Origin of the sequence: Nonlabens sp. (assembly GCF_965660805.1) — a bacterium.
Lineage (GTDB): Bacteria > Bacteroidota > Bacteroidia > Flavobacteriales > Flavobacteriaceae > Nonlabens.
Window position 1 is genome coordinate 1 of record NZ_CBFIBE010000007.1, and the last position, 57,671, is coordinate 57,671.

Annotated in this window: 59 protein-coding genes (1 of these 59 running past the window's edge); 31 read left to right on the plus strand and 28 right to left on the minus strand. The window is 35.7% G+C overall.

Annotated features, from left to right (window positions below; genetic code table 11):
• The 3 genes from ACTF48_RS03155 to ACTF48_RS03165 form a co-directional block, all read left to right on the plus strand.
• On the plus strand, positions 1-1,413 hold a 1,413-nt coding region (locus ACTF48_RS03155; RefSeq protein WP_438961685.1), incomplete at its 5' end, for an L-serine ammonia-lyase.
• Positions 1,414-1,633: 220 nt separating this feature from the next.
• On the plus strand, positions 1,634-2,134 hold the full coding sequence (locus ACTF48_RS03160) for a PH domain-containing protein (RefSeq protein ID WP_438961686.1): 501 nt from the start codon (positions 1,634-1,636) through the stop codon (positions 2,132-2,134).
• On the plus strand, positions 2,127-3,659 hold the full coding sequence (locus tag ACTF48_RS03165; protein ID WP_438961687.1) for a PH domain-containing protein: 1,533 nt from the start codon (positions 2,127-2,129) through the stop codon (positions 3,657-3,659). Before ACTF48_RS03160 ends, ACTF48_RS03165 begins: the two co-directional genes overlap by 8 nt.
• 2 nt (positions 3,660-3,661) lie before the next feature.
• On the opposite strand, the gene ACTF48_RS03170 is transcribed toward ACTF48_RS03165, so the two are convergent.
• A complete protein-coding gene (locus tag ACTF48_RS03170) occupies positions 3,662-4,165 on the minus strand; it encodes a hypothetical protein (protein WP_438961688.1) in 504 nt (167 codons plus the stop codon).
• 58 nt (positions 4,166-4,223) lie between these two features.
• Between ACTF48_RS03170 and panB the strand changes: the two genes are divergently transcribed.
• Positions 4,224-5,042: a 3-methyl-2-oxobutanoate hydroxymethyltransferase gene (gene panB / locus ACTF48_RS03175; RefSeq protein ID WP_438961689.1), complete on the plus strand. Its 819-nt coding sequence runs from the start codon at positions 4,224-4,226 to the stop codon at positions 5,040-5,042.
• Between the two features lie 43 nt (positions 5,043-5,085).
• On the opposite strand, the gene ACTF48_RS03180 is transcribed toward panB, so the two are convergent.
• The 7 genes from ACTF48_RS03180 to ACTF48_RS03210 form a co-directional block, all read right to left on the minus strand.
• A complete protein-coding gene (locus ACTF48_RS03180; protein WP_438961690.1) occupies positions 5,086-5,595 on the minus strand; it encodes a CIA30 family protein in 510 nt (169 codons plus the stop codon).
• 125 nt (positions 5,596-5,720) lie between these two features.
• Entirely contained in the window at positions 5,721-7,847 is a 2,127-nt protein-coding gene (scpA, locus tag ACTF48_RS03185) for a methylmalonyl-CoA mutase (RefSeq protein ID WP_438961691.1), read from the minus strand.
• The gene (locus ACTF48_RS03190) at positions 7,844-9,232 is read right to left on the minus strand and encodes a methylmalonyl-CoA mutase subunit beta (RefSeq protein WP_438961692.1); all 1,389 of its coding nucleotides are present in this window, start codon (positions 9,230-9,232) and stop codon (positions 7,844-7,846) included. Before ACTF48_RS03190 ends, scpA begins: the two co-directional genes overlap by 4 nt.
• Positions 9,222-9,557, minus strand: coding sequence for an FtsB family cell division protein (locus ACTF48_RS03195; RefSeq protein WP_438961693.1), 336 nt, complete (start codon positions 9,555-9,557; stop codon positions 9,222-9,224). The genes ACTF48_RS03190 and ACTF48_RS03195 overlap by 11 nt, the downstream gene beginning before the upstream one ends.
• A 10-nt stretch (positions 9,558-9,567) precedes the next feature.
• On the minus strand, positions 9,568-10,185 hold the full coding sequence (udk, locus tag ACTF48_RS03200) for a uridine kinase (protein ID WP_438961694.1): 618 nt from the start codon (positions 10,183-10,185) through the stop codon (positions 9,568-9,570).
• A 266-nt stretch (positions 10,186-10,451) separates the two neighbouring features.
• Positions 10,452-11,687, minus strand: coding sequence for a M48 family metallopeptidase (locus tag ACTF48_RS03205; protein ID WP_438961695.1), 1,236 nt, complete (start codon positions 11,685-11,687; stop codon positions 10,452-10,454).
• Positions 11,688-11,726: 39 nt separating this feature from the next.
• Entirely contained in the window at positions 11,727-12,542 is an 816-nt protein-coding gene (locus ACTF48_RS03210) for a TrmH family RNA methyltransferase (RefSeq protein WP_438961696.1), read from the minus strand.
• A 283-nt stretch (positions 12,543-12,825) separates the two neighbouring features.
• Between ACTF48_RS03210 and ACTF48_RS03215 the strand changes: the two genes are divergently transcribed.
• Positions 12,826-13,224: an acyl-CoA thioesterase gene (locus ACTF48_RS03215; protein WP_438961697.1), complete on the plus strand. Its 399-nt coding sequence runs from the start codon at positions 12,826-12,828 to the stop codon at positions 13,222-13,224.
• Here the strand turns inward: ACTF48_RS03215 and ACTF48_RS03220 are convergent.
• Entirely contained in the window at positions 13,221-13,511 is a 291-nt protein-coding gene (locus ACTF48_RS03220; RefSeq protein ID WP_438961698.1) for a DUF3817 domain-containing protein, read from the minus strand. The genes ACTF48_RS03215 and ACTF48_RS03220 overlap by 4 nt on opposite strands.
• 137 nt (positions 13,512-13,648) lie before the next feature.
• Between ACTF48_RS03220 and ACTF48_RS03225 the strand changes: the two genes are divergently transcribed.
• A complete protein-coding gene (locus tag ACTF48_RS03225; RefSeq protein WP_438961699.1) occupies positions 13,649-14,893 on the plus strand; it encodes an FAD-dependent oxidoreductase in 1,245 nt (414 codons plus the stop codon).
• Positions 14,894-14,895: 2 nt separating this feature from the next.
• Here the strand turns inward: ACTF48_RS03225 and ACTF48_RS03230 are convergent, their stop codons facing one another.
• Both ACTF48_RS03230 and ACTF48_RS03235 read right to left on the minus strand, forming a co-directional pair.
• Positions 14,896-15,450 (minus strand): mechanosensitive ion channel domain-containing protein, encoded by a 555-nt coding sequence (locus ACTF48_RS03230; protein ID WP_438961700.1) that lies wholly within the window; start codon positions 15,448-15,450, stop codon positions 14,896-14,898.
• Positions 15,447-16,367 (minus strand): septum formation inhibitor Maf, encoded by a 921-nt coding sequence (locus tag ACTF48_RS03235; RefSeq protein WP_438961701.1) that lies wholly within the window; start codon positions 16,365-16,367, stop codon positions 15,447-15,449. Before ACTF48_RS03235 ends, ACTF48_RS03230 begins: the two co-directional genes overlap by 4 nt.
• 151 nt (positions 16,368-16,518) lie before the next feature.
• Here ACTF48_RS03235 and ACTF48_RS03240 point away from each other — a divergent pair, with 151 nt between their 5' ends.
• Positions 16,519-17,562 (plus strand): NAD(P)-dependent alcohol dehydrogenase, encoded by a 1,044-nt coding sequence (locus tag ACTF48_RS03240; RefSeq protein ID WP_438961702.1) that lies wholly within the window; start codon positions 16,519-16,521, stop codon positions 17,560-17,562.
• Between the two features lie 610 nt (positions 17,563-18,172).
• On the opposite strand, the gene ACTF48_RS03245 is transcribed toward ACTF48_RS03240, so the two are convergent.
• The 8 genes from ACTF48_RS03245 to ACTF48_RS03280 are packed head-to-tail and all read right to left on the minus strand — an operon-like array spanning position 18,173 to position 25,926.
• Complete coding sequence (locus ACTF48_RS03245) at positions 18,173-18,424, minus strand: acyl carrier protein (RefSeq protein WP_438961703.1); 252 nt, start codon at positions 18,422-18,424, stop codon at positions 18,173-18,175.
• 32 nt (positions 18,425-18,456) lie between these two features.
• Positions 18,457-19,743 (minus strand): beta-ketoacyl-[acyl-carrier-protein] synthase family protein, encoded by a 1,287-nt coding sequence (locus ACTF48_RS03250; RefSeq protein WP_438961704.1) that lies wholly within the window; start codon positions 19,741-19,743, stop codon positions 18,457-18,459.
• Complete coding sequence (locus ACTF48_RS03255) at positions 19,740-20,195, minus strand: 3-hydroxyacyl-ACP dehydratase FabZ family protein (protein WP_438961705.1); 456 nt, start codon at positions 20,193-20,195, stop codon at positions 19,740-19,742. The genes ACTF48_RS03250 and ACTF48_RS03255 overlap by 4 nt, the downstream gene beginning before the upstream one ends.
• Positions 20,196-20,245: 50 nt before the next feature.
• A complete protein-coding gene (locus ACTF48_RS03260) occupies positions 20,246-21,028 on the minus strand; it encodes an SDR family oxidoreductase (protein ID WP_438961706.1) in 783 nt (260 codons plus the stop codon).
• Positions 21,022-22,074, minus strand: coding sequence for a type III polyketide synthase (locus tag ACTF48_RS03265; RefSeq protein WP_438961707.1), 1,053 nt, complete (start codon positions 22,072-22,074; stop codon positions 21,022-21,024). Before ACTF48_RS03265 ends, ACTF48_RS03260 begins: the two co-directional genes overlap by 7 nt.
• The gene (locus tag ACTF48_RS03270) at positions 22,058-22,774 is read right to left on the minus strand and encodes a methyltransferase domain-containing protein (protein WP_438961708.1); all 717 of its coding nucleotides are present in this window, start codon (positions 22,772-22,774) and stop codon (positions 22,058-22,060) included. The genes ACTF48_RS03265 and ACTF48_RS03270 overlap by 17 nt, the downstream gene beginning before the upstream one ends.
• A complete protein-coding gene (locus ACTF48_RS03275; RefSeq protein WP_438961709.1) occupies positions 22,771-23,886 on the minus strand; it encodes an NAD(P)/FAD-dependent oxidoreductase in 1,116 nt (371 codons plus the stop codon). Before ACTF48_RS03275 ends, ACTF48_RS03270 begins: the two co-directional genes overlap by 4 nt.
• Positions 23,887-23,925: 39 nt before the next feature.
• Positions 23,926-25,926, minus strand: a complete 2,001-nt coding sequence (locus ACTF48_RS03280; RefSeq protein ID WP_438961710.1) for an alpha-ketoacid dehydrogenase subunit alpha/beta — start codon at positions 25,924-25,926, stop codon at positions 23,926-23,928.
• Between the two features lie 105 nt (positions 25,927-26,031).
• Here ACTF48_RS03280 and ACTF48_RS03285 point away from each other — a divergent pair, with 105 nt between their 5' ends.
• From ACTF48_RS03285 to ACTF48_RS03305, 5 genes are all read left to right on the plus strand, one after another.
• Positions 26,032-26,982 (plus strand): isopenicillin N synthase family dioxygenase, encoded by a 951-nt coding sequence (locus ACTF48_RS03285; protein WP_438961711.1) that lies wholly within the window; start codon positions 26,032-26,034, stop codon positions 26,980-26,982.
• A gap of 63 nt (positions 26,983-27,045) precedes the next feature.
• Positions 27,046-27,267: a hypothetical protein gene (locus tag ACTF48_RS03290; protein ID WP_438961712.1), complete on the plus strand. Its 222-nt coding sequence runs from the start codon at positions 27,046-27,048 to the stop codon at positions 27,265-27,267.
• 2 nt (positions 27,268-27,269) lie between these two features.
• Positions 27,270-27,593, plus strand: a complete 324-nt coding sequence (locus ACTF48_RS03295) for a translation initiation factor (RefSeq protein WP_438961713.1) — start codon at positions 27,270-27,272, stop codon at positions 27,591-27,593.
• A 316-nt stretch (positions 27,594-27,909) separates the two neighbouring features.
• Positions 27,910-28,998: a ParA family protein gene (locus ACTF48_RS03300; protein WP_438961714.1), complete on the plus strand. Its 1,089-nt coding sequence runs from the start codon at positions 27,910-27,912 to the stop codon at positions 28,996-28,998.
• Between the two features lie 230 nt (positions 28,999-29,228).
• Complete coding sequence (locus ACTF48_RS03305; protein ID WP_438961715.1) at positions 29,229-32,111, plus strand: M16 family metallopeptidase; 2,883 nt, start codon at positions 29,229-29,231, stop codon at positions 32,109-32,111.
• Positions 32,112-32,535: 424 nt separating this feature from the next.
• Here the strand turns inward: ACTF48_RS03305 and ACTF48_RS03310 are convergent, their stop codons facing one another.
• Complete coding sequence (locus tag ACTF48_RS03310; protein ID WP_438961716.1) at positions 32,536-32,715, minus strand: hypothetical protein; 180 nt, start codon at positions 32,713-32,715, stop codon at positions 32,536-32,538.
• Positions 32,716-32,914: 199 nt separating this feature from the next.
• On the opposite strand from ACTF48_RS03310, the gene fumC reads away from it, so the two are divergent.
• Together fumC and ACTF48_RS03320 are read left to right on the plus strand one after the other, a co-directional pair.
• A complete protein-coding gene (gene fumC, locus ACTF48_RS03315; protein ID WP_438961717.1) occupies positions 32,915-34,309 on the plus strand; it encodes a class II fumarate hydratase in 1,395 nt (464 codons plus the stop codon).
• Positions 34,310-34,401: 92 nt separating this feature from the next.
• Positions 34,402-34,710, plus strand: coding sequence for a DUF6122 family protein (locus ACTF48_RS03320; protein ID WP_438961718.1), 309 nt, complete (start codon positions 34,402-34,404; stop codon positions 34,708-34,710).
• 1 nt (position 34,711) lies between these two features.
• Here ACTF48_RS03320 and ACTF48_RS03325 read toward each other — a convergent pair whose 3' ends face one another.
• Positions 34,712-35,947 carry a glycosyltransferase gene (locus ACTF48_RS03325; RefSeq protein ID WP_438961719.1) on the minus strand — a complete coding sequence of 412 codons (1,236 nt, stop codon included), beginning with the start codon at positions 35,945-35,947 and terminating at the stop codon, positions 34,712-34,714.
• Between the two features lie 268 nt (positions 35,948-36,215).
• Here ACTF48_RS03325 and ACTF48_RS03330 point away from each other — a divergent pair, with 268 nt between their 5' ends.
• From ACTF48_RS03330 to ACTF48_RS03360, 7 genes are read left to right on the plus strand one after another with little or no spacing between them, the layout of a single operon-like run.
• Positions 36,216-36,986 carry a ParA family protein gene (locus ACTF48_RS03330; RefSeq protein ID WP_438961720.1) on the plus strand — a complete coding sequence of 257 codons (771 nt, stop codon included), beginning with the start codon at positions 36,216-36,218 and terminating at the stop codon, positions 36,984-36,986.
• Positions 36,987-36,988: 2 nt separating this feature from the next.
• Entirely contained in the window at positions 36,989-37,888 is a 900-nt protein-coding gene (locus ACTF48_RS03335; protein ID WP_438961721.1) for a ParB/RepB/Spo0J family partition protein, read from the plus strand.
• Positions 37,881-38,465, plus strand: coding sequence for a DUF5683 domain-containing protein (locus ACTF48_RS03340; RefSeq protein ID WP_438961722.1), 585 nt, complete (start codon positions 37,881-37,883; stop codon positions 38,463-38,465). The genes ACTF48_RS03335 and ACTF48_RS03340 overlap by 8 nt, the downstream gene beginning before the upstream one ends.
• A gap of 1 nt (position 38,466) precedes the next feature.
• Positions 38,467-39,171 carry a 4-hydroxy-tetrahydrodipicolinate reductase gene (gene dapB / locus ACTF48_RS03345; RefSeq protein WP_438961723.1) on the plus strand — a complete coding sequence of 235 codons (705 nt, stop codon included), beginning with the start codon at positions 38,467-38,469 and terminating at the stop codon, positions 39,169-39,171.
• A 30-nt stretch (positions 39,172-39,201) separates the two neighbouring features.
• Positions 39,202-40,776, plus strand: a complete 1,575-nt coding sequence (gene lepB / locus ACTF48_RS03350) for a signal peptidase I (RefSeq protein ID WP_438961724.1) — start codon at positions 39,202-39,204, stop codon at positions 40,774-40,776.
• Between the two features lie 3 nt (positions 40,777-40,779).
• Positions 40,780-41,397 (plus strand): WbqC family protein, encoded by a 618-nt coding sequence (locus ACTF48_RS03355; RefSeq protein WP_438961725.1) that lies wholly within the window; start codon positions 40,780-40,782, stop codon positions 41,395-41,397.
• Positions 41,398-41,401: 4 nt separating this feature from the next.
• The gene (locus ACTF48_RS03360; protein WP_438961726.1) at positions 41,402-42,265 is read left to right on the plus strand and encodes a DUF1853 family protein; all 864 of its coding nucleotides are present in this window, start codon (positions 41,402-41,404) and stop codon (positions 42,263-42,265) included.
• 252 nt (positions 42,266-42,517) lie between these two features.
• Here the strand turns inward: ACTF48_RS03360 and ACTF48_RS03365 are convergent, their stop codons facing one another.
• A complete protein-coding gene (locus ACTF48_RS03365) occupies positions 42,518-42,688 on the minus strand; it encodes a hypothetical protein (RefSeq protein ID WP_438961727.1) in 171 nt (56 codons plus the stop codon).
• Positions 42,689-42,975: 287 nt separating this feature from the next.
• On the opposite strand from ACTF48_RS03365, the gene ACTF48_RS03370 reads away from it, so the two are divergent.
• Positions 42,976-44,097 (plus strand): redoxin domain-containing protein, encoded by a 1,122-nt coding sequence (locus ACTF48_RS03370; protein ID WP_438961728.1) that lies wholly within the window; start codon positions 42,976-42,978, stop codon positions 44,095-44,097.
• Here the strand turns inward: ACTF48_RS03370 and ACTF48_RS03375 are convergent.
• The gene (locus ACTF48_RS03375) at positions 44,092-44,730 is read right to left on the minus strand and encodes a rhomboid family intramembrane serine protease (RefSeq protein WP_438961729.1); all 639 of its coding nucleotides are present in this window, start codon (positions 44,728-44,730) and stop codon (positions 44,092-44,094) included. The two genes, ACTF48_RS03370 and ACTF48_RS03375, sit on opposite strands and share 6 nt — an antisense overlap.
• A 55-nt stretch (positions 44,731-44,785) precedes the next feature.
• On the opposite strand from ACTF48_RS03375, the gene ACTF48_RS03380 reads away from it, so the two are divergent.
• Positions 44,786-45,700 (plus strand): lysophospholipid acyltransferase family protein, encoded by a 915-nt coding sequence (locus ACTF48_RS03380; protein ID WP_438961730.1) that lies wholly within the window; start codon positions 44,786-44,788, stop codon positions 45,698-45,700.
• On the opposite strand, the gene glmM is transcribed toward ACTF48_RS03380, so the two are convergent.
• Complete coding sequence (gene glmM / locus ACTF48_RS03385) at positions 45,660-47,054, minus strand: phosphoglucosamine mutase (protein ID WP_438961731.1); 1,395 nt, start codon at positions 47,052-47,054, stop codon at positions 45,660-45,662. The two genes, ACTF48_RS03380 and glmM, sit on opposite strands and share 41 nt — an antisense overlap.
• Before the next feature lie 60 nt (positions 47,055-47,114).
• Between glmM and ACTF48_RS03390 the strand changes: the two genes are divergently transcribed.
• Positions 47,115-47,708: an ACP phosphodiesterase gene (locus ACTF48_RS03390; RefSeq protein WP_438961732.1), complete on the plus strand. Its 594-nt coding sequence runs from the start codon at positions 47,115-47,117 to the stop codon at positions 47,706-47,708.
• Between the two features lie 265 nt (positions 47,709-47,973).
• Here ACTF48_RS03390 and ACTF48_RS03395 read toward each other — a convergent pair whose 3' ends face one another.
• From ACTF48_RS03395 to ACTF48_RS03405, 3 genes are all read right to left on the minus strand, one after another.
• Positions 47,974-48,351, minus strand: a complete 378-nt coding sequence (locus tag ACTF48_RS03395; protein WP_438961733.1) for a LysM peptidoglycan-binding domain-containing protein — start codon at positions 48,349-48,351, stop codon at positions 47,974-47,976.
• Positions 48,352-48,493: 142 nt separating this feature from the next.
• Entirely contained in the window at positions 48,494-49,237 is a 744-nt protein-coding gene (locus ACTF48_RS03400; RefSeq protein ID WP_438961734.1) for a YebC/PmpR family DNA-binding transcriptional regulator, read from the minus strand.
• Positions 49,238-49,382: 145 nt separating this feature from the next.
• On the minus strand, positions 49,383-49,670 hold the full coding sequence (locus ACTF48_RS03405) for a 4a-hydroxytetrahydrobiopterin dehydratase (RefSeq protein ID WP_438961735.1): 288 nt from the start codon (positions 49,668-49,670) through the stop codon (positions 49,383-49,385).
• A gap of 255 nt (positions 49,671-49,925) precedes the next feature.
• On the opposite strand from ACTF48_RS03405, the gene ACTF48_RS03410 reads away from it, so the two are divergent.
• The 7 genes from ACTF48_RS03410 to ACTF48_RS03440 all read left to right on the plus strand — a co-directional run bounded on the left by ACTF48_RS03410 (position 49,926) and on the right by ACTF48_RS03440 (position 57,417).
• Entirely contained in the window at positions 49,926-50,684 is a 759-nt protein-coding gene (locus ACTF48_RS03410) for an autotransporter outer membrane beta-barrel domain-containing protein (RefSeq protein ID WP_438961736.1), read from the plus strand.
• A 77-nt stretch (positions 50,685-50,761) separates the two neighbouring features.
• Entirely contained in the window at positions 50,762-51,226 is a 465-nt protein-coding gene (locus tag ACTF48_RS03415; protein ID WP_438961737.1) for an SRPBCC family protein, read from the plus strand.
• Positions 51,227-51,260: 34 nt separating this feature from the next.
• Complete coding sequence (locus ACTF48_RS03420; protein ID WP_438961738.1) at positions 51,261-51,956, plus strand: SDR family NAD(P)-dependent oxidoreductase; 696 nt, start codon at positions 51,261-51,263, stop codon at positions 51,954-51,956.
• 58 nt (positions 51,957-52,014) lie between these two features.
• Complete coding sequence (locus tag ACTF48_RS03425; protein WP_438961739.1) at positions 52,015-53,337, plus strand: cryptochrome/photolyase family protein; 1,323 nt, start codon at positions 52,015-52,017, stop codon at positions 53,335-53,337.
• A 1-nt stretch (position 53,338) separates the two neighbouring features.
• Entirely contained in the window at positions 53,339-54,838 is a 1,500-nt protein-coding gene (locus tag ACTF48_RS03430; protein WP_438961740.1) for an FAD-binding domain-containing protein, read from the plus strand.
• A 125-nt stretch (positions 54,839-54,963) separates the two neighbouring features.
• Positions 54,964-56,421, plus strand: a complete 1,458-nt coding sequence (locus ACTF48_RS03435; protein WP_438961741.1) for an FAD-dependent oxidoreductase — start codon at positions 54,964-54,966, stop codon at positions 56,419-56,421.
• Positions 56,422-56,541: 120 nt separating this feature from the next.
• Positions 56,542-57,417, plus strand: a complete 876-nt coding sequence (locus ACTF48_RS03440; protein WP_438961742.1) for a DUF808 domain-containing protein — start codon at positions 56,542-56,544, stop codon at positions 57,415-57,417.
• Here ACTF48_RS03440 and priA read toward each other — a convergent pair.
• Positions 57,414-57,671 carry the end of a replication restart helicase PriA gene (gene priA, locus ACTF48_RS03445; protein ID WP_438961743.1) on the minus strand. Its footprint extends 2,193 nt past the window's final position, so only the last 258 of its 2,451 coding nucleotides appear in the window; the start codon falls outside the window, past its right edge; the stop codon is at positions 57,414-57,416. The two genes, ACTF48_RS03440 and priA, sit on opposite strands and share 4 nt — an antisense overlap.

The following is a 57,671-nucleotide window of genomic DNA, read 5'->3' on the forward strand; positions in this document are numbered from 1 at the left end:
AGCGTTTTTGACATGCTTAAAATAGGTGTAGGCCCATCGAGTTCTCACACCTTAGGACCATGGCGAGCCGCAGGTCGTTTTATTCAAAAACTGAAAGACTCTGGTAAAATAGGAAAGGTAAAAGGAATAGAAGTAGATCTTTATGGTTCATTATCACTCACAGGAATAGGACATGCCACAGACATCGCAGTAATAATGGGGCTGCTAGGAGCAGACCCAGAAACTTGTGCTATAGAACAAATTCCAGATGAAGTCGCTTATCTCAAAGAACAGAAGAAGTTACAAATAGATGGAGTTTATGTCATCCATTTTGACCCTAAAGAACATATTCATTTTAACAGAAAATTTTTACCCTACCATCCTAATGGTATGCGGTTCAGAGCGTTTCTAGATAACGGTAAAACTGTTTCAGAAAAATACCATTCTATAGGTGGTGGTTTTGTAGTTCAAGAGGAGCGCAAACGAGCCAAGCAAAAAAGGCTCGATTTTGAATGTTTCCCTAGACCTATTGAAAAGGCCAAAGACCTACAAGATTACTGCGATAGAGAAGGACGTAACGTGTCTGATATTATTCTAGAAAACGAGCGCTATCTTCATACAGATCAAGAAATAGATCAACGTCTTAAAGAAATTTGGGATGTGATGCTTGATTCTATGTACACAGGTTGTCATACAGAAGGAACACTTCCAGGTGGATTAAATGTACGCCGTCGCGCTTATGACTCGCATCTCAAACTCAAAAAAGGAGCTGAGTATTCTAATAAATATGAATGGATTGAATCCATCAGAGATACTGAAGTGAAATTTCGCGAAATTCTAAAATGGGTTTCATGTTTTGCTCTTGCTGTTAATGAGGTAAACGCCTCTTTAGGTCGAGTAGTGACAGCACCCACTAATGGTAGTGCTGGAGTAATACCTGCCGTGATGATGTATTACATGGTCATAGAAAATCATGATGCCAACTTTGAAGACGTTAAAAAGTATTTACTGGTAGCAGGAGCGATAGGATCGCTGTTTAAAAAAGGCGCAACTATAAGTGCAGCTATGGGCGGTTGTCAGGCAGAGATAGGAGTGAGCAGTGCTATGGCGGCAGGAGCACTTACTGAATTGATGGGTGGAACACCAGCTCAAGTTCTTATGGCTAGTGAAATAGCCATGGAACATCACTTAGGACTGACCTGTGATCCTATAGCTGGACTGGTTCAAGTTCCATGTATAGAACGTAATGCCATGGGAGCTATAAAAGCCATTAATGCTTGTGAAATGGCACTAGATACAGATGCTAAAAATGCCAAAGTACCACTGGATAAAGTCATAGAAACCATGTGGCAAACCGCACAGGACATGAATACTAAATATAAAGAAACTAGTGAAGGTGGACTAGCCGTTAATGTAGCGCTATCTGATTGTTAAGCAGTTTATTTTTTTATTAAGAATGCCCAATCCTTTTGGTAATCAGTAAGCAGTTGTAGCTGTTTTCCCTTTGAAAAGAGAAAAATTTCGACCGAGTACGGTTCAACATAAAGGGCTTGAAACCCTAAAAATTATTTTTATAAATCATCATTTAAAATCATTAAAAACTGCTAACTTAGAGCTGTAATTTCTCCTGCTTCCATAAGATACATTTACAGCTATGACAAATGAACAAATCCTTTCTCAATCCTTACCCGTTATCGAACAAAGTGAGTTTGAAAAACACCCTAAACGTTTTTTAAATAAAAAGCTGATAGCAAAATTTGTTTTCTTCGCTCCGCTACTTATTGGTATCGTGGTATTGTTTATTTATACAGAGCAGTGGATGGGCTGGAGTGCTCTAGCTGCATGGTTTGTATTATTGTTAGCATCCTTGTTTGTTTCTTATAAAGAGTTTTTTGTAAGAGGTTATGTGTTGCGAGAATTTGATATTACCTATAGGCATGGATGGCTTTTTCATCATCAAATTACGATACCGTTCAATCGCATACAGCATACTGAAATCAATCATGGTCCTATAGATCGTTTTTTTAGTCTTTGTGAGTTAGAAATTTATACAGCAGGTGGTTCTGCAAGTGATTTGAGTATCTCAGGTTTAGATCCTCAAGATGCAACGGCCATTAAAGAATTCATCTCAGAAAAGACGGCGCAACATGCTTGATATTGCACAACCTACGCGACAGAGTAAATTATCCATTCTGCTTTATTTCTTTAAAGGAGTTAAAGGACTAGTAGCTTTCGCTTTCTTTGCTTTATTCTCTATGAGATCTTGGACTAACTCGATGGCTATTGTAGCTGTATCTCTACTTGTTACCCTAGTAACTTTAGTCTCACCAGTATTACAATATGTATTCTTCACTTTTCACGTTGAAAACGATGAGCTTATTATTCAAAAAGGCTGGCTCTTTAAAGAACGCAAATCGATTCCTGTGGAGCGCATACAATCTATTAATATAACTCAAAATGTAGGGCAGCGCATTCTAGGAATAGTTGCTGTAGAGATCGATACCGCAGGCTCTAAGGCTAAAGAACTTGAAATTCCAGGACTGAACCGTCATTTTGCAGAGCAGTTAAAAAGCTTGCTCGGGAAAAAGAAAAGTCAAGCGGTTTCATATACTAGCACAGAAGATAATGATGTGACAGCGACTGCTCAAGAGGTTCCTGTGGCACAGAAAAGTACTTCTCGCACGGTATTTCAGTTGAATATTATTGATTTATTAAAAGTAGGAGTGACCCAAAATCATTTGCGTAGTGGTGGACTAGCTCTAGGTGTAGTCATAGGATTCTGGTATAAAATTAAAGATGCTGTTGAGAGTTTTTATGGTAATATTTTTGAATCGGTAGAAGTAGATGTAGAGCAGGTAGTAAAAGCTCCTGAGGCTTTAGGGAACAGAGTTTTAGTATTTATAGGAATTGGTCTTTTGGCCTTTTTAATAGTTTCTGTTCTGGTAAGTATCGTCATGGCCGTTAATAAATTTTATGATTATAAAATGGAATTAAAGGATGATTATCTAGAAATCACCATGGGACTATTCAATAAGAAGGAAATTAAAATTCCTTTATCTAAAATCCAGATATTAGAATTTCATTCTAATCCTTTAAGAAAGTTACTAGATTTTAAAACAGCACGTATTTATCAAGCACAGTCGCAAAACAAGAATGAATCAAATGTAGAAGTTCCTGCCTGTCATAACGCTTTACAGAGAGAACTTCAACAGCTTATCTTTAAGAAAACTATTGAAAAACCACAAAAAGAACTACTACCTAATCCATGGTCGCATGCACGACTAGATATGTATATCACGAGTTTATTTGGGTTACCTTTAATAGCAGTTGCTTCTTATTTTGAATACTATTGGGCGGTTCTTGTACCTGTTTTATTCATAATATTTATAGGTTTTATGGGCTATAAATATGGGCGTAAAAGCAAAGTCATAAGAGATGATGACTTCATTGTTTTTTATAAAGGATGGTTGTTTAATTCAGTCATAGTATCGCCTGTATATAAAACACAAGCTGTTGAAAAATGGCGTAGTATTTTTATTAAACGTAGAAGAGAAGCGCATCTTCAAGTACACACCGCTGGTGGGACCAGACAGCTCAAGTATTTAAAAGAAGGAGAGATTAATAGCATGCAAAACGACATCAATAACATTGTGATGCGGTCAGAGCTTAGCTGGATGTAGATTTATGGATACTGTCTCGTGTCTGCGATAGAGGTTATTTTCCACTTATCATCTATATAAACCATGGTAAAAACGTTTACGCCATTATGTGTAAAACCATCATTCATATAGAACTCGTAGGTTGTGTTTACAGTGGCGATATCCACGCTGTTAGTCACTTTTATTTGTATTAATCGTTCTTCAAAACTCAAGCTATCAGGAATTTGAGCGATTCCTTTAAGGAATTCATTTATAGAACTACTCTGTATTCTTTTACCCTTACTCGCTGATATGATCAAGGTGTTTAATGAAGCTCCTTCTACCATCATATTGCGTATTGCTAGCGTATCTTTAATGTGGAAATACCTAAAAAACTCTTTAACTGCTTCGTCAGGCATTTGTTTTTCATGAACAGGTTCTGATACCGATTTTTCTACCGTGGTGCTGTCTGTGTTTATAGGTTGTTGTGAATACGCTTTCGCGAAAGCGAGTGCCATAATTGCTATCAAAATTAAAGTGCTTCTCATCTTGTTCTATTTAATGTGGTAATATTAGTATTTTTACTGCATAAATACTGCTAAAATTATGTCAACAGCTAAAAAGGAATACAAAAGAATCACAGTAAAAACCCTTACTGAGATGAAGGCCAATAATGAAAAAATATCTATGCTTACTGCTTATGATTACACCATGGCACGTATTATAGATAGCGGTAATGTGGATGTGATTCTGGTGGGTGATAGCGCAAGTAACGTAATGGCTGGGCATGAAACAACGCTGCCCATAACGCTGGATCAAATGATTTACCATGCCAGTAGTGTGGTACGAGCTGTAGAAAGAGCTCTAGTGGTTGTGGATTTACCATTCGGTAGTTATCAAAGTGATCCTAAAGAAGCCCTGCGCAGTGCCATACGTATTATGAAAGAAAGCGGTGGTCATTCTGTAAAACTGGAAGGTGGAAGTGAAGTAAAGGATTCTATTAAACGAATTCTTCACGCAGGAATACCAGTTATGGGGCACCTGGGATTAACACCTCAATCTATATATAAATTTGGTACTTATACTGTAAGAGCAAAAGAAAAGGCCGAAGCTGAAAAACTTAAAGAAGATGCGCTAGCTCTACAGCGATGGGGTTGTTTTGCACTGGTTCTGGAAAAAGTTCCTGCGGCACTTGCTCAAGAGGTTGCAGAGAGTTTAACGATTCCAGTTATAGGAATAGGTGCTGGTAGTGGAGTAGATGGACAAGTGCTGGTTTCTCACGATATGTTTGGAATGACACATGAATTTAATCCTCGATTTTTAAGACGCTATTTGAATTTATATGAGGATATGGGAAGTGCGGTATCTAAATATGTTCAGGATGTAAAGGATCTTGATTTCCCTAAGGATACGGAGCAATATTAATTTCAAATTCACAGATAAATGATGTGCCTGTGAAGAAACTACTTTAAGCCTTTATTAGTTCGATTTTATCAATTAAAAGGTCAAATGATTCTTGAACCTTCTTTGTACCGATTAAAAATCTAATCTGGCTGATGTGCTTTTGGTCATAATTAGGTAAATTCACCTTACGACCTCTAAAAGTAGGAGTCATGTCTGATAATTGAATCTCTATCTCTTGCCATTCTCCAGTTGTTTTAAAGCTTTTCTGGTAACTGTAATAGGAAGAGGACTGATCTTTTATTCTGAATCTATATTCATGGCCATCACCTTTTAATGTAATACGTATTTTATCATTAGGAGTGACTTTTAGATCATAATTATTATTCTGTACAGAACTGAAACCACCATTACTTTCTGAAGTTACTATACCATGAAAATGAGCGTGACCATCATCATTAAGTTCAAATATACCTTGTGAAATACCACCCATAACGCGATCATCTTCTATGCGCCAGCTTGAAATATCAGCGCTTTTATGGAAATCAAAAACAGTTTGAATAGATGTTGCTGCCATAAGTAAAACTGTTGTAAATATAAATCGTATCATAATAGAGTAGACGTACCAATTAGGTAAAACTAACTTATGCAGTGATAGTTTGAGTAGTTATACTCAAGTTTTAGAATAGGAAATTAAAAAATCTATTTTTCCATCAACAATCCCAAAATATCAATCGCAGCTTCACTAATCTTAGTTCCTGGACCAAATACTGCAGCCACTCCAGCATCAAATAAATACTGATAATCCTTGCGTGGTATCACACCACCTACGACAATCATAATGTCTTCGCGACCATATTTTTTAAGCTCTTCCATTACTTGAGGAACTAATGTTTTATGCCCTGCAGCTAAAGAACTTACACCTAATACATGTGCGTCATTTTCTACCGCTTGTTTTGCTGCCTCAGCAGGTGTTTGAAATAGCGGACCTATGTCTACATCAAACCCGACATCGGCATAACCGGTGGCGACTACTTTTGCTCCACGATCGTGTCCGTCTTGCCCCATTTTGGCAATCATGATTCGTGGTCTGCGACCTTCTTTTTGAGCAAATAGGTCGGCGAGTTGTTGCGCTTTCGCGAAAGCAGGATCATCCATAATTTCTTTTTTATAAACTCCTTGAACACTTTTAATCTGTGCACGATACCTTCCATAAACAGACTCTAGCGCGTCTGATATTTCACCTAGCGTAGCACGTTCTTGTGCCGCTATCACTGCCAGTTCCAATAAATTCCCATCCTTATTTTTAGCGCAATGAGTAAGGTTTTCTAGTGCTTTTTGAACCTTTTCATTATTGCGGGAAGCTCTAATCTCTTTTAAACGTTCCACCTGTTCTGTGCGTACGGCTGCATTATCAACTTCTAGAGTATCTATGAGATCTTCATCAGGGCTAGGGTATTTATTTACACCTACTATGGTGTCTATTCCAGAGTCGATTCTAGCTTGTTTCTTTGCAGCAGCTTCTTCTATGCGCATTTTAGGAATACCAGCTTCAATGGCTTTGGTCATGCCGCCTAGCTCTTCAACTTCCTCAATAAGTTCCCAAGCTTTATGAGCAATTTGATCTGTGAGTGATTCTACATAATAAGAACCAGCCCATGGATCTACTGTTTTAGTAATTCCGGTTTCTTCTTGCAAATAGAGTTGTGTATTTCTAGCAATACGAGCACTGAAGTCTGTAGGCAAAGCTATGGCTTCATCAAGCGCGTTAGTATGTAAACTTTGCGTACCGCCAAAAGCTGCTGCAGCGGCTTCAATAGTAGTACGAGCTACATTATTAAACGGATCTTGCTCTGTTAGTGACCATCCGCTAGTCTGGCAATGTGTTCTTAAAGCCAGTGATTTAGAATTTTTAGGGTTGAATTGTTTAATCATTTTTGCCCAAAGCATACGTGCTGCACGCATTTTGGCAATTTCCATAAAATGATTCATCCCTATAGCCCAGAAGAAAGATAGTCTAGGAGCAAAAGTGTCTATATCCATTCCTGCCGCCAGTCCTTTGCGTACATATTCTAATCCATCAGCTAGTGTGTAGGCTAGTTCAATATCACTGGTGGCTCCAGCTTCATACATGTGGTAACCTGATATGGAAATAGAGTTAAACTTAGGCATGTTTTTACTGGTATATTCAAAAATATCAGATATGATTTGCATACTAGGCGATGGCGGATAGATGTAGGTATTACGCACCATAAATTCCTTGAGAATATCATTTTGGATCGTTCCACTTAATAGTTTTGGGTCCACACCTTGTTCCATAGCGGCTACTATGTAAAAAGCCATTATAGGTAGTACAGCACCATTCATAGTCATAGAGACCGACATCTTATCCAGCGGTATGCCATCAAAGAGTACTTTCATATCTTCAACACTATCTATGGCCACACCAGCTTTTCCTACGTCACCTACCACACGTTCATGATCAGAGTCATAACCTCTATGTGTTGCAAGATCAAAGGCAACAGAAAGTCCTTTCTGTCCAGCAGCTAGATTACGTCTGTAAAAAGCATTTGACTCTGTTGCACTTGAAAAACCGGCATACTGTCTAACCGTCCATGGTCGTCTTACATACATGGTAGAGTAGGGACCACGTAAATTAGGAGCAATACCAGCCACAAAATTTAAGTGTTCTAAATCTGCTACGTCTTCTTTAGAATACTCTTTTTTAATAGCTATCCCTTCTGAGGTCTCATAAGTAGTTTGTTCCAAATTATGAGATGAAGAGAAATTAAAATCGGCTTTTATGTTTGATATATCTTTTCTTTTCATGACATCTGTGCTTTTTCAGTAGAGGCTGCAATTCTCGATGGAACAATAGGTTGTATTAATGTCTTACGCGGATTTGCCTTTACAAATGGAAACAATTCATATTCTTTTTGTAGTGGTAAATCTGCATTTGGGTATTTGTTCACACCTACCAGCACTTTAGAACCGTTTCCTAAGTCGTTTAATTCTTGCGCCGCACTTTCTTTAATTTTACGCTGTATAGTGCCCTCAAACAGTGATTGTACAAATCCGCCAGCTTTTTCTATGGTTTTAAATAGCTCTAGGGCCTTTTCAGTTAATTGTTTTGTAAGAGTATCGATGTAATAAGAACCATCTGCAGCATTGTTGATTTTATCCAGGTATGCCTCGTCTTTTAAAATGCGTAACTGATTGCGAGCGATGCGATCTCCAAATTCATTTTCTTTATTAAAAAAGGCATCATATGGTAAGTTATAAACCGTATCTGCGCCACCTAAAACGGCACTCATACATTCTGTAGTGGTACGTAATAAGTTTACATTATAGTCAAGTAAAGATTTATTTCGAAGACTAGGACTCGCTGTAATATAGCAGTTTAGGTTTAAGTCATAGAGATTACCTATGGCTCTAGTTATAATGCGATATGCTCTATATTTTGCCACTTCCATAAAGTAGTTACTACCTATGGTGGTGTCTATATTTATTCTTTTCTCTGCTTTCGCGAAAGCGTTATAAAGAGTCTCATCGTGTCCTTTTTCAGTATCACAATAATGATTGAGATACTCGTTTAGATGCGCTGCAAAATAACCCAACTCTTGAGTTACGGTAGCACCAGCACTTTGATAAATACTTGTGTTTATGGTAAATTGAGAGAAGTAGCCCGGAAATGATTTAATGAACTGTGCATAAGTCTCATGATCTTGCGACTTGTTATTAAACCAGTTACCATCGCAAGCGAGCTGGTGTATGATATCTAAATGTACATAAGCCTTAGGGTTAACATCATGTATTTTCTGGATATAATCTAGGTCTATAAACTGAGGATGAATCTGAATACCATGCTCTGGAAGGTCTTGAAGTAATTCAACTGGATCGATATCCTTATGAGGTATCACAAATAACACACCTTCACATCCACGAGAGAGAACATTCTTAGCTTTTTTATTTGCCGCGGTGGCATTACCAGCATATATTTTTTGAGAAATATACCAGTTATTTGTTGCTCGAGCAGGTATCTGTAATTGTGGAGCACTATCGCCGTGATACATAGGTTTAATGTCTATACCAGCAGCTGTGTTAGTGATTAAAGTGTCATTATAGTCGGCTCCTTTAAGATCCATCTGGATTTTTTGTTTCCAGGCGGCTTCAGTAACGGGTTCAAAATCTTTAAAAAGTCGTTTACTCATCATTTTCTTTTTTTATGGAATCAGCATGTTGTATGATAAACACTTCTTCATTTTCTTTTTTCATAAGGTAGCGTTCACGGGCATATTTTTCTATTCCCGCACTGTCCTTTAAGGTTTTGATTCTTTCTTTATCTCGTTGAATACCTCGTTTGTAAAATTCTAGATTTTGTTCTTTTTCAGCTATTTGCTGGTCTAGTTCTTTATGAGAAGTAAGCCATGCACTGGCATCTAGAAAAAGAATCCATATTACAAATACAATGCTAATGAGCACATATTTATTTGCTATGATTTTCCAAAAACGTTTCTCTTTAAGCTCTTTAAAAGTCATCTAGATAAATTTAAGAAAATTCAGCGAGTCGCTGGTCTATAATTCCTCTTAAAATTTGAACACCTACGGTATTGAATCTATTAGTAGGTATGATCACATCTGCATAAGCCTTAGTAGGCTCTATAAACTGTTGGTGCATAGGTTTTAAAGTGCTCTGGTATCGTTCTAGCACCTCAGTAAGATCACGGCCACGATCTGCTATATCTCTTTTTAAACGACGTATTAATCGTTCATCACTATCACAATCTATGTACACTTTAATATCAAAAAGGTCTCTTATGCGAGGTTGGGTAAGAATTAAAATACCTTCTACAATGACTACTTTAGAAGGTGCTGTTTTAACCACATCTCCTGTACGATTATGATCTACAAAGGAATACACAGGCTGGTCTATAGTTTTTCCTTCCTTAAGCTCTAGAAGATGCTTTTCTAACAATTCAAAATCGATACTACTAGGATGGTCAAAGTTTATTTTTACACGATCTTCATAACTTAAATCGCTAGTGTCTTTATAAAAAGAATCTTGTGATATCACATTTACTTCGTGGTCTGGATAGGTGTGCACCATCTGATCTACTACCGTAGTTTTACCACTTCCTGTTCCGCCTGCTATTCCTAGTATGAGCATTAAAATATAGTTTATGCAAAAATAGGGATTTGAAGATGAATTTGAACTTGATAATAAACTCGAGTTTGAACTTGAATTTGAAATTTAATTTTTAAATGATTATCTAGATTTAATCATCATGAGCAATAACAAAACTCCTAACTCTTTTCTTTCCTAAAGGAAAAGGTGTTTAATGTATTTATTCAACTTTTTTCTGTTGTTCTAAATACATTGATTCTTTCATAATAAACCTTAATTCTATTTACTAAAGACTAAAATACTGCTTACTAATTACCACGCATAGCCATCATACGCTGGTACAATGTAGGGTGCGAGTAATTAAAAAACACATAAGCTGGATGTGGTGTAAGATTACTCAAACTGGTTTTGTTTAATTTCTTTAGTGCTCCTATGAGTGGTTCTCCTTCATAAGTATCTCTGGCATAAGCATCGGCTTCGAATTCAAATTTTCGCGAAAGCGAACTCATCACAATTCCTGTGACGGTAGAAATAGGAGAGTACAGCAGTCCAAAAGCCACCAGTCCTACATGAAATGACGAAATGGCAACACCTAATGATTCTGATAAAGTAGTGCTGTCCACAAATAAAGAAAATAACCACAGCGTGAAACCAGTCGTTACCGTGCTGGCTATGAGATTATAAATGATGTGTTTTCTTTTATAATGTCCTACTTCATGAGCAAGAACAGCGACTATTTCTTCTTCAGTTAATTTAGAAATTAAGGTATCATATAAGGTTACCCGTTTTTCATTACCAAAACCACTGAAATAAGCATTGGCCTTAGTAGATCGCTTACTGCCATCAATCACAAAAATCTTATCCAGTTGGAATCCTACACCTTGCGCATAACTAGCAATCGCAGTTTTTAAAGAGCCTTCTTCTAGTGGTGTTTGTTTATTGAATAGTGGTACAAACCAGCGTGCATAAAACATATTCATCAATAACGAGATCACAAATATTAAAATCCACACATACCACCAGAAATTTGCGCCAGCCCAATTATAGCAAACGATTACCAGTGATAATATACCACCACCAAGAATAGCAGTAAGCAACCAACCTTTTAATTTATCTATAATAAAAGTTTTAAGCGTCGTTTTATTAAAGCCAAATTTTTCTTCGATCACAAAAGTGGAATAATAGGAGAATGGCAGCGAAATAATCTCGCCAGCTGCTGCTATTACCGTAAAAAACAATAAACCTACGAGTATATCATGGTTTACCTGCGTGCGTGCCCATGAATCAATAATTGCAAAGCCGTCATAAAAAAGAAATAAAAGCACTGCTAGAAAAGAAAACGTACTACTAAATAGTCCAAAACGATAATTAGTCTTTTTATATTCTTGAGATTTTTCATACTCAGCCGCATCATAAACATCTTCTAGTTCTTGCGGCACTGGTTTAGAATACCAGCTATAATTTAAGTACCCTAGAAATTGATCTAGAACAAAATCAAAAACTAAAATCCCAATAATGATATAAAATAAAGTAGAAGCGTCCATTAAATATTTTTAACAAATGTAAAGGTTAAACATCACATGTTACTTGAAATCACGTTGCCTTTTTGCCTCAAAAATAAGTATTGCTGCACTCACAGATAAGTTCATAGAGTCTATGGCACCGCTCATGGGTATGATTATGTTTTGAACGGCAGCATCTCGCATTTCTTGGGATAATCCTGTCGCTTCAGTTCCTAGTGCTATAGCCGTGGCTGTGGTATAATCCATTTTATCATAGCGCTCACTAGATTGCAAGGTCGCTGCATATAAATGGATGTTTTTAGATCTTAAAAAGGCTATAAGTTCAGCAGTTGTTCCTGTTGCCGTAGGAACGGTAAATACACAACCTACACTAGAACGTACTACGTTTGGGTTGAATAGATCTGCCACTGGATTTGCTATAACCACGGCATCGACCTTAGCGGCATCGGCAGTTCTTAATATGGCACCTAGATTTCCTGGTTTTTCAGGAGACTCTGCGATTAGAATTAATGGGTTCTTAGATAATTTAAGATCTTGCAATTGTTGTGATTTCGCTTTAGCGAAAGCGATAACACCTTCTGTACCCGTTCTATAGGCAAGCTTTTCATAGACCTCTTGAGTAACAGAGATCACTTCAGGACTGCTATTTAAACCTATTTTTGAATAGACCTCTTGTGCAGTAAAATCATTTGTATCGAGTAGGATAGGACCGCAAACCAGGAGTTGTTCTAATATGAAACCTCCTTTGTGACAAAGCATCACTTCGCGCTGTCCTTCTACCATAAAAAGACCTTCTTTTTTACGTACTTTACTCTTGCGCTGCAACTGCTCTGCATGTCTTATAATCGCGTTATGTGGACTGGTTATGTGCTTCATCACCGCAAAGGTAAGAGAAAATGAAGTTGAACATGGAATCAAAAAAAATGATACCGCAACTATCTATATCAGTAGTGACAGGTTTAGTTAGGGATCTGATTATTGAACCACATTAACTTTTTGAACTTATACCAATTTACATTCCTAATGTCGCATATAATTATTTACGCAGCTACGGCTATACAAAGAATTGTCAGCTTCAACAAAGTAAAAAATAATTCAATTTGTTATAACGACATTATAAACACAAATAGGTATTACTTTTATAAAAAAAATAAAGCTCATGAATTTCCACACGAGAAAATGGATCAAACCAGAAGATTTAAACCCTAACGGAACCCTTTTTGGTGGGCGCTTACTGGAATGGATCGATGAAGAAGCTGCGCTATATGCTATTATTCAGCTAGAAAACCAAAAAGTAGTTACTAAATACATGAGTGAAATCAACTTTATTTCTAGCGCTAGTCCTGGTGATATTATAGAAATAGGAATAGAGGTAAATAAATTTGGTAAATCTTCTATAGACCTAAAGTGCGAGGTACGTAATAAAATGACTTATGAGACTATAATTACCATAGAGAGTATGGTTTTTGTAAATCTCGATGAGAACGGCAAACCATTACCTCATGGTAAAACCGAAGTAGAATATCAAGCAGAACGTATGAAGAAGAAAGGTTTTTAAGAAGTAGCTTTTTCTTCCATTAAATATTCTTCTTCCATCCAGAAGGTTCCAAAGGGTACCACAGACATAATCATTACAATAAAAGTGTCTTTAAAATTCCACTTTTTTTCTTGTGCTATAATAATGGCTACTACTATGTAAGAAAGAAATAAAACACCATGAGCCATTCCTATAATTTTGTTAGGCATTCCCATTCCTGCGATATACTTTAAAGGCATAGTGATAAACAGTATAAGCAAAAAAGAATAGCCTTCTATAATGGCTAGATATTTAAATAGCGTATTCATAATATATCATTTGGTTTGCAAAGATACATCTCTGTCCTATTGATAGTTCTAGTAATGGCTACTATGATCGTAAAATTAATGTTAAAAAATAGGCAGTTTAGGTAGGGCTACTATCTTTGTTATCTTAATAAAATTTCATGTCTCAAGAAAAACCATCCATACATATCATAGGCGCTGGAGTAAGTGGTCTAGCTGCTGCCATTACTTTAAAAAAAGCTGGTTATCAAGCTCATATTATTGAGCAGACTAGTAATGTAGGTGGTCGTGTAAAAACTGCTCAACAGCATGATTTAAAGATGGATCATGGTTTTCAAGTATTGCTGGATCAGTATCCTGCAGTACAAGAATTTTTAGACCTAGAAAAATTGAATCTAACCACTTTTGAGCCAGCCACTATTGTATTTATAGATGGTAAAAAGCATGTAATAGGAGATGCACAGCGCAATTTGAGCTATGCGTGGAGCACATTAACAGCAGGAGTAGGTAGTTTAGGAGACAAATGGAAAGTTTTTACGCTTTCGCGAAAGCTAAAACAAAAAAGTCTTACTGATATATTCAACAGTCCAGAAACCACTACGCTAGAGTACTTGAAAAATTATGGATTTACTGAAAGGATGATTCAAAATTTCTTCAAGCCTTTTTATACCGGCATATTTTTAGAAACAGAATTACAAACCAGCAGTCGTATGTTTGAATTTGTATTTAAAATGTTTAGTGAAGGAAGTGCAACAATTCCACAAGCGGGAATTCAAGCTATTCCAGAACAAATGGCGGCTGGACTTACAGACCAAATACAATTTAATACACCGGTTAAAAAGGTACTTAATGATACTATTCATTTAGAAAATGATGAGCAGTTAAAAAGCGATTACACCATAATAGCAACTCCTGCCGAAGATATGGTACCTAATTTACCACAAGCTGATAAGAAATGGCATAGTGTTCAAACATTATATTTTGATACTGATGACCATGGTTTTGATGCTCCCATGATAGGACTTATTACCGGTGATGGATGTCTGAGTAATAATTTTCATTTCTTAAATGATGTGTTTACTGATTACCCTAAAGTGATCAGTGTAAGTGTAGTAGCGCAGCACAACTTAACTAATGATAGACTAGAAGAACGTGTACGTAAAGAGCTGAATGAGCAAGCAAATATTGAAGCTGGTGACTTAATTAAAATGATGCATATTAAAAAAGCATTACCTACTTTTAGAAGTATTCAATATGCCATGACTCCAAGTGAAACACAACTTACACAGCACATTTTTCTAGCTGGTGATCAATTGAGTAATGGTTCTTTAAATGCTGCTATGCTTAATGGTAAGGCGGCAGCACAAGCAGTGATTTCTAAAATAGAAGGAAATCCATTAGTGTAAAACTATCGTGCCGTAGGGTCAGCCTCTTCTTGATTTATATCAAACACAGATTCTTTTTTGTTACCTAAGATGCTAACTCCTTTCTGTATGAGTAAATTATTAGGATAGGTAATGGTTTCACCATCGTTAGTTTTTAAAACTAAATAAAATCCCTTTATATCTTCAATTACAGCAGTTACAGGTAAATCTTTATCATGTATTCTTATACGGTCACCTATCTTAAATGGGAAAGCAAAATAAAGTATAAAGCTAGAAGTCACGTTACTCAGTATACTCCAGTTAGCAAAAAAGGCAACACCTATAACTGCAAATGTAGAAGCTAGAATGGTCCAAAAACCATCTTTAGATATTCCCCAAACAAAAATTATAGTAATGGTGGCCAGTGTCCAAAGTAGGTAACCTACATATCTATTAATGTACTGGCGTCTTAACTTAGAACGGTTTAAATCTTTTGAGAGTTTTGCGGCACTCCAGGTTACAAAACGATGGATAGTTATAGTTAAAATGAGAACAACTATAGTAAAAATTACTTCGGTACGACTTAAGAATTCTATCATAATCCTAATTCTTTTCTTAACACTTCATCTTCATTACTGTTTTTAGTCCAGTAAGGTGTGTTCAATGTTTCTATTAAAGTTCCTGTAGATACCATCGGTTTTCCACCATCGTTATAGCGGTCCATCCATGCTAGAATTTTATGAGGAAATTCCTTTTGAACCTTAAAGGCAATCATGCGGTCTAATTCGGTAAAACGTAAACTATAAAGCAACCCATCTTCTATTTCTCTTAGAGAAGCTGTAGCATCATAAGCCTTAGTTTTTATATGCTTTAACCTTAAATACTCAGTGCTAGGAATCACTTTCATAGCACCAGTAGGCATCTCTCGAGGATTCAATCTTAATTGGATAGGGATTTGATTTTCCGTCATGACATTTTTTACATTCGTTTCATAATCTACCTCTGATTGGAAATAGGAGAAGAGCTCAATATCATATTCCTCTTCATTTTGGTTGAATTGCATGTAAGTATGACCACACCATTCCTGAATACTCGAAGATATTTTAAGCGCATTATCTTTTTTGTCGAGCGGTAAAAAAGTACTGCTCATCATAGAATAAGGGTAAATACCTGTGTTAAAGTCACGAGTTGCGTTCAACTTCATAACAGGACGTGTCACCTCATCGGTTTGATCTGCCTTCACTTCGTCTATAGTATCATATGGTTCTGTGACAAATATTAGAACTGCTTTTCCATTTCTTAATGTTCCATAACGAGACTGAGATAGTTCATAGCTACTTATTTCGGCCTTACCAGCATACCAGTAATCTTTAAATTCTTGGGATAGTTTTAAGTTTTCTAAAGATTCAAATCTTTCCTTAACTTCTTCTTGAACAAGAGGCTGTACCATTTTTTTATCGCCAGTATTACAGGAGACTAGCATTACAGCTAGGAGTATATAACATATTTTTTTCATCTGTTTGTATTGTTAGGTAAATATAATATTTGTCATAGCAATAGGATATAAAAAGCCGTAAAGTATTCTTAACGATAAAATGATACTTTATGATTTTTCTAGTAGAGTAATCCACTAAAAAAAGCCAGATTTGTGCTATAAATAAAGAATTATGAAAGATGTAAAAGCATATGCAGCTCAAGATAAAGATGCTGCACTTCAAGAGATACAGATCAAAAGACGTGATTTATTAGATAATGATGTCGCTATTGATATTATGTATTGTGGAGTTTGTCACAGTGACATCCATGCAAAACTAAACGATTGGGGAAATGCAAAATACCCGATAGTTCCAGGACATGAAATTATAGGTAAGGTGACTGCTGTAGGTTCTAGTGTGAGTAATCACAAAGTAGGCGATTTGGTAGGAGTAGGATGTATGGTAGACTCTTGTACCGATTGTAGCGCTTGTAATGAAGATATGGAAATGTGGTGTGAAAATGGATCTACGAGTACTTATAATAGTAAGGATAAACACTTAGGCGGTCATACATTAGGAGGCTATTCTAAGCATATCGTAGTAAGAGATCATTTTGTTTTAAAAATACCTACTCAACTCGATACTAAAGCCGTTGCACCACTATTATGTGCAGGAATAACGACTTACTCGCCTTTAAAACACTGGAATGTTAAGAAAGGAGATAAGGTAGGAGTGGTAGGCCTAGGAGGTTTAGGTCACATGGGTATTAAGTTTGCGGCTGCTATGGGAGCAGAAACAGTAATGATCACCACAAGTGAAGAAAAGGCCCAAGATGCTAAAAGACTAGGAGCAAACCAGGTTATTATTTCTAAAGACCTTGATCAAATGAAGGAACATAACAATAGTTTTGACTTCATTTTAAACACTATTCCGGTAGGTCATGATGTAAACCCTTATTTAGCCTTGTTGAAAAGAGATCGCACGATGTGTTTGGTAGGAGCCATTGAACCACTAGAAAATATCCATGGCGCAAACCTAATATTGAGAAGGAAAAATCTAGCCGGATCCCTCATAGGAGGTATTAAAGAAACTCAGGAAATGCTAGACTTCTGTGGTGATCACAACATCACATCAGATGTAGAAATGATTGATATTCAAGATATTAATACTGCTTTTGACCGTGTTCAAAGTAATGATGTAAAATATCGTTTTGTTATCGATATGGAATCATTATAAATTTTCGCTTTCGCGAAAGCAAAGGATGTAACCCAATAGCTTTTTAAAACTTCAAAAAAAATATTAAATACAAGTTAGAAGGTTTTGTTTCCATTCCACAAAATATTATGTCAAATAGAATATTCTCATAAATTATAAATGTTGAAGAGAATCTTTTACATCTAATTATTATGTCCTTGATAATGATCTAGCACGTTAATATCATTATGATTTTAAATTAATGAAGTCGATTTAAAATGGATGTTATTTCTCCCAAATTCAAAGCAAGACTATAAAACCTTTCTTTATAGTGTATAAAATAATATCTATTTATAGCATTATTAGGAGTACAAGTATTACCATACAATTATAAAACTCAGAATTTAATGTTTTATCTTCTATAATATTCATGGATAACAAAAATGTTTTATAATTTATATTATGTCAAATAGAATATAGGAACTTCATTAATCACCACATTATATGTAGCCGTGTTATCACAACCGACTATATTAGTGACTAAGCATACTCATGAATGTATTTCTCTTTTTGTAATAAAAAAACGGAAAGAATACTAAAAGTAAAGAGCATATATACTAACCTAAATTAAGGAGTTGCTGAAAGCGGCTCCTTAATTATTTAATTTTACTGTTACGATATCTACAGAACTCTCAACGGTTTGCATCGCTTCCATATCCTTTTCATCTAAAGTAATATCAAAGGCGTCTTCTACATCTAAAGCGATATCTACTAAATGAGCGCTGTTGATACCTAAATCTTGCATTAAATGACTGCTAGGTTCTATAGCACTGGCATCTACATCTTGAGGTAAATAAATTTTTACAATATCATGCAGTTTTTGATGGATATGTTCTTTTTTCATAATTCAAAATTACTAATAAATTAACGTAGTAATTACTCAAGATCCCATTTCTTAAGGACCACCGCAGCATTTACATCACCAAAACCAAAACTTGCTTTCATCATTACGTTAATCTCTGTTTCTATAAGTTGTACAGGGATTTTATTTTCAGAATAAAGAGGTTTAATTTCGTCATGTAACTCTGTTATATTCTGATTAGGAAAAACTTTTTGCTGTTTTAATTGCAATAAACTACCTACTAACTCTATACTACCAGCTGCAGCAAGGCAATGTCCTATGGTAGATTTAAAACTATTGAGGTAAGGTAATTTATCCTTTAAACTTAAAGCTTTTACCCAGTTTTCAACCTCATAGCCATCTTTACCAGTTGCAGTAACATGCCCATTAATAGCTTGAATATCTTGCCCTTTAATTTGTGCGTTTTTTAACGCTTGTATAAGGCATTTTTGAACAGCAGCACCATTTGGTGCTGTCATACTACCACTACCACGGTGACCACCAGAGTTAAGTGAACCTCCTAAGACCTCTCCATAAATAGTTGCACCACGTTTGAGAGCACTTTCTAGATCCTCAAGAATCATAGCTCCTGCTCCACTTCCTGGAACAAATCCTGCTGCATCATTTGAAAATGGCCTGCTGGCTTGTTCTGGTAGGTTGTTATATTTAGTAGGTAATATGCGCATAGCGTCAAATCCTCCCCAAATGTAAGGTCCTGAATCACTGGTAGAACCTACCAGCATTTGTTTTGCTTGACCATGGGCGATACGTTCATAACCCATTATAAAAGCCTCAGTACCCGTACAACAAGCGCTGGAATTACTAGTTGCTAAATTTCCTGCGCCTAATTCACCAGATAACCAAGCACTGATACCACTGGTCATAGTCTGTATAACACTGGTACTTCCTAATCGTCTAACTCGATTATCATCTATGAGGTGGATTGCTTCTCTAAATTTCTCTCCACCACTCTGCCCAGTACCCATAATAATCCCAAAGTCATCTAGAGCATTATCCTTTTCCGCAGGAATTAATCCAGCATCATTAAAAGCGTCTATTCCTGCAATAACTCCATAGACTAAACCGCTGGCCTTTAAACCTCTTAATTGTAGTGGTGTAAAATAATGAGACAGGTGTTCTTCTGGTATTTGTGGTGTTCCAGATACTTGACACCCAAAATTCAAATCTGCAAGTTGTTGATCAAATCGCAAACCGCTTTTTCCCGTTTTTAAAGAGTTATAAAAGTCGGCTAGGTTTATGGCATTAGGCGCAACCACGCCCATTCCAGTTACCACTACTCTATTAAGATTTGATTTATTCACCTTGTTCCTGGTTTATCAGTTACAATCATACCACTCACCCAACCTTCAGCTACTTTTTGCCCGTTTTCATCTACCATTTGAACCCTACATTTAAGTTTTCCAAAACGGAAATATTCTTTCTTAGCAGTTACTATAACCGTAGTTTCTGGTTTTACAAGATTATTAAAAAGTATGTGGTTCTCGGTAAAAACAAAGCTCATAAACTCATTCTCTTCCCGCATTAAATAAGTACCTAAACAAGCGAGCCCTATTTGTGCCATACATTCTATAAGTATGACTCCAGGTGTCACAGGATGGTTTATAAAATGATGTTTATAGAAGTATTCGCTTTCGCGAAAGCGATATACACCGATAACATGCTCCTCATCCATTTCGAGTATATGATCCACAAATTTAAAACCATCGCCATAAGGTAGGTTTGCTACTATTTTATCAAATTCTTCTAATAACATATATTCAATAATAACTTCATATGAATACCTTAATGTAATTGTAAATCAATTTATTGTAATGACTCACCACCATCTACTTTTATCACATTTCCCGTTATCCATTGAGATTCTGAGCGAGCTAAAAGATAAACCGCATCTGCCACATCTTTAGGATCAGTAAGCCTGCTGTACGGATTACGTTTCAAGCTTGCTCCCTTCAGTTCTTCATAACCTGGAATGCGTTTTAAACTTTCTGTATCTGTCACACCAGCCTGAATGCAGTTTGCTGTTATTTGCTCTCTTGCAAATTCTAACGCAATACTTCTAGTAATAGACTCCAGCACTGATTTTGCCGCACTTACAGCTGCATAACCTATCATGGGTTTTCTACTTCCTTCACTGGTAAAACTGATAACTCTTGCTGGTTTTGCAAATAATTTAGTATCATATAATTGTGCAACCCAACTGTAAAGACTAATTCCCATAGAATGAACCGTTTGCTGAAAATCTCCAGTATTTAATACTTGATTACCGGTCATGGGTTTTAAATTTCCTTTTGAAATACTATGTAATAACAAATTAACTTTATGGGTGTTTATAAAACTCTTGATATCAGTAATGGCTTTAGTGATATTTTCTTCTCGAGCTGCATCTATATTTAAAACCAGCAAGTCTATTCCATGATTACGTAACGATTGAAATTTATCTTCTATGTATGGTTGTTGCAGTCGGGAAGCACGATATAAAATTATTAAATTCATTCCGTGCGCTGCCAGTTTTAAGGCACTTGCATAGCCTAGACCGCTGCTGCCGCCTAGGATAATTCCATATTGATCTTTTAAGTCTTTTACCATTCTAATAATACCCGTTGTGCCGTAAAACCAGGCCCGAAACTTAACATCAAGCCTCGTTCTCCTGTTGCAATTTCTTGATTCATAAAACGTTCTAGTACAAATAACACCGTAGCGCTACTCATGTTTCCGTAAAGTCTAAGAACTTCTTTAGTATCGTTAATGTTCTTACCTAGTCCAGCAAAAAGTTCTTCTACGGTTTGAACTATTTTCTTACCACCTGGATGGAATATTAAATGATCTATATCTTCAATTGTTAATCCTTGTTTCTCTAAAAACGGATGGATAATTGCTGGAAAATGATTTGCAATAGTTTCTGGAACTGCTTTATCCAAAACCATTTGCAAGCCGCTATTTACCAGGTCAAAACCCATCATGTGTGTTGCATCTGGAAAATGATACATTTCATGAGCATTGAGATTTGGTCCATGGTCGTCCTGGTGTGACGACAGTAATACACAAGCACATCCATCACCAAAAATTGCTGCACTCACCATATTTGCCATGGAGTAATCCTCAAGCTGAAAAGTTGCCGTAGGTGCTTCTATTGCTACTACTGCCGCTCGTTTATTAGGGTTTGCAGTTAAAAACTGTTGTGCATATATCAATCCAGATACTCCTGCCACGCAACCCATTTCTGTAACTGGTAATCTGTAAATGTCTTGACGCATTCCCAGACTATTGATTAAATAAGCATCTATTGATGGAATCATGATACCCGTGCAACTTACCGTGATGATGTAGTCCAGATCTGTAGCATTCCATTGCGCTTTTTTAAGAGCTTTTTTTACCGCTTGTTCTGCTAGCGGTACTACTTCTCGCTTATAAATAGTATTGCGTTCTTGAAAAGATGTTTTAGTAAATACTTCTATAGGGTCCATAATGGAATACCGTTTATCTACCGCGGCACTTTCAAAAATCTTGATCGTTTTGCGTCGCAATCGCTCGTCTTGATCTGCAAGCCACGTTTCTACAAAGGGCAAGATTTCTTTAGTCTCTTTATAATACTTAGGTAATTGCGTGGCAACTGCTTTAATTTTTACACTCATAAACGGGAATTATCCATATATAACGGAACGACCACTTCCACTGAATCAAGTCATTTTTAAAAGGAACTAAACCTGCATATCGCATAAAATCGGCACGTTTAAAACCACTAGCGATAGAGATTAATCCATCATGTTTAGAAATTTCATTTCTTATAAAAGTAAGGCATAACAACTGAAAAAGTCTAAAAGCTATTATACTTCTATGTAAATCGTTGATAATTATGGAATGAGTCGTTATTTCCTTAAACTTCTTTAGAAAATTTAAAATTTCTTCATCATTAAAATGATGCATAGTAAGTGTACTTGTAAGAATATCACAATCTATTTCATGCGGACTGATTTTTAAAATATCGCTTTCGCGAAAGCGTATTTGTTCAAATTCCTTACTTTTTACACGAGCGACTTCTATAGAATGAGCACTAAAATCAAGGCCTAAAAAATGAACTCTAGGATCTTTAATATGTTTTGCTAAATATCGCAACATCTCACCATCACCGCAACCTGCATCTATGATAGTAATTTGTTTTTTATCAATGTGTTGCAGTTGTTTAAGAATCGCATTTAAGGTAAATTTAAAGCCACCTAACCATCTATTCACCTTATTAATATCGTGTACAGCAGCCTGCAATTGTGCCTTATCAATGGATGGATCATCCATCCACTCAGGTTCAGTATTTCTTAAATGATCCTGATAAATCATGGTAGAATAATTTTACCATGTGTTTTTTTAATAATAAGCGGTAATAAAAATGGTAGTTTTTCAATCATCCAGTAAGCTATATTTGAATATTTCTCCCTTAGCAATATTTCTTGCAGCCATCTTCCATAACGTAACCTTGAAGAAAAGGTTCGTTTCCATTCCATAGCATAATTCATAAGCATTTGATCTCTAGTTACCTCTTGATTTATAAAACGATTCACATGTTTACACGCAATATGTGCGCTATGGATCGCCATTGCCATTCCATTACCACATAAAGGATGAATGAGTCCTGCTGTATCTCCTATCATGATTAACTTACCTTCTACAGGGTCTTTTTGTTCAAAAGAAATCTGGGAAATAGCAATGGGTTTTTCCCATTGAGGTATTGCCGTTGTAAAGAATTCTTGAAGTGCTTTATTCTGTGAAAGTACCTTTTTATTAAATAGGTCTATTTCTTTATAATTTTTAAAAGACTCATAATGCGCTAAGTAACAAAGATTTACAATTCCATTTTCTACTTGTGATAATCCAGCATAACCACCTTTAAAAGCATGTAATTCTACTTTATTATTTGGCATGTCATATTTGTAGTGCATTTTAACCGCTAGCCAAGGTGATTTCTTTTTGATAAAGTCTCTGTTGAGTTTCTTATCTAAATTAGATCGTTTTCCAGTAGCTAGCATAACTTGTTTTGCCTTATAAATAGAATGACCTACAGCTACTTGAAACGTGTCTTTTATGTATTTTACATCAGTGACGCGCTCTTTAAGGAAAGTAGCTTTTTTAATCACTTTCTTGTAAAGTTCAAAATCTAACGTATAGCGAGAAATACCCATGCCACCCAAAGGAAGTTTAGTGGACGCCGTATGATCACCATTTCTGGTAAATTGAAAGTTGTTAATTTTTTTTGAGGATAATGACTCGAGATCGATCCCTATATTCTTTAAAAGCGTTTCTATTTCCAGGCTCAAGTACTCACCACACATCTTATGGCGTGGATAGGTGTCTGGATCTATGATAAGAACCTTAAAATGTTGAGATAACATAACCGCAGCATATAATCCTGAAAGACCACCACCAGCAATTATAATATCATAGTTTTTTTCCACTTGTTAAAGGTAGATAAAGGTTTCTATTCACATAAACGATTAATAGGATATTAATTCTTCTACACAAATTTTAAGTTTTTCAATAGGTAGATAGTTATTTTCTAGTCCTTTTTCAAAAGGAATAGGCGTGTCTAAACTACCTACTCTTCTTACAGGAGCATCGAGGTATTCAAAACATGTTTCCCCTATAAAACCAGCAATATCAGCTGCAACACTACCTGTTAAGTTATCTTCAGTAAGAACTATAACTTTACCAGTTTTACGCACAGCTCCTATAATAGCTTCTTTATCAAGCGGCACTAAAGATCTTAAGTCTATAAGTTCTATATTATAATTCATTTCTTCCATTAGAGCTATGCTCCAGTGAACACCAGCTCCATAAGTGATAATGGTAAGATCTTCTCCTGTTCTTAAGGTAGCGGCTTTTCCTAAAGGTAAATTGTAATAACCTACAGGAACATCTCCATAAACACTACGGTAAAGAGCCTTATGTTCAAAAAATAAAACAGGATTAGGGTCTTCTATAGCTGCAGTAAGCAACCCTTTAGCATCTGCTGGAAAAGCTGGAGATACTATTTTAAGTCCTGGTGTGGTGTAGAACCATGATTCATTAGTCTGTGAATGAAATGGTCCTGCTCCTACTCCAGCACCACATGGCATTCTTACCACTACATCTGCTTGTTGATTCCAGCGGTAGTAAGATTTTGCCAGGTAATTAACGATAGGATTAAAACCACTGCTCACAAAATCTGCAAACTGCATTTCTACTACGGCTTTCATTCCAGCGATACTCAAGCCCATTGCTGTTTCTACGATGGCGCTTTCACAAATAGGTGTGTTTCTGACACGGTGATTGCCATATTTTTCTACAAAGCCATCAGTAATTTTAAAAACGCCACCATATTCAGCAACATCTTGTCCCATAATCACTAAATCATCATAGCGATCCATCGCCTCATCCAGTCCATCTTTGATAGCATCTACTAACCTGATGTTTGTGGTTTCGTTACTTGCGGCCACTGGAATAAACTCATGTGGTGCAAATACGTCTGCTAGTTCTTGTTCTGGTGTGGATTGTGGTAACGCTTTCGCGAAAGCGGTTTCTAAACCATCATTTATAGCATCTTTATACTCATTATTCCATTCCTCAATCTGTTCTTTGCTGATGTGTTTCTCATCCAAAAGATATTGCTCAAAACGGGTTAAAGGATCTCTTTCTTCCCAGAATTCCATTAGCTCATCTGGTACATATTTAGTACCGCTCGCCTCTTCATGACCACGACGTCTAAAGGTTTTAAACTCGATTAAAACAGGTTTAGGGTTCTCACGGATATCATTAAGTATGGCTGAAATCTTAGTGTAAACTTCTACAATGTTATTACCATCTATAATATGAGATTCCATACCATAGCCTACCGCACGATCAGCAAGATTTTTACAGTTGTACTGTTCACTAGTAGGCGTACTCAGTCCATATCCATTATTCTCTATACAGAATAAAACGGGTAAATTCCAAACGCTGGCTACATTAAGCGCTTCATGAAAGTCACCTTCACTAGTTCCTCCTTCACCTGTAAAAACAGCGGTGGCAAGACCTGTTTTCTTTAATTTTTGGGCAAGTGCAATCCCATCTGCAACACCTAATTGTGGTCCTAAATGGGATATCATCCCTACAATATTGTAATCTTGTGTACCAAAATGAAAACTACGATCACGACCTTTAGTGAAACCTTCTTCTTTTCCTTGCCACTGAGCAAATAACTTCCATAATGGAATATCGCGCGTAGTAAAAACACCTAAGTTGCGATGCATAGGAAGTATGTATTCCTCTTTATTCATTGCGGCGGTAACTCCTATAGCAATAGCTTCCTGACCTATTCCAGAGAACCATTTAGAAATACGTCCCTGACGTAATAGAATGAGCATTTTCTCTTCTATTAAACGCGGTAATAACATTCTCTTGTAAAGATGTAGTAAGGTTTCAGAATCTAAGTTGCTGTTATATAAATCAGTGAGATTTTGAGGGTTTGTTTCTGTCATAATTAATTAATGATACTCAAATGTAGCATAATCATAGATTATAGCTGTAAAAGACTCAAGAATGTGTGAGGCATTTACTAACTTTGTTATCAACATATTTTTATCATGACTAATATTCCAAGTGTAGATCTAGCAGATTTCTTAAGTGATGATGCTAGTAGAAAACAAAAATTTATAAACGAGATCGGTAAAGCTTATGAAGAGATAGGCTTTGTAGCATTAAAAAACCACTTTCTATCTGACCAACTTGTAGAAGAACTGTATAGCGAAGTGGAAAAGTTCTTTAAACTACCTGTACAGGTAAAGAAAGGCTATGAACGTGAGGAAATAGGTGGGCAACGTGGTTATGTATCCTTCGGTAAGGAACATGCTAAGGGTAAGAAAGAAGGCGATTTAAAAGAGTTTTGGCACTTCGGTCAGGAAGTAGCTCCAGATGCTAATATTGAAGAAGATTATCCAGATAATGTTATCGTAGAAGAGTTACCTGATTTTAATAATACAGGTATGGAGGCTTATCGCATGCTGGAAAAAACAGGTATTTATGTGTTGCGAGCTCTTGCTTTACATATAGGAATAGATGAACATTACTTTGACCACTGGGCAAGTAACGGAAATTCTATTTTGAGACCTATTCATTATCCACCTATTACTAGCGAGCCAGATAATGCGGTGCGTGCTGGTGCTCATGGAGATATCAACCTAATCACCTTATTAATGGGTGCAAGTGCTCCTGGTTTACAAGTGCAACGTCGCGATGGTGAGTGGCTGGATGCAATTGCTAAGGAAGATGAACTGGTTATTAACGTGGGCGATATGTTACAACGTCACACTAACAATAAATTAAAATCTACCATTCACAGAGTGGTGAATCCGCCACGTGAGTTATGGCATACCAGCCGCTACTCTATTCCATTCTTTTTGCATCCTCGTAGTGATATGAAACTGGATTGTCTGGAAGAATGTGTAGATGATGAGAATCCTAAGCAATATGATGATATTACCGCTGGAGATTTCTTGCATCAACGATTAGTGGAAATCGGGTTGATTAAGAAGTAAATCTCAGTTAAAAGTCAACATGGAATAACTGTTATCTGTTGTATTAAATTAAAACATATCTAAATGACTAAATCATTATCAGGCGACTTCATATTCATAGCTTTTATACTAGTATTAACCCATGTGGTTTCTAATTATACTATAGAAGAAGAAACATTACCGCTGGCAGAATTGTTTACATTTAAGAAAATATTGAGCCTTTTAGTGGGAACAATTGCGGGAACTATCGCCATGTATTTTTTTAAGAAAAGTAAATTTATAAAGTCAATAGATAAAAATAAGTAAACGTGGACTTAAGCGATCAATTAAAAAACCTATTCCCAGAGCACGATTTTAAGGAAGAAGAAGCACCAGAGAAAAGTAATGTCTGGCTGCAAGATGATCCTTTACAATGCAAATTTGAAAAACGCAAAGGAAAAGTAAACACCGTTATTGCTGGTTATACAGGAGCAACAGCAGATTTTAAGATTCTTGCTAAAGAAATCAAGACCATGTTAGGTGTAGGCGGCAGTTTTAAAAATGATGAAATCATCATTCAAGGAGATTATCGTGATCGCATTATGGACTTTTTGAAAGAAAAAGGGTTCAAAGTAAAACGTGTAGGCGGATAAATAAGACATCCTCTCATAGAAATATAATCATTCTAATTAATTTAAGTTAGAAACAAGCTCTTTTTTCAGAAGATCAGATAATCTGTTGTGTTTAATTAATTGCGTTTTTAGTGATATTCAGATTTCTATGCATGTTATAAAAAGTTAGAGGTTTACTCTTACGTATTTAACTTTATCATTTGTTACATTTGTTGTTTCGTTAAAAGTATTTTATAGATTAATCTCCTCATTAATCATTTACTTTTAATAAGTAAAAGAATACCAATATATTTTTTTAAAAGCTGCAAAGGAGAACATTTGGTAAAGAACTTAATTAATGAGTAAAGTAATTTCAGTTTGTAATCTTAAAGGTGGCGTTGGCAAAACAACAACTGCGGTTAACTTGTCTGCTGCTTTAGGCCAATTGAAGTTCAAAACTCTAATTATTGATACAGATCCACAAGCAAATGCATCGATGGCATTAGGTCATGATGCGGTACAGCTTCATAATCCTAATTTACAAAATATGGACTTCTATTCTGTGTTGCGCTATCAAATTCTTAAAACAAGTGCTCATAACGTAGACTTAGTACCATATTTTGAAGATTTTCAATTTTTTAATCAACCTACAAACAAGGGTAAGTTCAAAAAATTAATAGAACAATTAAAGGTTATTTATGACTATATAATTATAGATTGTATACCTAGCTTACAGACAGAAAATTTTGAAATACTTGCTATATCTAATTCAGTTATTGTACCTGTACAATGTGATTACTATGCAGTAAACGCTCTTTATAAAACGTTAGAAGCTGTTAGTTATTCTAGTAAGAATTTTAATAAAGATTTAAAAGTAGAGGGTTTTTTAATTACCATGTATCTTAACAGTACTAATCTTTCCAAAAAGATAAAAAAATGCATGGAAGAACACTTTGAAAATTTAGTTTTTAAAACAGAAATACGTAGAAGCGCCTCTATTGTTCATGCTCAAAGTATAGGGAAAAGTATTTTAGACCATGCGCCTCAATCTACTGGTGCAAAGGATTATCTAAAATTAGCAAAAGAAATTATTTCTAAAAATAAGGATATAAAAATCAAAGAATCTGCTATAGTTGAAAAGGAGCAAAAGCAACCAAAGCAGGATACAGAAAAGCATAATGAGCTTTATGATAAAATTATTAATTCTGTATCGCTAGATAATACTTCTAAAAAACACCGAATAGCCCTAAATGATTTTTCAAAACTAGTCTCTTTGAATAAAAACGAAATAGAACAAATTATGGGGACCTATGAAGGTGATTACACATCAAGTGTTTGGATATACAAATTAACTAATGTGAGAGGCTGGTTTAAGAAAAAATATCTTTACTTGTATTTTCATGAAGGCCATGTAAATAGTACGAAGAGGAAAAGGTTTTATTTATAATTCGCTAGTGAATCTATATGGAATTCCTCATCTATGAAGAAGAATATTTAGATGACGAATAATGAGCATCAAGTATTTTTATTTATTGTAACTATTTTTTTGCAAAAAAATTGATTCTAAAATAATATTCCTACAAATTTATCGTTAGTTAATAATATTGTTCTTATTTTTAAAAATTAAGAAATGATCCTTTAAGTAGGAAAGTACTTTTACTAACTAAAACTAATCTAATGAAAAAGAACTATTTAAGTGCGCTAGCCATAACCGCACTACTAGTTGTTTCTTGTGCTCCAAAAGCCACCACTAGCCAAACAACTACAACCGAAACTCAGCCTGTCGCTACCGCAGCAGCAACGAAAGATAATGCCATCGACTTAAGCGCAAAAATTCCATTAGACCCTGCGGTTAAAACAGGAAAATTATCTAATGGCCTTACCTATTACATTCAGAATAATGGAAAACCTGAAGATAAGGTAGAACTTAGACTTGCCATTAACGCAGGTTCTATTCTTGAGGATGATGACCAGCAAGGACTTGCTCACATGATGGAGCACATGAACTTTAATGGGACCACTAATTTCCAGAAAAATGAACTAGTAGATTATCTACAAGGAATAGGTGTAAAATTTGGTGCTGACTTAAATGCTTATACAAGTTTTGATGAAACGGTTTACATTTTACCGATCCCTAGTGATGATCCAGAAAAATTAGATAAAGGTTTTACCATTTTATCTGATTGGGCTGGTGGTGCTTTACTAGAAACAGACGCAATTAATGATGAGCGAGGCGTTATTCTAGAAGAGTCCCGTACAGGTAAAGGAGCAAATGACAGAATGAATAAAGTAACGTTTCCTGTCATTTTTGCAAATTCTAAATATGCAGAACGATTACCTATAGGTAAAGATGATATTATTGCAAATTTTGATCCAGAGGCGATACGTCGTTATCAGAAAGACTGGTATAGACCTGACCTTATGGCGGTTGTAGCAGTAGGTGATCTTGATGTTGCAACACTTGAAGCTAAAATTAAAAAACACTTTGGTGCTATTCCTGCCGCTGTAAACCCTAGAAAAAGAGAAGAGTACTCGATTCCTAACCATGAAGAAACACTTATTGCTGTTGCTCAAGATCCAGAGGCAAGCTTTGCACAAGTTAGAATTCAATATAAAGATGCTAAAAAAGCTACACCTACAACAACGGTTAGCGATTTAAGAGAAGGTCTTGTTAATGGATTATTTTCTCAAATGATGAACAATCGTTTAAGAGAATTAACTACTAAACCTAATCCGCCATTTATTTTTGGATCCTCCAGTTATGGTGGTACGGGAATAAGAGGTAAAAATGCTTATTCATCTTTTGCGGGTACTGCACCAGATGGGCAAATGAAAGCACTTAAAACACTTCTTGAAGAAAACCAACGCGTAAAACTTTATGGTTTTAAAGATGGCGAATTTGAAAGAGCAAAAACAAGTTATGCTTCTTACTATGAAACCTATTATAAAGATCGTGATAAAAGAGAAAGTAATCGTATCGTGGGTTCTTTTGTGAATCACTTCCTGGAAGGTGATATGGTTCCTAGTGTAGAATATAGTTATGAAATGGCTATGAAATTAATGCCTACGATCACTCTTGCTGAGATTAATGCAAAAATGAACGATTACATCCATGATGATAACCGCACTATCGTTTTTACTGGTCCAGAAACTGAAAACAAGCCTACAAAAGCTGATATTTTAAAAGTTCTAGATGAAGTATCAAAAAGTACAGTAGCAGATTATGAAGATACTGAAGTACGTAAAAACCTTATCGAAAAATTACCTACCGCAGGAGCAATAGCTAAAACAGAAAAGAACGATAAGCTAGGAACAATTACTTACACACTTAGCAACGGTGCAAAAATCACTACAAAGAAAACAGACTTTAAAAACGACGAGGTTTTAATGAGTGCTTTTTCTTATGGAGGAACCAGCTTATTCTCTGATGAAGATTACAAGGCTGTAAACCAGGCTATGGGTGGTGTTACAGAAGGTGGAGTTGCTGGATTAAACCAGACTGATATGAGTAAATTCATGTCGGGTAAATTAGTACGTGTAAGCCCTAGAGTAAGCAGTTTTACTGAAAACTTTAATGGAAGTGCTACACCAGATGATCTAGAAACCATGTTCCAGTTAATTCACCTGTACTTTACAGACATTAATAAGGATAAAGAGGCCTACCAGTCATTTATAGATAAGCAAAAATCATTCTTATCTAATTATTTAGATAGACCTGAAAGTTATTTCAGAAATGAAGTTAGTAAATTTAGATATGGAACAAGTCCTCGTTACACAGGATTCCCTACTGCAGAGATGATGGATGCGGCAGACTATGATAAAGCTTATGAGTTATTTAAAGAGCGTTTCTCAGATGCAGGAGATTTTAATTTCTACCTCGTAGGAAACATAGATGATGCACAAGTACAGGAATTTGCAAAAAAATATATCGCTAGTTTACCGAGTACTGGTAAAAAAGAAATGTATAAGACAAATGACTGGAGAGAAGACTCTAAGAAACCTCGTAAAAAAGTTGTTAAAAAAGGACTTGAAGAGAAAAGTACAGTTCAAATCGTATGGACGGGTGAGACCGCTGCCTATAGCTCTAAAGAAGATATGGCGCTAGATGCACTCGGAGAGATAGCAACTATAAAAATTATAGAGACACTACGTGAGCAAGAAGGTGGTATTTATGGTGGTGGTGCTAGAGGATCACTTAGTAAGATCACTTATCCACGTTACAACTTCAGTATCTCGTTCCCTTGCGGACCAGATAATGTAGATAAACTTGTGGCTGCTGCCTTAAACGAGTTAGAAAAAATCAAGAAGGATGGTCCTACAGATAAGGATATGAATAAAGTAAAAGAAGCTTATCTGCTAGAACACAAAGAAGATCTAGAAAACAATAGATACTGGCTTAATACTTTGTATAATGCAGACTATGAGCAAAAAGACCCTAACAAAATGTTAGAATTTGAAGCTGCTGTAGCAAAGCTATCCAAAGCCGATGTTCAAGCTGCTGCAAAGAAATACATAAACGAGAATTACTTACTCGCTGTACTTCTTCCAGAAGTTAATTAAGAAACTTAATTTTAAAATGTAGCAAAAGTGCCATCGATGTGATGGCACTTTTTTTTATGAAATAATTATGGTCAAACCTTATACTAAATTAAATTTATAAGGTCTTAATAAATAGTTTCTTTTACAGTTCACAGAGCTGTTTAGATAGTTTAGACTTATTTATTTATTCAAAACATTAGTAATTCCAATATTCCAGCATACGAACTTGTTAGAATCCAGCTTTTCTTAATAAAAATATGAGAGAATAAATTATCAGGAATCTGTAAAGAAGCGTTTATTAATAAATGTCAGCTTGAGTGCAATCGAGAGCAGTTTGAAAGTCGCAAACTTCAACGCGACTAAGCGGTTACTTAAAAAATAAGCAACAAAAAATGCCGTCTAGAATAAATCTAAACGGCAATTGTATATGATAATCAGAGCGTTATTACTCGCCTGCTTCTTGTGCTTTTTTCTTAGCTTCCTTTTTCATTTTCATTTTTTCCATTAAGGAACCTGTAATCCAGTAAGGAATTACAAAGGCTGTTAAGAAAATCATTAACCAGAAACCGATAGTTAAAATGGCTAAAAATGCTAAAAACCCTAAGTATTGATCAAATTCAAACATTATTATTGTATTTACTGCAAAGATATATTCTTTCCTTAAAAAAAAGAAACGATATCTAACTTTTATTAACAGGTTCTTGTTAGTAATGTGTTGATGGTATTATGCTTTCGCGAAAGCGTTAAAAAAAGCAACCTAAAGCCTTCTAAAACTGACTGGTAAAAACGAGTATTCCCATTATATTTGCACAAAATATGAAATCATGGCATATCGTATAGAAAAAGATACAATGGGACCTGTAGAAGTTCCTGCAGATAAATTATGGGGCGCGCAAACACAGCGTTCTAGAGACAATTTTAAAATAGGAGCTGCGGCGAGTATGCCTCTAGAAATCGTTTATGGTTTTGCTTATTTGAAAAAGGCAGCAGCATATACTAATTGTGATTTAGGCGTTCTAACCCAAGAAAAACGAGATTTAATTGCACAAGTTTGTGATGAAATTCTTGCTGGTAAACACGATGATCAGTTTCCGCTAGTAATCTGGCAAACGGGTTCTGGTACTCAATCTAATATGAATGTAAATGAAGTAATAGCAAACCGTGCACACCAGCTAGCTGGAAAAACCATAGGTGAAGGCGAGAAAACCATACAACCTAATGATGATGTGAATAAATCACAATCATCTAATGATACGTTCCCTACGGGAATGCATATCGCTTGTTACACAAAGATCGTGGAAAACACTATTCCTGGTGTAGAACAACTAAAGAACACTTTAAATGCAAAAGCTGAGGCATTTAAAGATGTGGTAAAAATAGGTCGCACCCATTTAATGGACGCTACTCCACTTACTATAGGTCAGGAGTTTTCAGGATATGTTTCACAACTGGATCATGGTATAGCAGCATTAAAGAACACACTTGCTCATTTAAGTGAACTTGCCCTAGGAGGAACTGCTGTAGGAACTGGATTGAATACTCCAGCTGGTTATGATGTAAAAGTAGCAGGTTACATCGCTCAGTTCACAGGCTTACCATTTATAACTGCAGGAAATAAATTTGAAGCGCTTGCTGCGCACGATGCACTCGTAGAGACTCACGGAGCCTTAAAACAAATTGCGGTATCGCTTAATAAAATAGCCCATGATATAAGAATGCTGGCTAGTGGTCCACGATCAGGAATAGGAGAATTAATCATTCCTGCAAACGAGCCAGGAAGTTCTATTATGCCAGGAAAAGTAAACCCTACACAGGCAGAAGCGATCACCATGGTTTGTGCTCGAGTGATGGGTAATGACACAACAGTTACAGTAGGCGGCATGCAAGGACATTTTGAACTTAATGTATTCAAACCAGTAATGGCTGCGGCTGTTCTAGAAAGCGCACAATTAATAGGAGATTCTTGTAGAAGTTTTGATGAGAATTGTGCTCAAGGAATAGAACCTAATTATGAAAAAATCAAGTCATTATTAGATAATTCATTAATGCTAGTAACTGCTTTAAACACTAAAATAGGTTACTATAAAGCTGCCGAAATTGCTAATAAAGCCCATGAAGAAGGTTCTACTTTAAAAGAAGCGGCTCTTGCCCTAGGCCACGTTACTTCTGAAGAATTTGACGCTTGGGTAAAACCTGAGGATATGGTAGGTCATAGATAGCCCATTTTAAGTATCTAATTCTAAAAAGCTGCTCCTAGAGCGGCTTTTTTCATTTAAATTATAAGCTAGATTTTCTATAAATTTACAGCGAGATGCAAACCTTACTTCACTACTTTCTACATTTAGGAGCACCATGGGTCATCGCGTTTGTCTTTTTTAGAAAAGAATGGAAAATGACTTATATTCTATTTTTACTAACTATGTTAGTGGATTTAGATCACTTATTTGCTACACCTGTTTTTCAAGCTCATCGCTGTAGTATTAATTTTCATCCTTTGCATACTTATTATGCTATGATTTTCTATGTAGTGTTTTTGTTTTTTAGAAAACCCATTCAAATTTTAGGAATAGGGTTGCTATTTCACATGGTAACAGACTACATAGATTGTTTGATAATGTAAATTACTCTTTATTCTTCTCCTCTATCCACTGACTGAAATACTTGGTACTATTAAAAGCTTGTTGCTGTAGCAGTTTACCCATAAAATTATTCAAGCGATGCTTTTCAATATGAGTGCTTATTTCTAGAATTCTGGAGATCAATGAATCTTGAAAAAGATGAATATTAAATCGGCTCTTTAGTGTTTTAAAACCTTGTTCCTGCTGCTGCACCCATTGTAATTGATCCGTATATAATTTTACAGCTTGCTGTGCAAAGAGTGCTGATGTGTTATAAGAATTTGATTTTACTTTTGTAAATATTCCTTCATTTGCTATGGATGTTCCCACATAAGGAGTTCCAGTTTCCATAGCCGTAAAAAGCTTACCTTTTAAACCAGCGCCAAAACGCAACGGTGCTAATAATACACGGCTATTTTGAATCACTCGATTTGCATCTGGCACTCTACCCTTAATGTAAAAACCTTGTTTTTCATTATGAAATTGTGAAATCTTAGGACTTTCATAAGATCCATAAATGTGGAGTTGTGCCTTAGGTGCTTTTTTTCTAATCAGTGGCCAAATATCGGTTTTAAGGTGTGAAATAGCGTCATAATTAGGTTTATGAATAAAATTACCAATCGTTGAAAAATGTGTACGTTCTTTAAAGTTTTTAAAGTTGGTAGCCTTTAATTTTTGTAGCATCTCGGGTTCCAGAAGAAACGGCACATAAAATAACAGCTCCTTAGGTATACGGAACTGATTTTGAAGAAACTCCATCTCGTATTCTGAAATGATTAAAGTCAGATCGCATCGATATATACTTGCTATTTCACGCATCGCTATGGAATTATTCAAATGTACCGCAGATACATCCTCATTATTCTTAAAAGCCACTTCCCTAGCGTTTCTTAAAAAATGTAAATCCTCCGTATCGAGTATGTTAATGCTGTTAGGGCAGCTTTCGCGAAAGCGCCATCCAAACTGCTCTTCTATCATAAAACGGTCATACATCACCGCGTCAAACTTTTCTTCTTTTACCCAATGATCAAAACTGCTATCATTTAAATTAATAGAGTGCTCCATGACGCCACGCTCAGATAACCTTACACAGTAATCACTTCTAGATGCTGCACTAGCAAAGTTCACAGCATATCCTGCGGTTTGAAATAATTGAATCAATTGCATCATGCGTGTACCTGCGGCTGTGCTTTGAGGTTCTGGCCAGGTATGACCTATAATGAGGAGTTTCTTTTTCACTTTTCAAAGGTAATTTGATAATTTAAGAATACTTCATATGATGGTGTAAAATGCCTTAGACCAGACTGTTTTTGTGGTATTACTGGAATGAATTAAAACTTTTCATAAATGAATTTATGGCTAAAATTTAAGAATTAACCAAAGTTCAACGCCTAGGTTTCAATCTAATGAAACGTAACAAGTAAGTATAGTTCATAAAGTATGTTATAAAGCGTCAAAATTAACTGGTAAATTTTTACCTTAGCAGCTTAAATTGAATTGAAGTTTAATGGGTAAAATAATAGCAATCGCTAATCAAAAAGGTGGTGTAGGTAAAACAACTACAGCCGTTAATCTTGCTGCATCATTAGGTGTGCTAGAGAAAAAAGTACTTCTTATAGATGCTGATCCACAGGCTAATGCTACGTCGGGTTTAGGGATAGATGTTGAGACCATAGAACAAGGTACTTATCAACTACTAGAACATACAGTAGCGCCTACAGATTTAGTTTTAAAAACATCATCTCCTAATTTAGATCTTATACCAGCTCATATAGACCTAGTTGCCATAGAGATTGAGCTCGTAGATAAGGATGAGCGTGAGTACATGATGCGCAAGGCTATTGATGCTCTTAAAGAGATTTATGATTACATCATCATAGATTGTGCACCATCATTAGGTTTATTAACTCTTAACGCTTTAACGGCTAGTGATTCAGTATTAATTCCTATACAGTGTGAATATTTTGCTCTAGAAGGTTTAGGCAAGCTCCTTAATACCATTAAAAGTGTCCAGAAAATACATAATCAAGATCTAGACATAGAAGGTTTACTCTTAACTATGTATGACAGCCGTTTAAGATTGTCTAATCAAGTAGTAGAAGAAGTAAACCAGCACTTTAAAGCACTTACTTTTAAAACAATTATACAACGCAATGTGCGTTTAAGTGAAGCACCTTCTTATGGTGAAAGTATTATTAACTATGATGCGGCTAGTAAAGGTTCTGAAAATTACTTGAGTCTGGCAAATGAACTCATTGAAAAAAATGCCTCTAAATAATTATGGCCAAAGCGACTAAAAAACAAGCACTAGGACGTGGACTTTCTGCCTTATTGAAAGATCCATCTAATGACATCAATAGTGCAAACGATAAAAATGCAGATCAAATCGTAGGTAACGTCATAGACTTAAGTCTAGATGATATTGAGATGAATCCGTTTCAACCACGTACTAGTTTTAATGAAGAAAACTTGCGTGAGCTGGCTTCATCTATTAAAGAGTTAGGCGTTATACAACCCATTACGGTTCGTAAAAAAGGTTTTGGAAAGTATGAGTTAGTAAGTGGAGAGCGACGTTGTAGAGCCTCTAAATTACTAGGCATTAAAACTATTCCTGCTTATGTGCGTATTGCAAATGATCAGGAATCACTAGAAATGGCGCTGGTAGAAAATATTCAACGTCAGGATTTAGACCCTATAGAAATTGCTCTTTCCTACCAGCGATTAATTGATGAAATAGACCTTACACAGGAGCAAATGAGTGAACGTGTAGGTAAGAGTCGTAGCGCTATTACAAACTACTTAAGGCTCTTAAAACTGGATCCTATTATTCAAACAGGCATGCGTGATGGATTTATCTCTATGGGGCATGGACGTGCTTTAATTTCTGTAGAAAACCTAGATCATCAACTAAACATTTATCAACAAATACTCTCTAACGGGTTATCTGTGCGTGATACTGAGGCTTTAGTTAAGGCAGAGAAAAGTGGAAATACGCTTTTGCGAAAGCAGACAAAACCCACTAAACTACCTTCAGAAATATCTACTGCTACTAAAAACCTGTCTGATGTTTTAGATACTAAAGTAAGTGCTAGTATGAATGAAAAGGGTAAAGGAAAGCTAACCATAGCCTTTAAATCGCAAAAAGAACTAGAACGAATCATTAAACAGCTGAATGCGTAGTCCACTACTCTACATAATCATTTTTGTATGTAGCTATATGACTATGGCACAAACAGAACCAGCAGCAAATAAAGAAATTAATTTTATAGCTGTAGACTCTGTTACGGTAGAACTAGATGCTAATAAACCTGCACGAGCAGCTTTTTACAGTGCTATATTACCTGGATTAGGTCAGGCATATAATCGTAGTTACTGGAAAATACCCATTGTTTATGGCGCGCTAGGCGGTGGAATTGCTGTTTATTTATGGAATGACAGCCAGTATAATGAGTTAAGGGATGCTTATAGAATAAGATTAGCCGGAGGAACAAATGATTCATTCTCTGATGCTGATGGGAATCCTATCATATCAGATTTAGGTCTAGAACGTGCCCAGCGCAGAGCGCAACGTAATAAAGAACTGACCTTGCTGGTCACTGCTGGAATTTACATTTTGCAAATTATAGAGGCTAATGTAGATGGACATCTAGATGATTTTAATGTGGATCGCAATTTAAGCCTTACTCCTACCATCTTAAATATAGAACACGTACCTTCTGGAACTAATGTAGGGCTATCACTCACCTATAGATTTTAATATGAAAATTGCACTACTAGGTTATGGTAAAATGGGGCAAACTATTGAACGACTTGCGCAAATGCGTGGTCATGATGTAGTAGCCCGTATAGGTAGAAATGACTCTATTGGGGCTATTCAAAAAGCAGATGTGGTTATTGAGTTCACAGCACCAGATAGTGCCGTGAGTAACATAAAATACTGTATAGACGCTCATGTACCTCTGGTTTGTGGAACAACTGGATGGAACGCACAGCTACAAGAAATTACAGATTACGTTCATTCTAAAAAAGGTAGCTTAGTACATGCCTCTAATTTTAGTTTAGGTGTGAATATTTTCTTTGAACTCAATCGTAAACTGGCCGCTATGATGGCTCCTTTTAATGAGTACAATATAAGTATGGAAGAGATTCATCATACTGAAAAGAAAGATGCTCCTAGCGGCACAGCAGTCTCACTTGCTCAAGGAATCATAAACCATACAAACCTGAATGAATGGCACTTAGGAACTGGCAACCAAAGTAACAGTTTACCTATAGACGCACAGCGTATTCCCGATGTAAAAGGTACACATAGTGTACATTACAAAAGCGCCATAGACGATATAGAAATAAAACACACAGCTCACAGCCGCGATGGATTTGCCATAGGAGCGGTAATTGCTGCAGAGTGGATTATTAATAAAAAAGGAATTTATACCATGAAAGACGTATTGAGTCTTTCTTAAGTAATTATAAAATAATTAAAGAGTAAACAGATGAGTTGGACAGGATGGTTGATTTTTTTCTTAGTACTGCAGGTGATACACGCTTTTGGTACCTGGAAAATGTACGTAGCAGCTGGCAAGAAAGCCTGGGAAGCCCTTATACCAGTATATAATGCTGTGGTATTTATGAAAATATTAAACAGACCATGGTGGTATGTTCTATTACTTTTTTTACCTGTGGTGAACTTAATTATGTTTATGGTAGTTTGGGTTGAAGGGTTACGATCATTTGGCTATAATCAAACTAAGCATACCGTATTAGCGATACTCACATTAGGGCTCTATTTATATTTTATCAATTACACTCAACCTTTAAACTATAAAGAAGATCGCAGTTTAAAACCACGAACTAGCGCTGGAGAATGGACCAGTTCTATCTTATTTGCGATAGTGGCTGCAACTATTGTACATACTTATGTGATGCAACCCTTCATCATTCCATCACCATCCTTAGAAAAAACCTTATTAACGGGTGATTTCTTATTTGTAAGTAAGTTTCATTATGGTGCAAGAATACCTATGACTCCTGTTGCCTTACCTATGGTACATGATACTATTCCCGTAGTACATGTTAAAAGTTATTTAGATCAACCTCAAATACCGTATACCAGACTTCCTGGCTTTACCGATGTTAAGAGAAATGATATCGTCGTTTTTAACTGGCCGGCAGATACTATTTATGGTTATCCTTCTCTAGATGGTTTATACCATTATAAACCTATAGATAAGAAATCTAACTATGTAAAAAGATGTGTAGGTGTTGCCGGTGATACACTATCTATTATGGATGGTAAAGTGCATATTAATGGTGATCCATTACAACTACCAGAAAGAGCTAAGTTACAATACAGTTACTTAACACAAACTAAGGGACGCACTATAGATCTTAAAGATTTAAAAGAGAACTATGATGTGACCGATGCTGTACAACAAGGCTACAGAAAAGGTAGCGATGTGCCTGCTGCCTTCTTCTCTGCGGCTACAGATGCTGCTGCCGCTGCACTAGAAAATACTGATAACATTCTCAAAATGGAGCGTCAGATCGATACTGCCGGTATATGGAGAACTAATATCTTTCCATACAACTCTAAAATAGCAAATAATAATGATAACGTAAAACCATTCCTCATTCCTGCAAAAGGAATGACTACACCTATTCATTATGATAATATAGATTATTTTAAACGTATTATAGAAGTCTATGAAGGTAGTGAGATGAACTTATTAAATACCATTTCCATTAATGGTAAATCTGTTTTACTTAATGGAGCTCCATTAACTTCTTACACTTTTAAACAGAACTACTACTGGCTCATGGGAGACAATCGTCATAATAGTGCAGACAGTAGATCATGGGGATTTGTGCCAGAAAATCACGTTGTAGGTAAACCTGTTTTTGTGTGGATGAGTATGGACTGGAGTGGTAGTTTCCCTAGTCTTAGATTAGAACGCATGTTTACTACAGTTAATGGATCAGGACAACCTACTTCTTATTTATGGATCCTTATAGTAGGAATAATAGGCTATATAGCTTACAAGAAATTTAGTAAAAAGAAAAACAAGTAACTCATGGATATTGTACTACATCCTAGTTACTTTATAGATGTAGTGAGCCTGGTGCATTTATACCATGCTGACAGTGTTACTTTAGAAAAGCATGATAGTTATTTAAAGCAAACCTATCGCAATCGTTGTTATATAGCAGCTGCAAATGGCAAACTAGCACTTAATATTCCTATTATTCATCAAAAATCTAATGGATCTGTAGCTTACAGCTCCATAGAAATAGATCATAGTCAAGACTGGTCTACACAGCATTTAAAAAGTATTAAGAGCGCTTATAACAGCAGTCCTTTTTATGAATATTATGAAGCAGACCTGTTACAGCTTTTTAAAGAAATCCCATCTTATTTAATGGATTGGAATATAAGAACCATGCACTGGTTACTCGATTTACTCGCTGTTAAAAAAGAGTTTCTAGATTCTAAAGAATACCTAGATAACCACAAAGCAAAAGAACTCATCACCGCAAAACAAGCACCTATTCTAACTTTAGATTCTTATATTCAAGTATTTCAAGAGAAACATGGATTTCTAAACGCACTGAGCGCTCTTGACTTGTTATTTAATTTAGGCCCTAGCGCTGGCGTTTACTTAAAAGAACAAGCCTCTAAACTTACTTCTTAATTTTATGGCTCAAGATAATTACAATAGATTAAGAGCCTTTACTAATACCGCAAGCTTTTGGCATGGAGAACTAGCTGGTATAAGACAGTTCTCATTGAGTGAACTGGACTTGTCTCATATAAGTCCATTAAGCCCACCATTACAACTACCTCATATTCCAGAAAATACTGTTTTAGGCAAACGTGTTGAACACTTTTATCAGTTCTGTATTGAGCAAAGTTTAAACTATGACCTTGTAGCCGCAAACATTCAGGTTAACGTTCCTAATAGAACTATAGGCGAGCTAGATTATTTAATTAAGGACATTAAAACAAGTAAAATATATCATGTTGAGCTTGTTTATAAATTCTATTGTTATGATCCTAACAGCTCTGAAAAGTCAGCTCATTTAACATCTACTCAAAATGAAGAACTCTCTAAATATGTAGGACCTAACAAACGTGATAATTTTGTTTATAAATTTGATAGATTAGTAAATCATCAGTTACCACTACTCTACCATCCAGCAACTCGTGATATGTTAGAACCTTATCGACTAGATATTGATGCTATAGAGCAGCGTGTTTGCTTTTTAGCACATATATTTATTCCACAAGAACTTTGGCAGCATGATTTTAAATACATAGATAAAAGATGTATTTCTGGATATTATTTGAATGAATACGCTTTCGCGAAAGCGTGTACCCAAAACCGATATTACTTTCCAGAAAAATATGCCTGGAAAATGAAAGCTCATGAGCTAGAACTGAGTTACAATCATGGAGATGCTCTACTTATAGCCAAAGCTAGTATAAAACGAGGATTTGCACCACTAGTATGGATGCAACTTCCCGATGGAAATTTTGAGCGATTTTTTATCATCGCATAAGTGGTTAATAGTATTAACACTTTTCACCTTTAATTCTTAATAATAGTGCAGAGCTTTTCTTAATTTACACTTGCAGAGATTCTAATTAAAAAAAAAGATATTGAACTACCTGAATTTAGATAAAATTAAAATAGGTTGTGTGAATATTTATTTAGAGATGTTCTACAAAAACAGAATGCAAACCTTAAAGGAAAAGATTAAGTATTTAGATTACATTATACAATGTAACCTATATGAATTTAAAATAAAGAACTAAGACTTTCTATGCTTCCAGAGTATATAAGCTCCAGCTAGCTCCACGATAATCCCTAAAAATATCATTCCAGTAGCACCAAAAATTTCTATCAAGTACATCAGGATTCCTATAAAGACTATAGCACTTCCTAGCGCTATAAATATGATTCCACCTCTCTTATTATTCATGAGCCAAAAATACAAAAGCTTAAAATAACTACGAGGCTTACTATAAATTTGAATTGATTAAAAACTAAGCCCTAATTTAAAACTAAATCGCATTCCGTCTTCACCATTCTTTAAATTAAAGGTGGTAAGCAATCAGCGTCACATCCATTAAAAAATCATCAGGGAAGTTAGTCATAAAACAAAGGTAAAACTATTCCCTATGCTTGCTTGGTTTGAGGTTCTAGTTTTAGAAAGTTTTAACCTGTTATATAGGTGTAAAACCATTATTTTTGGCAAAAAGTAAGATCATGAAATATATATTATCTGCTATCACTCTAGTTCTTATAGCATCTTGTAAAACAGGTACTGAAAAAAAGGACACGCACTTCATAGACGGTGATGCACCAGGTGTTTATAATGGTATGAGAGTATATCTCAATAAACTAAGTGCTGCTAATAGACCTATGCCTGTAGATACCGCTATAATCATGGATGAAAAGTTTCACTTTGATAAAGATGAAGATATAACTTTTCCTGAGGTACGTTTTCTTTCTATGGAAGCTGGAAAAGATCGTTTTGTATTTATTCAAGGGCAAGAACCTTTAAACATTACTATTAATCAAGATTCTTTATGGGCTAGTAATGTAACTGGTAGTAAAGAAAATGAACTTCTCTATACTTTTAGAACTGATCAAGCAGCTTATCAACAGCAATCTAAACAGTTTAAGACTGATCGTGGAATTGCTTATAGAGCTGGTGACCAGGAAAAAGGAGACACCATCACAAAGCAATGGATGGACGCTGAAGAAGCATACAAGTCCAATGTCTTTAAAACCATTAAAAACCATCCAGATATGCTTGTAAGTCCTATGATTTTAGGCGACTTGATTAACTCTAAACTTATAGATACTGATAAGGCTAATGAATTGTTTCAATTACTGGAAGGCGACGTTAAAAACGCACCGATCACTAAAAATTTAGAATCCTATCTTAAAAAATTCACAGCTACTGCTATAGGTGCCAAAGCTCCTATTTTTGAAGGTAAATCGCCCGATGGCGACATTATTAAACTAGAAGACGCTATGGGTAAGGTTACCTTAATAGATTTCTGGGCATCGTGGTGTGGACCATGTAGACGTGAGAACCCTAATGTGGTGCGCGCTTATAAAGAATATCACGATAAAGGCTTTAATATAATTAGTGTTTCTCTAGATAAACAAAATGCAGCAGCAGCATGGAAAGCAGCGATTGAAAAAGATGAAATGGACTGGTACCATATCTCTAGATTAATGCACTGGCAGGATCCCATTGCAAAACAGTATAACGTTACTAGTATTCCTGCTACGTTCCTCATTGATGAAAACGGAATTATAATCGCAAAAAACTTAAGAGGACAAGCACTACATGATAAGCTTGCAGAACTTTTATAATTTTCCTATTTTTTTTAATACAAATAGAGCAATGATAGGGACAAGCATTAAAACGACAGTTAATGTTTGCTCAAAAATGACATGGTGGTCGTATAGTAAAGTAACGAGATAACCAGCTACTGCTCCACCGAAATGTGCATCGTGGCCTATATTATCAACCTTGTTTTTCATTCCATAAATGGAGTAAATTAAGTACCCGATTCCAAAAACGTAACCAGGAATGATACCATATATGTAAATTCCTGGTTCCAGTAAAATTGCCGCATAAACTATTCCAGAGACAGCTCCACTAGCTCCTATCGCACTATAATGATATTCATCTTTATGAAAGATAAAACTTAATAATCCACCACCTAAAAGACTTGCAAAATAAACCACTAAAAAACCTATGTCACCGATGTAGGCCACTACCCAATTTGCAAAGAAATAAAGCGTTAACATATTAAATATTAAGTGCTGTAAATCTGCATGGAGAAATCCACTGGTTAAAAACCTAATTTGTTCTCCACGTTGAATCCCAGCGATATTAAATTTATACCTATCGAAGAAGCTACGATCTTGAAAACCCTTATAACTTACTAATGAGCATGCAACGATAATTACTAACGTTACGCTGTCTATTCCTTGAAACATATTTTGTCTTAAATTTACTTCGGAACAAGATAGTATATTTGTTCAAATTTTATTTATGCAAGCCATTGCGTTTTACCTCTTTTATCCATTATTATGGATCATCTCTAGACTACCCACAAGAATAGCTTATGGTATTAGTGATTTTGCTTTTATCATCGTTTACTATATCATAGGTTATCGTAAGAAGGTGATCTTTCACAATCTTAAAATAGCCTTTCCTGAAAAAACCGAACAGGAACTACAATTGCTTGTAAAGAAAACAACACAGCACTTTTGCGATAGTTTTATAGAAGTGATTATGTCTATGGGAATGAGTCATGAGGAAATGCGTAATCGCTTTATCTATACTAATCTAGAACTAATTAACAACTTAAGAGCACAAAACCGACCTGTTATAGTAATGTTTGGCCATCAAGGAAGTTATGAATGGACTATGTGTTTAGATGGTCAGGTAGATTATAAAATTATTGCGGTTTATAAACCACTAGCAAACAAGTACTTTAATAAATTAATCATAGATATAAGGCAGAAGTTTAATTCTACCCTAATCACTATGAGAGAAGCAAGTAGTTCTATTTCTAACAGTATTACCAGTGGAGAAATGGCCATGTATGGCCTTATTGCAGACCAGTCACCAGCTAGATATAGAGCACAACATTTTACTAAGTTTTTTAATAAAACAAGTGCCGTTTTTATGGGTAGTGAAAAACTAGCCAAAGCTCATGATACCGCTGTAGTTTATCTGGCGGTAGAAAAAGTAAAGCGAGGTCATTACCAAGCTTCATTTCAAACCATTACAGAAAACGCAGCACAAACTAAAGACTGGGAAATCACAGAAACCTTTCTACATCTTCTTGAGGAACAAATACGTAAACAACCTGAATATTATCTTTGGTCTCATAAAAGATGGAAAGCCACTCCAGATAATATTAAGCGTACTCCTGTGCTATCGCCTCGAGTTCAAGAATAAAACGATCTGCAAGTTGATCAGCCTCTTGTTGTGATGGTGCTTCTGTGTAGATTCTGATGATAGGCTCTGTATTTGATTTGCGCATGTGCACCCATTTTGTTGGGAAATCAATCTTTACACCATCTATAGTTGTTAAATCTTCACTCGCATAGGTAGTAGCGATATCTGTCATGATATCATCTACTGGCATTCCCTTGGTAAGCTGTACTTTCTTTTTACTCATGTAATATTCTGGATAGCTAGCTCTTAATTCGCTTACCTTCATTTTCTTTTCAGTAAGTAATGATAAGAACATAGCTATACCTACAAGAGCATCGCGGCCATAATGAGAATCTGGATAAATAATACCACCATTTCCTTCTCCACCTATTACGGCGTGAACCTCTTTCATTTTTTGAACTACGTTTACTTCTCCTACGGCGGCAGCATAATAAGTACCACCATGAGATTCTGTAACATCTCTTAAGGCTCGAGAAGAAGATAGATTTGATACCGTACTTCCTTTATGAATACCTAGTATATAGTCAGCACAAGCTACTAGGGTATACTCTTCACCAAACATTTCTCCTTCTTCAGTCATAAAGGCTAGTCGATCTACATCTGGATCAACCGTGATTCCAAAATCTGCTTTTTGTTCAACAACCGCAGCAGCAAGATCACCTAAATGTTCTTTTAAAGGCTCTGGATTATGGGGAAAGTGTCCTGTAGGTTCACAATATAATTCTATCACCTCTACTCCTAGTTTCTTTAATAATGCTGGAACCGCTATTCCTCCAGTAGAGTTTACACCATCTACCACAACTTTAAAATTCATCGCTTTAATAGCCTCTACCTTAGTGACCGACATATCGAGTACTAAATCTACGTGACGATCTATATAGTCCTTTATAACTTTAACAGTTCCTAAATGATCCACCTCTACATAGTTAAAATCCTCAGCAGCTGCCGTATCAAGAATCTTTTGACCTTCTACACCATCTAGAAACTCACCTTTATGATTCAACAACTTTAAGGCATTCCATTGCTTAGGGTTATGACTGGCTGTTAAAATAATTCCTCCATCTGCTTTTTCTAGTGGGACAGCAATTTCTACTGTAGGAGTAGTACTCAAGCCTAAATCTATAATATGACAGCCCATACCTAGTAAGGTATTTTGTACTAATGCCTGGATCATAGCACCACTTAAACGGGCATCTCTTCCTATGGCAACAGTAGGCGCATTTTTACCAGAGGCTTCTTTAAGCCATTTTGCATAAGCACTAGCAAATTTAACGGCATCTAGCGGTGTTAGGTTTTCACCTGGTTCACCACCTATAGTACCACGTATTCCCGAAATAGATTTTATAAGAGTCATAGAAAATTCTTTACATTTACAACAAAAGTAAGAGTACTCAACGCTATCTACAACTGCCACATGAATTATCTCGCACATATTTACCTTTCTGGAAATGACACAGAGTTGCGTATCGGTAATTTTATTGCAGATTCTGTGCGCGGTAAAGACTTTACAGCGTTTCCTGAACGCGTGGCACAAGGGATTATTTTACACAGGCATATAGACACTTTTACTGATGCTCATCCTGTAGTTAAGTTAAGTAAAGACCTTATAAGAAGTGAGTATGGACACTGGAGCAGTGTCATTATAGATTTATATTATGACCATTTCCTAGCTGCAAACTGGCTGGATTTTCACGATATACCGCTAGACCTTTATACAGAGCAATTTTATAGCGATCTGGATAAAAATCATGAAATATTACCCGAAAAGGTGAAGAACTTTTTTCCCTTTATGATAGAACAGAATTGGTTACTTAGCTATGCCACAATAGAAGGAATCTCGACCATTTTTAATCAAATGAACCATCGCACTAGAAACCGTAGCAAGATGAACTTTGCACCTATTGAATTAGTGAAATACTATGATGAAATGGAACGCCACTTCAGAGATTTTTTTTCAGACTTGCAAGATCATGTAAAGCAACAAGACATCAGCTTAGATTCTTTATAACAGCTCGGAATCATCTCCTGAAGATGATGAGTTAAACGATGAAATCTAGTAAAACACCATTTTCAAACTGATTATATTTTTTACCACTGGTCCATTTTAGACTTGGTAAAACTCTATAACACTATTACAAACTCATTTCCTGGAACAGCTCACTAGAAATCAATCTATAGATCTATACTTGATCTTTAAGATTATAATGGCAAAAAAAAAGCCTTGTAAAAACAAGGCCATTTATATGCGTGAGATATTATTCTATATCTAAAACTTATAAATTAGGAATTACTAATTCCTGTCCTGGATGAATTACATCTGGATTAGAAAGAATACCTGTGTTTGCAGCAAATATTTGCTTGTATTTCATAGGATCATGAAAGTAGTGCTTTGCGATAAGACTTAAGGATTCACCGCTTTGAACAGTATGACGTGCATAAACAGATTCATCAGAAACTTTGATATCGGCCATAAGGTCGCTAGGGTTATCACCACCTACTTTCTTGATTTCATCCCACAACAGGTCTTTTTCATAAGGTGTAGCAGCAGTTCCTCTTATTTCAAGACGGTCTCCTTTTACTTGTACATCACCATCCTGAATCGATAGTTTTTCACCTAAATCAAGAACGCTTTGATATTTTTCTTTTACCATTTTATTACTTTTAAAATTAATATCGGTAAGTTACTAATCATCTAAGAAATTAAGATAATAGACTACTTGAATATCTTTAATTCGATAAAAGTTTTATAAAATCTTTAAAATACGCTTTCGCGAAAGCGTGAACGAGTTTTTCCTATTCCTGATCTTTCATGGTGGTGTAAACATTATTTACATCATCATCTTCTTCTAGTTTCTCTATTAATTTATCCACATCTTCACGTTGCTCAGCAGTGATTTCTTTTTGAACAGTAGGAATATATTCAAAGTCTGAACTTAATATTTCATGTCCCATTTCTTCTAGACCACTTTGTAGCGTTCCGTAATTTTGAAACTCTGCATAAATCATAATGCCATCTACTGAATTATCATCTTCTTCATCTTTCTCATCTAGAAAGAGTTCCTCAGCACCATAATCGATTAATTCTAGCTCAAGCTCTTCTAAGTCTAGCTCACCTGCTGGAATTCTAAAATGACATTTATGATCAAACATAAACTCTACAGAACCTGATGTTCCTAAGTTCCCATCACATTTATTAAAATAGCTACGCACATTTGCAACGGTTCTATTATTATTATCTGTAGAGGTTTCTACCAGTACTGCTATACCGTGAGGAGCATAACCTTCAAATAATACAGTATCAAAATTTGCGGTATCCTTATCAGTTGCTTTTTTAATGGCACGTTCTACATTTACCTTAGGCATGTTTACGGCCTTAGCATTTTGTATTACAGCACGTAATCTAGCATTAGAATCTGGATCTGGGCCACCTTCTTTAACGGCTATCACTATATCTTTCCCTATTCTCGTAAAGGCCTTAGACATAGCACTCCATCTTTTCATCTTGCGTGCTTTGCGAAATTCAAATGCTCTTCCCATGTATTAAATTGTTTAGTTTTAAAGGTTCAAATTTAAGGTTATGATAGTATCGATGCAACAAAATGTACGATGACCCATTAATAACGCATAAAAAACAGCTACTCATTTAATGAACAGCTGCAATTTTACAAAATCAATACCGTAATTACTCGTCTCCTACGATGTGCTCTATAGCAGCAGCAAGTTGAAAGTCTTTATCTGTTAAACCATTTACGTCATGGGTGCTCAATGTAATTTCTAACGTGTTATAGACATTGTGCCAGTCTGGATGGTGTTCCATCTTTTCAGCTATAAGCGCTATACGTGTCATCACTGAAAAGGCATCCATAAAATTATCAAATTCAAATGTGGTATGAATAGCATCATCATAATAATCCCATCCTTCTACTTTTTCTAGATGCTGGTGTATCTGGTCTTCATTTAATTTTTCCATGTTCTTTTATTTAGAGTTACAAATTTACATCCTTAATCATAAGTGACCCAGTAAATTGATTACAGTATTTATGTAAATACTTCTTTCTTGAAATACTTACTCTGTTAATGTTTCTACTCCTTGTTTTTTAAGTTTCTATATGTCATAGTAGAATATGATGCTTAAAACATGAGCGCCTACTGTCTTATGGAATAAAACGCCCTTATTTCCTTTCTTTATCCCTAAAAAAGTAAACAATGTTAATATATTTGAGCTATGAAAAATATCACTCTGCTTCTACTCCTAGCCTGTAACGTTGCCATATCCCAAGATCATTTAAAACAGGAAAAACCTAACAAAGCGGTCCATTTAAGAGAAATCCCTAGACATAATTTATTAATGGATTTAGGGATTACACAACCTACAGGTGATTATAAAGACGTTGCTAAAGCTGGTCTTCATATAGGTTTAGATTATACTTATTACATTAATAAAAACTTGGGATTAAGTTCAGGAATTAAATTACAAACTAACCAGTTTGGTTATTTAGATTCAGATACAAATCCTGAAAATGAAATAACTAACCAGGCTTATAGAACTATAAGTGTCGCAATAGGACCTACATACAGTCATACTATAAATAGATTTCAATTTGATGCCTTTTTTAAAGCTGGTGTAGCCTTTTATAATAACCCTTCAAATAGGGTTACTAATTTTGAGCTACAGGACGCACCAGATCGCATACTTTATCAATCTGATTCAGCAAACTCATCACCTTCCAGCGCATATATAGAAGGCGGTCTTCGTTTTAATTACTACTTCCGTAGATCAGTTCAGGTGTTTTTCTCTCCTCAATGGAATACCACGCTAGGGAATCCTATAGGTTATAACTTTTTAGATATAGAAGGTACCAGCTTTAATCCAGAAGAAGTGCGCACTATTAATGCTTCTAATCTGGTTTTTAGCTTAGGTGTTAAAATAGCACTTTCACCAGAGTATTCTAGCGGTGAAAATCGTTATGATGGTGAAGATTAAAAAACTATTATTTTTTTAACATACTCTTACTAGACTTCTTTTGTTTAATGTTTAATTTTATAAACTAAACAAAAGCAGTGAAATTATACCAATTCTCATCCCAGCAAAAACTACCCATTTCATTAGATGAAGCCTGGACTTTTCTAACCGATGCTAATAATCTAAAACTCCTCACACCGCCAGAACTAGACATGAAAGTTCTATATGGTACAGAACGTGGTATGTATCCAGGACAGCTTATTGAATATACCGTTAAGCCATTACCACTATACCGCACTAACTGGGTAACTCATATTACTCAGGTTCAGGAAAAAGAATATTTTGTAGACGAGCAAATGTATGGACCTTATGCCACCTGGCATCATAAACATTTTATAAGTGAGATTCCTGGTGGCACATTAATGGAAGATTTGATTCACTATCGTTTACCATTTGGGCTGTTAGGCAAGTTAGGAGCTCCATTTGTTAAAAAGCAGTTAGAAGAAATATTCCGCTTTCGCGAAAGCGCACTTATCAATCACTTCGGTTCATTTAACAAATAAAACACAATACATAAACACATAATAATCAATTAATATGTCTAAAAACATACTACTTATAGGCGGAAGCCGTGGAATAGGAAACGCTATAGTACAACACATGCATAGCAATAACAATCTGTTTGTAGCTTCTCGAGAAAATGAAAATTTGCCAGATGGTGTCACGCATATCAAATTTGATGCTCTTACAGATCAGCTGGATACCAGCGCCTTACCAGAATCACTAGACGGTTTTGTGTACTGCCCAGGAAGTATCAATTTAAAGCCGTTTAAAATGTTAAAGCAGGAACATTTTGAAGAAGATATGAATATTAACTTTTTCTCTATGCTCAAAGTGACACGTACCGTTCTACCTTTATTAACTAAAGATGGTTCAAGCAGCATGGTGTTTTTCTCTACCGTTGCAGTCTCCACAGGTATGCCATTTCATACCAGTGTAGCAGCAGCCAAAGGTGCTATAGAAGGTTTTGCCAGAGCTCTAGCCGCAGAGTATGCGCCTACCGTTAGAGTAAATGTCATTGCTCCATCACTAGTAGATACTCCACTTGCTGGCAGACTTTTAAATAATGATGCCAAAAAAGAAAAAATGGGAGAAATGCACCCGTTAAAACGTGTAGGAACTCCTGCTGATATAGCTAGTACCGCAGCCTTTTTATTAGAACAGAACTCAGGCTGGATCACAGGACAAGTTATAGGCGTTAATGGTGGAAAAGGTTCATTAAGTTTAGGCTAGACATAAATAAGCTATGAGTGCATAACACCAGTTCAAGAGCTTAGATTAAAGAGGAAAAATGAATAAAAAAGTAAACATATTTTGGTTCCGCAGGGACTTAAGACTTGATGATAATGTGGGATTTCTAGAAGCTTTAAAAAGTGATGTTCCAGTTTTACCTATTTTCATTTTTGATAAAGATATTCTAGATCATCTACCAGAAGATGATGCTCGAGTAACCTTTATCCATGAGCAACTGCAACACATGCGAGATGAGTTACAAAATAAATACGATAGCTCTATGGCTATGTTTTATGGGAAACCCGATCAAGTATGGGAAAAAATCACCACAAATTATGAGGTACATACTGTATTTACAAATAGAGATTATGAACCTTATGCACTAGAAAGAGATGAGAAATTAGCCCAATTCTTCAAAGAAAAAGACATCATCTTTAACACCTTTAAAGATCAAGTAATCTATGAAAAAGATGAGGTCGTAAAGGCAGATGGTAATCCTTATGTAGTCTACACACCTTATAAAAATAAATGGTTAGAACATTTTAAAGAACAAATAGGAAAGGCTGATAATATCACCATTCATCACACAGAGAATCACTTAAAGAACTGTATTAAAAACACTCATTTACCTCATCTGAGTTTATCAGATATGGGATTCAAAAAATCCACTATAGAAATCCCTGATTATAACATCACACCATTACTCATAGAAGATTATGATAAAACAAGAAATTACCCAGGTTTAAAGGATGGGACTTCTAGACTAGGTGTTTACCTTAGATTTGGTGTGGTAAGTGTGCGCAAAATGATCAAAAAAGCAGATGCAGCAACCGATAAAACCTTCCTTAGCGAATTAATATGGCGTGAGTTTTTTATGCAAATTCTATATCATTTCCCTAAAACTGTAGATCACGCTTTTAAATCAAAATATGACCGTATAGAGTGGCGTAATAATGAAGACGAATTTGAGAAATGGAAAAGTGGAACAACCGGTTATGCCCTTGTAGATGCTGGTATGCGTGAGCTTAATAAAACAGGTCACATGCATAATAGAGTACGCATGCTGGTAGCCAGTTTTTTATGCAAACATTTACTAATAGACTGGCGCTGGGGCGAGCGCTATTTTGCTGAAAAATTATTAGATTATGAATTATCTAGTAATGTGGGAAACTGGCAGTGGGCAGCTGGTAGCGGTGTAGATGCCGCACCATATTTTAGAATATTCAATCCTATTACCCAAAAAGATAAATTTGATAAAAACCGAGCATACATTAACAAATGGGTTCCAGAATTTGAAACAGATCAGTACGTAGATATGATGGTAGATCATAAAGAAGCACGAGAACGCTGCTTAAAAACTTATAAAGACGCAGTGGCATAGATTGAAACAAAAAATCAACATCGTCTGGTTTAAAAGAGATTTGAGAATACTAGACCACGAACCTCTTAAAAAAGCAACACAAGAGCCTTTACCTATACTCCTACTCTATATATTAGAACCCATAATATTAAATGACGCTCATTACAGTGAGCGTCATTTCAATTTTATAAAGCAGTCATTACATAACATGAATGAAAAGCTGCAAAGCGTTCCTACACATGTATTATGCGTAAAAGGTGATGCCTTAACCATATTTAAAAGTTTACAAAATACCTTTAACATCCATATGGTCTTTTCTCATCAAGAAACTGGTCTGCTTATAACGTATCAAAGGGATATCAAAATGGCTCGATATTTTAAGTCTCAAGGTATCCACTGGCAAGAAAGTGTTTCAAATGGTGTTTTGCGAGGCCTTAAGAATCGTAGTAAATGGAAAGAACACTGGATTGAATTTATAAATAAAGACTTGCAGCATCCTGATTTTGATAAGGGCACATTTCTAGACCTATATGAACTTCAAGAATTAGAAAAATCATTTCAAATCGTAATCCTTAAAACACCAATTGATAAAAATATTCAACCCGGCGGAACCACCAGTGCGTTAAAATACTTTGATAGCTTTTTAAAACAGCGCATTAATGGATATAATAGATATTATTCTAAACCAGCTACCAGTAGAAAACATAGCAGCCGTTTATCGCCATATATAGCATGGGGAAATGTAAGTGTACGCATGATTGCTCAAAAAGCCAGTGCTGCAAAATATCATGTAAAAGATAAGCGCACACTCAACTCATTTTTATCCAGGTTAAGGTGGCAAGCTCATTTTATTGAGAAATTTGAAATGGAATACCAGCTAGAATGGCGTAGCGTTCATAAAGCATACCGTCAACTGGATAAACCCATAAATCCAAAGCATCAAAAAGCCTGGCGAGAAGGAAAAACCGGTTACCCTTTAGTAGATGCAGCTATGCGCTGTTTGAACACTACGGGATTTGTAAATTTCAGATTGCGAGCCATGCTCACTGGCTTTTTCACACATCATTTATGGCAGCCATGGCAAGATGCTAGTAATCACCTAGCCTCGCAATTTTTAGACTTTGAACCTGGAATTCATTATCCGCAATTACAAATGCAGGCTGGAGAAACAGGTATTAACATAGTGCGCGTTTATAATCCAGTAAAAAACAGCCTAGAACATGATCCCGATGGCGTTTTTATAAAAAAATGGGTACCTGAATTAGTAGACTTACCGCTACGATTTATTCATGAACCATGGAAAATCACAGCTATGGATGAGCAGTTTCTAAATTTTAAATTAGGAGAAGATTATCCTAAAAGGATTGTTGAGAATACGCTTCCGCGAAAGCGTGCTCAAGACATACTCTACGGAATTCAGAAAGACCTTAAAAACAAAACTGAAGCTGCCCGGATTATTGCAAAACACACTAACCCCAATAGGGAAATATGGCCTGGTGGCAAAGAAATTAAAAGGAATTAAAACTGAACATGAAGTTAAAATGATGCATAACACTTTTAGGCTGTTTTAATGGAGGATTTTGTTAGGAATTAAAAATTAGAGTACATTTTATTCTTCTACTTACCTTTGTTATATAAAACAAAACTTTGCAAGACCCTAAACCTCATAACCACTTCTCCACGTGCCCTAGTTGCAAAGGTCAAGGCAAAAAGAGACAGCGCTTGCGTAAGAGAGTGAAATTAACTTATGAGCGTGATCTTGAACAATATAAAAATGGAGTTACAGGAGTAAAACCTGTAAAGCCTAGAGGTCATTTAAGTATTTGTAAAAACTGCCAAGGATCTGGATTAATAACTGTACTTAAACCTATTCAACCAGATGTAGATCATTATCCACACCTTGCCATAGTAGGTGGTGGAATAGGTGGTGTGGCGCTTGCTGTAGCCTGTCTTCATAGAGGAATACCTTTTACCTTATTTGAACGTGATAGTAGTTTTAATGAACGCTCGCAAGGTTATGGATTAACCCTACAACAAGCTAGTAAGGCTATGGAAGGTTTTGGCATCACAGAACTCAAAGAAGGCATAGTTTCTACAAAGCACATAGTCCATAAAACCGATGGAACGATTATAGGTGAATGGGGAATTAGAAAATGGCTCCAGGATAAGGAAAATAATTATGATAAACGGACTAATATTCACATAGCTAGGCAATCATTACGACTCGCTTTACTAGATCAACTTCCATCTCATAATGTAGTGCAATGGGGACATAAATTTATAGATTATAAGGCAGTTCAGGATAATGAGCTAGAGCTACGTTTTGAAGTTAATGGTATTATAAAAACTACCACCACTAACCTTCTTATAGGCGCTGACGGAATACGCAGCAAAGTGCGCAAACTGATTATTAACGAAGACTCTACTCCTTTACGTTATCTAGATTGCATGGTTATTTTAGGAATTTGCCCTTATCATAAACTTGATCCTTTAAAACATGACTTATTAGACTCAGCTACCGTGTTTCAAACAGCCAATGGTCATGAACGCATTTACATGATGCCTTATAATCAGGAATCTGTTATGTGGCAACTTAGTTTTCCTATGCTTGAAGAAGATGCTAAAAAACTCAGTGCTTTAGGTCCAAAAGCGTTAAAAGAAGAAGCATGCCGTAGAACACAATGGCATGATCCTATTCCACAAATCATGGCTGGTACAACTGCTGCACATATAACGGGATATCCTGTTTATGACAGAGCCTTACTAAATCAAGAACTATTGAAACCCCATGAGCGCATCACTCTGTTAGGTGATGCTGCACATCCCATGAGTCCATTTAAAGGTCAAGGTGCTAACCAAGCTTTACTCGATGCCTTATCGCTAGCACGTAGTATCACTAAAGCAAATAATCCACATAACGACTGGCGCAAAAATGGATTAAGATCAAGCATTTTAAATCCTTATGAAAATGAAATGATTAAGCGTAGTGGTGTAAAGGTAAAAGCATCTGCTCAAGCTGCTGAGTTCTTACATACAGATATTGTGCTGCATGAAGCAAATGAACCTAGAGGAAGAGTTTTAAAAAGAGAAAATGAAAGTTTATAATGTATACCTATGATGTAAAAAACGCTACAACTATTTATATAACTTATACTGATTCACGTTACCTTCGCAACTCGATATGCTCACGCACCACTCAATAAATAATAGAATACTACCATAATTATGGCTTCAGGATTTTTTGCCTTACTAGATGATATCGCAGCACTCATGGATGATGTTGCTGTAATGAGTAAAGTCGCTACTAAGAAAACAGCTGGGATTTTAGGAGATGATCTCGCTGTTAATGCTGAAAAAGCTTCTGGATTTGTTTCTTCTAGAGAGATTCCTGTTTTATGGGCTATCACTAAAGGCTCTTTTTTAAACAAGCTTATCATTTTACCTCTAGCCTTTCTATTAAGTGCCTTTGTACCAGTCGTGGTAACCATCATTTTAATTTTAGGAGCTATTTATCTAGCCTATGAAGGAGCTGAAAAAATTTATGAATATGCTTTTCCGCACAAACAAGTAGATGAAACTGAAACACTCGAAAATCTTACAGAACAAGAAATTTTAAGTAAAGAAAAAGCTAAAATTAAGTCTGCCATTCTTACTGACTTTATTCTGTCTGTAGAAATAGTAATCATTGCGCTAGGAACAGTTCTAGGAGAATCGATTACTAAACAAATCATGGTAGTAACTGTGGTTGCCATTTTAGCAACTATAGGAGTTTATGGGATCGTGGCTCTTATTGTAAGAATGGATGATCTAGGTTACAGACTTATCAAATACAGTAAAAACAAAAAAGGCGTTTCCATGAAATTGGGAACTCTACTCGTTAAAGCTTTACCTTTAATTATAAAAGGTCTAGCCGTGGTAGGAACTATTGCTCTACTGCTTGTCGCTGGTGGTATCTTTCTCCACAATGTTACTTACCTACATGACTTATTTCACAGCTGGCCATCTATTATTGCTGAGTTTATAGTAGGTCTTATAGTAGGAATTATAGCAGTAGTACTTATCAAATTTTTCCAAAAACTATTTTTAAAGGAAAAACATTAATAACAATCCACATCTACATTACATCTTACAGAACGGAACTGTTTTATAGATTCAAAACTCCGTTTCACTTTACGTATGTAGTCCTTAATGGTTTTAGGATGATGTTGCTTTCCCATTTTAACAATTACATGCACTTGATATAAGTTGCGCACACGTGCCACTAGTGGGAATTCTGGACCTAGCACTTCTACTCCATGCTCGATTTGGTTCAGTGCATTTACAAACCACTGTCCTGCCTGTAAGGTCGTGTTATA

Excerpts from the sequence above, each read along its gene's own strand:
- ACTF48_RS03160 (WP_438961686.1), top strand. The coding sequence starts at position 1,634 with ATGACAAATGAACAAATCCTTTCTCAATCCTTACCCGTTATCGAACAA.
- ACTF48_RS03165 (WP_438961687.1), top strand. The coding sequence starts at position 2,127 with ATGCTTGATATTGCACAACCTACGCGACAGAGTAAATTATCCATTCTG.
- ACTF48_RS03170 (WP_438961688.1), bottom strand. The coding sequence starts at position 4,165 with ATGAGAAGCACTTTAATTTTGATAGCAATTATGGCACTCGCTTTCGCG.
- panB (WP_438961689.1), top strand. The coding sequence starts at position 4,224 with ATGTCAACAGCTAAAAAGGAATACAAAAGAATCACAGTAAAAACCCTT.
- ACTF48_RS03180 (WP_438961690.1), bottom strand. The coding sequence starts at position 5,595 with ATGGCAGCAACATCTATTCAAACTGTTTTTGATTTCCATAAAAGCGCT.
- scpA (WP_438961691.1), bottom strand. The coding sequence starts at position 7,847 with ATGAAAAGAAAAGATATATCAAACATAAAAGCCGATTTTAATTTCTCT.
- ACTF48_RS03190 (WP_438961692.1), bottom strand. The coding sequence starts at position 9,232 with ATGATGAGTAAACGACTTTTTAAAGATTTTGAACCCGTTACTGAAGCC.
- ACTF48_RS03195 (WP_438961693.1), bottom strand. The coding sequence starts at position 9,557 with ATGACTTTTAAAGAGCTTAAAGAGAAACGTTTTTGGAAAATCATAGCA.
- udk (WP_438961694.1), bottom strand. The coding sequence starts at position 10,185 with ATGCTCATACTAGGAATAGCAGGCGGAACAGGAAGTGGTAAAACTACG.
- ACTF48_RS03205 (WP_438961695.1), bottom strand. The coding sequence starts at position 11,687 with ATGGACGCTTCTACTTTATTTTATATCATTATTGGGATTTTAGTTTTT.
- ACTF48_RS03210 (WP_438961696.1), bottom strand. The coding sequence starts at position 12,542 with ATGAAGCACATAACCAGTCCACATAACGCGATTATAAGACATGCAGAG.
- ACTF48_RS03215 (WP_438961697.1), top strand. The coding sequence starts at position 12,826 with ATGAATTTCCACACGAGAAAATGGATCAAACCAGAAGATTTAAACCCT.
- ACTF48_RS03220 (WP_438961698.1), bottom strand. The coding sequence starts at position 13,511 with ATGAATACGCTATTTAAATATCTAGCCATTATAGAAGGCTATTCTTTT.
- ACTF48_RS03225 (WP_438961699.1), top strand. The coding sequence starts at position 13,649 with ATGTCTCAAGAAAAACCATCCATACATATCATAGGCGCTGGAGTAAGT.
- ACTF48_RS03230 (WP_438961700.1), bottom strand. The coding sequence starts at position 15,450 with ATGATAGAATTCTTAAGTCGTACCGAAGTAATTTTTACTATAGTTGTT.
- ACTF48_RS03235 (WP_438961701.1), bottom strand. The coding sequence starts at position 16,367 with ATGAAAAAAATATGTTATATACTCCTAGCTGTAATGCTAGTCTCCTGT.
- ACTF48_RS03240 (WP_438961702.1), top strand. The coding sequence starts at position 16,519 with ATGAAAGATGTAAAAGCATATGCAGCTCAAGATAAAGATGCTGCACTT.
- ACTF48_RS03245 (WP_438961703.1), bottom strand. The coding sequence starts at position 18,424 with ATGAAAAAAGAACATATCCATCAAAAACTGCATGATATTGTAAAAATT.
- ACTF48_RS03255 (WP_438961705.1), bottom strand. The coding sequence starts at position 20,195 with ATGTTATTAGAAGAATTTGATAAAATAGTAGCAAACCTACCTTATGGC.
- ACTF48_RS03260 (WP_438961706.1), bottom strand. The coding sequence starts at position 21,028 with ATGGTAAAAGACTTAAAAGATCAATATGGAATTATCCTAGGCGGCAGC.
- ACTF48_RS03265 (WP_438961707.1), bottom strand. The coding sequence starts at position 22,074 with ATGAGTGTAAAAATTAAAGCAGTTGCCACGCAATTACCTAAGTATTAT.
- ACTF48_RS03270 (WP_438961708.1), bottom strand. The coding sequence starts at position 22,774 with ATGATTTATCAGGATCATTTAAGAAATACTGAACCTGAGTGGATGGAT.
- ACTF48_RS03280 (WP_438961710.1), bottom strand. The coding sequence starts at position 25,926 with ATGACAGAAACAAACCCTCAAAATCTCACTGATTTATATAACAGCAAC.
- ACTF48_RS03285 (WP_438961711.1), top strand. The coding sequence starts at position 26,032 with ATGACTAATATTCCAAGTGTAGATCTAGCAGATTTCTTAAGTGATGAT.
- ACTF48_RS03290 (WP_438961712.1), top strand. The coding sequence starts at position 27,046 with ATGACTAAATCATTATCAGGCGACTTCATATTCATAGCTTTTATACTA.
- ACTF48_RS03300 (WP_438961714.1), top strand. The coding sequence starts at position 27,910 with ATGAGTAAAGTAATTTCAGTTTGTAATCTTAAAGGTGGCGTTGGCAAA.
- ACTF48_RS03305 (WP_438961715.1), top strand. The coding sequence starts at position 29,229 with ATGAAAAAGAACTATTTAAGTGCGCTAGCCATAACCGCACTACTAGTT.
- ACTF48_RS03310 (WP_438961716.1), bottom strand. The coding sequence starts at position 32,715 with ATGTTTGAATTTGATCAATACTTAGGGTTTTTAGCATTTTTAGCCATT.
- fumC (WP_438961717.1), top strand. The coding sequence starts at position 32,915 with ATGGCATATCGTATAGAAAAAGATACAATGGGACCTGTAGAAGTTCCT.
- ACTF48_RS03320 (WP_438961718.1), top strand. The coding sequence starts at position 34,402 with ATGCAAACCTTACTTCACTACTTTCTACATTTAGGAGCACCATGGGTC.
- ACTF48_RS03330 (WP_438961720.1), top strand. The coding sequence starts at position 36,216 with ATGGGTAAAATAATAGCAATCGCTAATCAAAAAGGTGGTGTAGGTAAA.
- ACTF48_RS03335 (WP_438961721.1), top strand. The coding sequence starts at position 36,989 with ATGGCCAAAGCGACTAAAAAACAAGCACTAGGACGTGGACTTTCTGCC.
- ACTF48_RS03340 (WP_438961722.1), top strand. The coding sequence starts at position 37,881 with ATGCGTAGTCCACTACTCTACATAATCATTTTTGTATGTAGCTATATG.
- dapB (WP_438961723.1), top strand. The coding sequence starts at position 38,467 with ATGAAAATTGCACTACTAGGTTATGGTAAAATGGGGCAAACTATTGAA.
- lepB (WP_438961724.1), top strand. The coding sequence starts at position 39,202 with ATGAGTTGGACAGGATGGTTGATTTTTTTCTTAGTACTGCAGGTGATA.
- ACTF48_RS03355 (WP_438961725.1), top strand. The coding sequence starts at position 40,780 with ATGGATATTGTACTACATCCTAGTTACTTTATAGATGTAGTGAGCCTG.
- ACTF48_RS03360 (WP_438961726.1), top strand. The coding sequence starts at position 41,402 with ATGGCTCAAGATAATTACAATAGATTAAGAGCCTTTACTAATACCGCA.
- ACTF48_RS03365 (WP_438961727.1), bottom strand. The coding sequence starts at position 42,688 with ATGAATAATAAGAGAGGTGGAATCATATTTATAGCGCTAGGAAGTGCT.
- ACTF48_RS03370 (WP_438961728.1), top strand. The coding sequence starts at position 42,976 with ATGAAATATATATTATCTGCTATCACTCTAGTTCTTATAGCATCTTGT.
- ACTF48_RS03375 (WP_438961729.1), bottom strand. The coding sequence starts at position 44,730 with ATGTTTCAAGGAATAGACAGCGTAACGTTAGTAATTATCGTTGCATGC.
- ACTF48_RS03380 (WP_438961730.1), top strand. The coding sequence starts at position 44,786 with ATGCAAGCCATTGCGTTTTACCTCTTTTATCCATTATTATGGATCATC.
- glmM (WP_438961731.1), bottom strand. The coding sequence starts at position 47,054 with ATGACTCTTATAAAATCTATTTCGGGAATACGTGGTACTATAGGTGGT.
- ACTF48_RS03390 (WP_438961732.1), top strand. The coding sequence starts at position 47,115 with ATGAATTATCTCGCACATATTTACCTTTCTGGAAATGACACAGAGTTG.
- ACTF48_RS03395 (WP_438961733.1), bottom strand. The coding sequence starts at position 48,351 with ATGGTAAAAGAAAAATATCAAAGCGTTCTTGATTTAGGTGAAAAACTA.
- ACTF48_RS03400 (WP_438961734.1), bottom strand. The coding sequence starts at position 49,237 with ATGGGAAGAGCATTTGAATTTCGCAAAGCACGCAAGATGAAAAGATGG.
- ACTF48_RS03405 (WP_438961735.1), bottom strand. The coding sequence starts at position 49,670 with ATGGAAAAATTAAATGAAGACCAGATACACCAGCATCTAGAAAAAGTA.
- ACTF48_RS03410 (WP_438961736.1), top strand. The coding sequence starts at position 49,926 with ATGAAAAATATCACTCTGCTTCTACTCCTAGCCTGTAACGTTGCCATA.
- ACTF48_RS03420 (WP_438961738.1), top strand. The coding sequence starts at position 51,261 with ATGTCTAAAAACATACTACTTATAGGCGGAAGCCGTGGAATAGGAAAC.
- ACTF48_RS03425 (WP_438961739.1), top strand. The coding sequence starts at position 52,015 with ATGAATAAAAAAGTAAACATATTTTGGTTCCGCAGGGACTTAAGACTT.
- ACTF48_RS03440 (WP_438961742.1), top strand. The coding sequence starts at position 56,542 with ATGGCTTCAGGATTTTTTGCCTTACTAGATGATATCGCAGCACTCATG.